General features: G+C 56.7%; 52 protein-coding genes and 1 tRNA gene (2 of these 53 running past the window's edge). 24 read left to right on the top strand and 29 right to left on the bottom strand.

Annotated elements, in window-relative coordinates; translation table 11 throughout:
* Window positions 1-61, bottom strand: the 5' portion of a protein-coding gene (locus AC2FGE_RS02805; protein WP_496817649.1) for an ABC-F family ATP-binding cassette domain-containing protein. It extends 1,793 nt beyond the left edge of the window; only the first 61 of its 1,854 coding nucleotides appear in the window; it begins with the start codon at window positions 59-61; the stop codon falls past the left edge of the window.
* A 107-nt stretch (window positions 62-168) separates the two neighbouring features.
* Between AC2FGE_RS02805 and AC2FGE_RS02810 the strand changes: the two genes are divergently transcribed.
* Both AC2FGE_RS02810 and ndk read left to right on the top strand, forming a co-directional pair.
* Entirely contained in the window at window positions 169-1,371 is a 1,203-nt protein-coding gene (locus AC2FGE_RS02810; protein ID WP_496817650.1) for a multidrug effflux MFS transporter, read from the top strand.
* A 103-nt stretch (window positions 1,372-1,474) separates the two neighbouring features.
* Window positions 1,475-1,897, top strand: a complete 423-nt coding sequence (gene ndk / locus AC2FGE_RS02815) for a nucleoside-diphosphate kinase (RefSeq protein WP_171207639.1) — start codon at window positions 1,475-1,477, stop codon at window positions 1,895-1,897.
* Between the two features lie 53 nt (window positions 1,898-1,950).
* Here the strand turns inward: ndk and AC2FGE_RS02820 are convergent, their stop codons facing one another.
* Window positions 1,951-2,298: a TfoX/Sxy family protein gene (locus AC2FGE_RS02820; RefSeq protein ID WP_496817651.1), complete on the bottom strand. Its 348-nt coding sequence runs from the start codon at window positions 2,296-2,298 to the stop codon at window positions 1,951-1,953.
* 118 nt (window positions 2,299-2,416) lie between these two features.
* Here AC2FGE_RS02820 and AC2FGE_RS02825 point away from each other — a divergent pair, with 118 nt between their 5' ends.
* From AC2FGE_RS02825 to AC2FGE_RS02840, 4 genes are read left to right on the top strand one after another with little or no spacing between them, the layout of a single operon-like run.
* Window positions 2,417-2,602, top strand: a complete 186-nt coding sequence (locus tag AC2FGE_RS02825; RefSeq protein ID WP_496817652.1) for a hypothetical protein — start codon at window positions 2,417-2,419, stop codon at window positions 2,600-2,602.
* A complete protein-coding gene (locus AC2FGE_RS02830; protein ID WP_496817653.1) occupies window positions 2,599-4,107 on the top strand; it encodes a CHAD domain-containing protein in 1,509 nt (502 codons plus the stop codon). Before AC2FGE_RS02825 ends, AC2FGE_RS02830 begins: the two co-directional genes overlap by 4 nt.
* Before the next feature lie 3 nt (window positions 4,108-4,110).
* Complete coding sequence (locus AC2FGE_RS02835) at window positions 4,111-4,866, top strand: ParA family protein (protein WP_496817654.1); 756 nt, start codon at window positions 4,111-4,113, stop codon at window positions 4,864-4,866.
* Window positions 4,863-5,330 (top strand): CYTH domain-containing protein, encoded by a 468-nt coding sequence (locus tag AC2FGE_RS02840; protein ID WP_496817655.1) that lies wholly within the window; start codon window positions 4,863-4,865, stop codon window positions 5,328-5,330. Before AC2FGE_RS02835 ends, AC2FGE_RS02840 begins: the two co-directional genes overlap by 4 nt.
* Here AC2FGE_RS02840 and AC2FGE_RS02845 read toward each other — a convergent pair.
* The 9 genes from AC2FGE_RS02845 to AC2FGE_RS02885 all read right to left on the bottom strand — a co-directional run bounded on the left by AC2FGE_RS02845 (window position 5,327) and on the right by AC2FGE_RS02885 (window position 16,943).
* On the bottom strand, window positions 5,327-6,697 hold the full coding sequence (locus AC2FGE_RS02845) for an ATP-binding protein (protein WP_496817656.1): 1,371 nt from the start codon (window positions 6,695-6,697) through the stop codon (window positions 5,327-5,329). The genes AC2FGE_RS02840 and AC2FGE_RS02845 overlap by 4 nt on opposite strands.
* Entirely contained in the window at window positions 6,690-7,370 is a 681-nt protein-coding gene (locus tag AC2FGE_RS02850) for a response regulator transcription factor (protein ID WP_170530173.1), read from the bottom strand. The genes AC2FGE_RS02845 and AC2FGE_RS02850 overlap by 8 nt, the downstream gene beginning before the upstream one ends.
* Before the next feature lie 193 nt (window positions 7,371-7,563).
* Complete coding sequence (locus AC2FGE_RS02855; RefSeq protein ID WP_496817657.1) at window positions 7,564-9,000, bottom strand: Do family serine endopeptidase; 1,437 nt, start codon at window positions 8,998-9,000, stop codon at window positions 7,564-7,566.
* A 741-nt stretch (window positions 9,001-9,741) separates the two neighbouring features.
* Window positions 9,742-10,359 (bottom strand): nucleotidyltransferase family protein, encoded by a 618-nt coding sequence (locus AC2FGE_RS02860; RefSeq protein WP_496817658.1) that lies wholly within the window; start codon window positions 10,357-10,359, stop codon window positions 9,742-9,744.
* Window positions 10,360-10,390: 31 nt separating this feature from the next.
* A complete protein-coding gene (locus AC2FGE_RS02865; RefSeq protein ID WP_496817659.1) occupies window positions 10,391-12,808 on the bottom strand; it encodes a GcvT family protein in 2,418 nt (805 codons plus the stop codon).
* 121 nt (window positions 12,809-12,929) lie between these two features.
* On the bottom strand, window positions 12,930-14,246 hold the full coding sequence (locus AC2FGE_RS02870) for an HlyC/CorC family transporter (protein WP_496817660.1): 1,317 nt from the start codon (window positions 14,244-14,246) through the stop codon (window positions 12,930-12,932).
* Between the two features lie 63 nt (window positions 14,247-14,309).
* Window positions 14,310-15,263, bottom strand: a complete 954-nt coding sequence (locus AC2FGE_RS02875) for a site-specific tyrosine recombinase XerD (RefSeq protein ID WP_496817661.1) — start codon at window positions 15,261-15,263, stop codon at window positions 14,310-14,312.
* A gap of 5 nt (window positions 15,264-15,268) precedes the next feature.
* Window positions 15,269-16,786, bottom strand: a complete 1,518-nt coding sequence (locus AC2FGE_RS02880) for a hypothetical protein (protein WP_496817662.1) — start codon at window positions 16,784-16,786, stop codon at window positions 15,269-15,271.
* Window positions 16,776-16,943 carry a hypothetical protein gene (locus AC2FGE_RS02885; RefSeq protein WP_496817739.1) on the bottom strand — a complete coding sequence of 56 codons (168 nt, stop codon included), beginning with the start codon at window positions 16,941-16,943 and terminating at the stop codon, window positions 16,776-16,778. Before AC2FGE_RS02885 ends, AC2FGE_RS02880 begins: the two co-directional genes overlap by 11 nt.
* Window positions 16,944-17,004: 61 nt before the next feature.
* Here AC2FGE_RS02885 and AC2FGE_RS02890 point away from each other — a divergent pair, with 61 nt between their 5' ends.
* Entirely contained in the window at window positions 17,005-17,592 is a 588-nt protein-coding gene (locus AC2FGE_RS02890; protein WP_496817663.1) for a shikimate kinase, read from the top strand.
* Complete coding sequence (gene aroB / locus AC2FGE_RS02895) at window positions 17,593-18,705, top strand: 3-dehydroquinate synthase (RefSeq protein WP_496817664.1); 1,113 nt, start codon at window positions 17,593-17,595, stop codon at window positions 18,703-18,705.
* Between the two features lie 8 nt (window positions 18,706-18,713).
* On the opposite strand, the gene AC2FGE_RS02900 is transcribed toward aroB, so the two are convergent.
* Entirely contained in the window at window positions 18,714-19,784 is a 1,071-nt protein-coding gene (locus AC2FGE_RS02900; RefSeq protein ID WP_496817665.1) for a site-2 protease family protein, read from the bottom strand.
* An 18-nt stretch (window positions 19,785-19,802) separates the two neighbouring features.
* Window positions 19,803-20,288 (bottom strand): single-stranded DNA-binding protein, encoded by a 486-nt coding sequence (gene ssb, locus AC2FGE_RS02905; RefSeq protein WP_496817666.1) that lies wholly within the window; start codon window positions 20,286-20,288, stop codon window positions 19,803-19,805.
* Window positions 20,289-20,492: 204 nt separating this feature from the next.
* Between ssb and AC2FGE_RS02910 the strand changes: the two genes are divergently transcribed.
* The 3 genes from AC2FGE_RS02910 (at window position 20,493) to AC2FGE_RS02920 (ending at window position 23,248) form a co-directional block, all read left to right on the top strand.
* Window positions 20,493-21,071 carry a lytic transglycosylase domain-containing protein gene (locus AC2FGE_RS02910; protein ID WP_496817667.1) on the top strand — a complete coding sequence of 193 codons (579 nt, stop codon included), beginning with the start codon at window positions 20,493-20,495 and terminating at the stop codon, window positions 21,069-21,071.
* A 97-nt stretch (window positions 21,072-21,168) separates the two neighbouring features.
* On the top strand, window positions 21,169-22,131 hold the full coding sequence (locus tag AC2FGE_RS02915) for a LuxR C-terminal-related transcriptional regulator (protein WP_496817668.1): 963 nt from the start codon (window positions 21,169-21,171) through the stop codon (window positions 22,129-22,131).
* Between the two features lie 130 nt (window positions 22,132-22,261).
* Window positions 22,262-23,248 carry an MBL fold metallo-hydrolase gene (locus AC2FGE_RS02920; RefSeq protein ID WP_496817669.1) on the top strand — a complete coding sequence of 329 codons (987 nt, stop codon included), beginning with the start codon at window positions 22,262-22,264 and terminating at the stop codon, window positions 23,246-23,248.
* A gap of 123 nt (window positions 23,249-23,371) precedes the next feature.
* On the opposite strand, the gene AC2FGE_RS02925 is transcribed toward AC2FGE_RS02920, so the two are convergent.
* The 5 genes from AC2FGE_RS02925 to miaA all read right to left on the bottom strand — a co-directional run bounded on the left by AC2FGE_RS02925 (window position 23,372) and on the right by miaA (window position 31,136).
* Window positions 23,372-25,459 (bottom strand): dipeptide ABC transporter ATP-binding protein, encoded by a 2,088-nt coding sequence (locus tag AC2FGE_RS02925; protein WP_496817670.1) that lies wholly within the window; start codon window positions 25,457-25,459, stop codon window positions 23,372-23,374.
* A 95-nt stretch (window positions 25,460-25,554) separates the two neighbouring features.
* Window positions 25,555-27,018: an ABC transporter permease gene (locus AC2FGE_RS02930; RefSeq protein WP_480826936.1), complete on the bottom strand. Its 1,464-nt coding sequence runs from the start codon at window positions 27,016-27,018 to the stop codon at window positions 25,555-25,557.
* Window positions 27,019-27,031: 13 nt separating this feature from the next.
* Window positions 27,032-28,078 carry an ABC transporter permease gene (locus tag AC2FGE_RS02935; protein WP_480826937.1) on the bottom strand — a complete coding sequence of 349 codons (1,047 nt, stop codon included), beginning with the start codon at window positions 28,076-28,078 and terminating at the stop codon, window positions 27,032-27,034.
* Between the two features lie 124 nt (window positions 28,079-28,202).
* Entirely contained in the window at window positions 28,203-29,873 is a 1,671-nt protein-coding gene (locus AC2FGE_RS02940; RefSeq protein WP_496817671.1) for an ABC transporter substrate-binding protein, read from the bottom strand.
* A 369-nt stretch (window positions 29,874-30,242) separates the two neighbouring features.
* Entirely contained in the window at window positions 30,243-31,136 is an 894-nt protein-coding gene (gene miaA / locus AC2FGE_RS02945) for a tRNA (adenosine(37)-N6)-dimethylallyltransferase MiaA (protein ID WP_496817672.1), read from the bottom strand.
* A 97-nt stretch (window positions 31,137-31,233) separates the two neighbouring features.
* Here miaA and pyrH point away from each other — a divergent pair, with 97 nt between their 5' ends.
* The 12 genes from pyrH (at window position 31,234) to AC2FGE_RS03005 (ending at window position 43,875) form a co-directional block, all read left to right on the top strand.
* Entirely contained in the window at window positions 31,234-31,977 is a 744-nt protein-coding gene (pyrH, locus tag AC2FGE_RS02950; RefSeq protein ID WP_496817673.1) for a UMP kinase, read from the top strand.
* A 42-nt stretch (window positions 31,978-32,019) separates the two neighbouring features.
* Window positions 32,020-33,246, top strand: coding sequence for an aminotransferase class V-fold PLP-dependent enzyme (locus AC2FGE_RS02955; protein ID WP_496817674.1), 1,227 nt, complete (start codon window positions 32,020-32,022; stop codon window positions 33,244-33,246).
* Between the two features lie 48 nt (window positions 33,247-33,294).
* Complete coding sequence (locus AC2FGE_RS02960) at window positions 33,295-34,719, top strand: cryptochrome/photolyase family protein (RefSeq protein ID WP_496817676.1); 1,425 nt, start codon at window positions 33,295-33,297, stop codon at window positions 34,717-34,719.
* A 69-nt stretch (window positions 34,720-34,788) separates the two neighbouring features.
* Entirely contained in the window at window positions 34,789-35,997 is a 1,209-nt protein-coding gene (locus AC2FGE_RS02965) for a class I SAM-dependent methyltransferase (protein WP_496817677.1), read from the top strand.
* A 15-nt stretch (window positions 35,998-36,012) separates the two neighbouring features.
* Complete coding sequence (locus tag AC2FGE_RS02970; RefSeq protein WP_496817678.1) at window positions 36,013-36,453, top strand: TrgA family protein; 441 nt, start codon at window positions 36,013-36,015, stop codon at window positions 36,451-36,453.
* Between the two features lie 28 nt (window positions 36,454-36,481).
* A complete protein-coding gene (locus AC2FGE_RS02975) occupies window positions 36,482-37,597 on the top strand; it encodes an NUDIX domain-containing protein (RefSeq protein WP_496817679.1) in 1,116 nt (371 codons plus the stop codon).
* Between the two features lie 68 nt (window positions 37,598-37,665).
* Window positions 37,666-38,700, top strand: a complete 1,035-nt coding sequence (locus tag AC2FGE_RS02980; protein ID WP_496817680.1) for a cysteine synthase A — start codon at window positions 37,666-37,668, stop codon at window positions 38,698-38,700.
* On the top strand, window positions 38,700-41,120 hold the full coding sequence (locus tag AC2FGE_RS02985) for a DUF3772 domain-containing protein (RefSeq protein ID WP_496817681.1): 2,421 nt from the start codon (window positions 38,700-38,702) through the stop codon (window positions 41,118-41,120). Before AC2FGE_RS02980 ends, AC2FGE_RS02985 begins: the two co-directional genes overlap by 1 nt.
* 90 nt (window positions 41,121-41,210) lie before the next feature.
* Window positions 41,211-41,300, top strand: a tRNA-Ser gene (locus AC2FGE_RS02990).
* Window positions 41,301-41,447: 147 nt separating this feature from the next.
* Window positions 41,448-42,311 carry an urea carboxylase-associated family protein gene (locus AC2FGE_RS02995; protein ID WP_496817682.1) on the top strand — a complete coding sequence of 288 codons (864 nt, stop codon included), beginning with the start codon at window positions 41,448-41,450 and terminating at the stop codon, window positions 42,309-42,311.
* 140 nt (window positions 42,312-42,451) lie between these two features.
* Complete coding sequence (locus tag AC2FGE_RS03000; protein ID WP_480542917.1) at window positions 42,452-42,820, top strand: group I truncated hemoglobin; 369 nt, start codon at window positions 42,452-42,454, stop codon at window positions 42,818-42,820.
* On the top strand, window positions 42,817-43,875 hold the full coding sequence (locus tag AC2FGE_RS03005) for an adenylate/guanylate cyclase domain-containing protein (RefSeq protein WP_496817683.1): 1,059 nt from the start codon (window positions 42,817-42,819) through the stop codon (window positions 43,873-43,875). Before AC2FGE_RS03000 ends, AC2FGE_RS03005 begins: the two co-directional genes overlap by 4 nt.
* 5 nt (window positions 43,876-43,880) lie before the next feature.
* Here AC2FGE_RS03005 and AC2FGE_RS03010 read toward each other — a convergent pair whose 3' ends face one another.
* From AC2FGE_RS03010 to guaA, 11 genes are all read right to left on the bottom strand, one after another.
* Window positions 43,881-44,495, bottom strand: a complete 615-nt coding sequence (locus tag AC2FGE_RS03010; RefSeq protein ID WP_496817684.1) for a TetR/AcrR family transcriptional regulator — start codon at window positions 44,493-44,495, stop codon at window positions 43,881-43,883.
* A gap of 113 nt (window positions 44,496-44,608) precedes the next feature.
* A complete protein-coding gene (locus AC2FGE_RS03015; protein ID WP_496817685.1) occupies window positions 44,609-45,625 on the bottom strand; it encodes a sterol desaturase family protein in 1,017 nt (338 codons plus the stop codon).
* A gap of 115 nt (window positions 45,626-45,740) precedes the next feature.
* On the bottom strand, window positions 45,741-46,610 hold the full coding sequence (gene ppk2, locus AC2FGE_RS03020; RefSeq protein ID WP_496817686.1) for a polyphosphate kinase 2: 870 nt from the start codon (window positions 46,608-46,610) through the stop codon (window positions 45,741-45,743).
* Between the two features lie 49 nt (window positions 46,611-46,659).
* On the bottom strand, window positions 46,660-47,613 hold the full coding sequence (locus AC2FGE_RS03025) for an alpha/beta fold hydrolase (RefSeq protein ID WP_496817687.1): 954 nt from the start codon (window positions 47,611-47,613) through the stop codon (window positions 46,660-46,662).
* Window positions 47,603-48,520, bottom strand: a complete 918-nt coding sequence (metA, locus tag AC2FGE_RS03030; protein WP_496817688.1) for a homoserine O-acetyltransferase MetA — start codon at window positions 48,518-48,520, stop codon at window positions 47,603-47,605. The genes AC2FGE_RS03025 and metA overlap by 11 nt, the downstream gene beginning before the upstream one ends.
* 36 nt (window positions 48,521-48,556) lie before the next feature.
* Complete coding sequence (locus AC2FGE_RS03035) at window positions 48,557-49,429, bottom strand: ATPase (RefSeq protein ID WP_496817737.1); 873 nt, start codon at window positions 49,427-49,429, stop codon at window positions 48,557-48,559.
* A 50-nt stretch (window positions 49,430-49,479) separates the two neighbouring features.
* Window positions 49,480-50,376, bottom strand: a complete 897-nt coding sequence (locus tag AC2FGE_RS03040) for a DMT family transporter (RefSeq protein WP_496817689.1) — start codon at window positions 50,374-50,376, stop codon at window positions 49,480-49,482.
* Window positions 50,377-50,480: 104 nt separating this feature from the next.
* Window positions 50,481-51,620 carry an OmpP1/FadL family transporter gene (locus AC2FGE_RS03045; RefSeq protein ID WP_496817690.1) on the bottom strand — a complete coding sequence of 380 codons (1,140 nt, stop codon included), beginning with the start codon at window positions 51,618-51,620 and terminating at the stop codon, window positions 50,481-50,483.
* A 125-nt stretch (window positions 51,621-51,745) separates the two neighbouring features.
* Window positions 51,746-52,651, bottom strand: a complete 906-nt coding sequence (locus AC2FGE_RS03050; protein WP_496817691.1) for a DMT family transporter — start codon at window positions 52,649-52,651, stop codon at window positions 51,746-51,748.
* 98 nt (window positions 52,652-52,749) lie between these two features.
* Window positions 52,750-53,766, bottom strand: coding sequence for an SGNH/GDSL hydrolase family protein (locus AC2FGE_RS03055; protein ID WP_496817692.1), 1,017 nt, complete (start codon window positions 53,764-53,766; stop codon window positions 52,750-52,752).
* A gap of 235 nt (window positions 53,767-54,001) precedes the next feature.
* Entirely contained in the window at window positions 54,002-55,561 is a 1,560-nt protein-coding gene (gene guaA, locus AC2FGE_RS03060) for a glutamine-hydrolyzing GMP synthase (RefSeq protein WP_496817693.1), read from the bottom strand.
* 242 nt (window positions 55,562-55,803) lie between these two features.
* Between guaA and AC2FGE_RS03065 the strand changes: the two genes are divergently transcribed.
* Window positions 55,804-57,076, top strand: partial view of a trimethylamine methyltransferase family protein gene (locus AC2FGE_RS03065; RefSeq protein ID WP_496817694.1) — the 5' portion only. Its footprint extends 272 nt past the window's final position; only the first 1,273 of its 1,545 coding nucleotides appear in the window; its start codon is at window positions 55,804-55,806; its stop codon lies off the right edge, out of view.

Here is a 57,076-nt window from a genome sequence, read left to right on the forward strand (position 1 = left end):
TGGCTCCTTCGAACAAGGGTCGGCCTTCAACGGCATAGGTGATGTCTTCGATCCGTAACATGACGCGCTCTTAGCAGAGCCGTGATGCCGCCGCCAGCGGCTTGGCATGTTCAAACCAAGAGCGATGTGCTAGCGCTGGTCCGGTTGGATTTTAGTTGGTTTCGACCCATGCGCGCGACCCGGACGCCCCCATCTTTGGCGACACTGATATTTGCAACAGCGCTGTCGGTGCTGTCGCTGAACATGTTCCTGCCGTCATTGGCCCGGATGGCCGAGGATTTTCAGGTTGACTATGCGTTGGTGAACCTTTCGGTGGCCGGTTATCTGGCGATTTCAGCCTGTCTGCAACTGATCCTTGGCCCTTTGTCGGACCGGTTTGGTCGTCGGCCCATTTTGCTGATCGGAACGGGTGTATTTGCAGTCGCTTCACTTGGCTGTGTGCTGGCTGAGACGATCTGGGTCTTTCTTGGTTTCCGGATGCTACAGGCCGCTGTGGTGGCAGGGCCGGTTCTGTCCAGCGCATCGATCCGCGACAGATATGCTCCGAATGAAGCCGCCAGCAAGCTTGGGTATGTGGCAATGGCCATGGCCTTGGCCCCCATGCTGGGGCCGATGCTGGGCGGAGCCTTGGACATGCTGTTCGGCTGGCGCGCGGGCTTTGTCCTATACGCGGTGTTCGGGGCAGGGGTGTTCGCCTTGCTGTGGCTGGATATGGGAGAGACGAATACCAACCGGTCTGCCACCTTCGCAGCGCAATTGCGCGAATACCCCCATCTGTTTCGTGCCCGCCGGTTCTGGGGCTATTCCCTATGCGCGGCCTTTTCGATCGGTGGCTTCTATAGCTTCATAACCGGAGCCCCCCTGGTGGCAGCCGCTTGGTTTGATCTAAGCCCCGCGATGCTGGGCCTTGGGATCGGGATCATTACAGGCGGCTTCATGGTCGGTAACTTCATCACTGGCCGTATCGCCAGGCATACCCAGCTGACGACCATGATCCTGGCAGGTCGGATCGTGGCCTCAACCGGGCCCTTCGTCGGTTTGATGCTGTTTCTGGCAGGCTGGGGATCGGTTTGGGTGTTTTTCGGCTCTGCCATTTGCGTTGGATTCGGCAACGGGCTGACCAATGCAAATGCCTCGGCCGGGGTTATGTCGGTCAGGCCAAAGCTGGCGGGCAGCGCGGCGGGGCTTTCCGGTGCAATGATCGTCGCATTGGGTTCGATCCTGACGATGATGACCGGGGGGCTTGTTAGTCCGGAAAACGGCCCCTTTCTGGTACTTGGCATGATGAGCGTCAGTAGCTTTGCGGGTCTTCTGGCCGTACTCTACGTACGCAGGCTGGACCGGATCGACCCTTTGCCCGATACGAACTGAGCTCAGGGTCATCATAACACTTTTCATGAGCCACATACCGTGTTAGGCGGCGCGCGATGGATTTCGGCGCGGGCCCCGCGCCACATTGTAAGGAGAGGCCGATATGGCACTGGAACGCACATTTTCGATCATCAAACCCGATGCAACCCGCCGCAACCTGACTGGCAAGATCAACGCCAAGTTCGAAGAAGCCGGCCTGCGCATCGTGGCGCAAAAACGCATTCACATGACCAAGGCACAAGCGGGCAAGTTCTACGAAGTGCATGCCGAACGCCCGTTCTATGACGAACTGTGCGAATTTATGTGCTCGGCGCCGGTTGTTGTTCAGGTTCTGGAAGGCGAAGGCGCCATTGCCAAGAACCGTGAAGTCATGGGCGCAACCAACCCTGCAGACGCAGCCCCCGGCACCATCCGCGCCGAGTTCGCTGAATCGGTTGGCGAAAATTCGGTCCATGGTTCGGACGCGCCGGAAACCGCTGCGGTTGAGATCGCATATTTCTTCTCGGGTATCGAACTGGTCGGCTAAGCCACTGTTTCGTGCTGATTTCGGGCCGCTCCGTTTGGGGCGGCCTTTTTCGTTCAAACCTGTTTCAGATCACTTGCGGACACGCGCACCCCGATCGCGTTTAGGTCTGAGATCAACTGGCTTTCCGCTGCGGGTTTGGCACAGGCTTTGATCGCGTCAAACCTTTGGCGCAGCTTCTTTTTCTCATCGCCTTTGCAATCGTTCCAAGGGCGGCCCTGAAGGCCCATGACCAACACATAGTACCCGATGAAATGTGCCTTGGTTCCTGCCTGCAACAACCGGGTATAGGCCTCATCCGCGCCGAGTTCACGTAGCTCCTGCGCAGAGTGTATCCCCGCACGGGCGCAAGCTTCTTCGAAGGCGGGGCCAAGATTTCTGATCGAGGACACAGGATCGGGCATGAGTTTGGTTTAAACCTCCTATCTTGAGCTGTCACCCCAACAATACTGCGTTCCGGTTTTTGCTTGCGTTTCGGTTGAGTTCAAGGTTTCATGACGTCATGCTGTCATGGAGGGTGAGATGGCCAAAACCAAAGGCTCAGGCCAAAAGGCGGAGAAAGGGAAAAAGAACACCTCGCTCCGGTTGGACGAAAAAACCCTGAAGGCGCTGAAGATACGCGCGATTGAAGAAGACACAAGCGTGCAGAAAATCGTGGAGACATTGGTTAATGACTACCTTGGCACCCCTCGAAAGGGCGGCGCATGAGTGTTGAATCTGAGGTGCTGTTTGTCCTGCGCGGTGGATTTGATCCATCTGAGTTTGTCGGGCTGAACCTGCGATATGATCCGGAATGGGCCTCCAGACCATTTGTTCTTCTGGATTGTCATGACCAGTCGATCCGCGCGTCGGGTCGGATGTTGCTGGAGTTCGGCGGGTCATTGCACCTGCTGGATAGCCAAGGCACGCGTTTGAGCCAAAGATGCAAGGGCCAAGGGCGTTTTGTACAAGACCTGCCAGACGGCCCGCTGCGCGACGCTTTGAAAGGATTTCCGAAACTGCGCGCGCTGATGGCAATTGCCTCGGGCGAGGTCGAGGAGGGCAGCCTTGCCGTTCTGGATGATCTCGAGAAAACACAGGTGCGTGGTCGTGTCACACGATTGTCGACGGCAAACGGGCAGGCGACGATTATTCGCCTCAGTCCTTTGCGCGGGTATGACAAGGCCTACCAAAGGGCTTGCGACGCGATGTTAGCGGCCGGGTCAGACAAAGCGGATCTGTCTGCGATTGTTCAAGCCTTGGAACCGGGTGAGGCCCCATATCGGGCAAAGCCTGAAATTATCTTGGGAAGATCGGAACCTTCCATTCAAGTTGCTGCCGATATTATTCATACTTTTCTGCAGGTTGCGCAACAAAATGAAAGCGGTACCATTGCCGATATCGACACCGAATTCCTGCATGATTACCGTGTCTCAATGCGCCGGATACGATCCGTGATCAGCCTGTTCAAAGGGACCTTTTCCGAGGATCAGACAGCCGTGCTGAAAAGGACATTCTCGGACCTGATGGACCCGACGGGCCGGGTACGGGATCTGGATGTCTATCTTCTGGAAAAAGATATATATTATAATCTGGTACCCGATACACTTCATCCCGGATTGGATGCCATGTTCGGGCAATTTCAGAAGGAGCGCATGCAGGAGCTGTCCCGGCTTGCCCGCAGGCTGCGCAGTAAGGCGTATCAAAGCCAGATGGCAGAACTGGTCGCGTTGTTCAGCAGCACCGAGGGCCTGCAACCGGGGTCAAACGCGCAGCGCGGCGCCTATGACTATGCTTGCGCCCTGATCTGGAAGCGCTATCGCAAGGTCTGCAAGATTGCGCGCAGCATCACGCCTGAAACGCCGGATGAGGTGGTGCATGATCTGCGGATCGACTGCAAGAAATTGCGTTACTTGATGGAGTTCTTTTCGCCCTTGTTTGATGCGAAAGACTTCAAATCCATCCTCAAGCCCTTGAAAAAGCTTCAGGATAATCTGGGTCTGTTCAATGATTATTCGGTCCAGCAAGAGGCGTTGCAACAGTTCGCTGCGCACCAATCCAACGCCCAGGGGCGCGTTGATGCTCAGATCGGTCTGGCGGTTGGAGGGCTGATCGCTGTTCTGGACCAACGGCAACGGGCCGAGCGTGACCGTGTCATCGCTAATTTCCAACAATTCGATGCCCCTGAAACGCGCCACCTGTTTCGCCACCTGTTTCATCAGTCCAAGGAGTGAGGAATGAAGATCATTGCCTGTTACAGCAACAAAGGCGGTGTTGGAAAAACCGCCACTTCGGTCAATCTGGCCCACGCCTATGCAGCGGCGGGCAAGCTGGTCTTGCTGTGTGATCTCGATCCGCAGGGGGCCTCGGGGTTCTATTTCCGTGTGAAACCTTCGAAAAAGCTGACGGATGCGCGGTTTTTTGAGGATGTAAAACGGTTTACCGGTGCAATCCGGGCCAGCGACTTCGAAGGGCTGGATATTCTGCCCGCGAACCTGACCTATCGTGATTTTGATGTGTTTCTGTCACGGATGCGGAACAGCCGGTCGCGCTTGAAGAAGGCGCTGATGGCTGCGGGCAGTGACTATGATGTCATCATTCTGGACTGTCCGCCCAACTTTTCGACCTTGTCCGAGAACATCTTTAAGGCCGCAGACCAGATCGTTGTGCCGGTGATCCCGACAACGTTGTCCGAGCGGACCTTTGAGCAGTTGGTCGGGTTCTTCGACGAACACAAACTGCCGAAAAAGAAGCTGAAAGCGTTCTTTTCGATGGTGCAGCAGCGCAAAACGTTACATCAGCACACGATGGAGACGATGCGCAAAGCCTATCGCAAGCGCTTTATGAGCAGCAGCATTCCCTTCGCGGCAGATATCGAGAAGATGGGCCAACATCGTGCGCCGGTGGTTACCTACTCCCCGCGCGGTGCTGCAGGGTCAGCCTATCAGGCGCTTTATAACGAATTGGAAAACGGGGTGGTTTCGACCAAATGAGCAAGGAAATCGAACGTAAGTTTCTGGTCAACAGTCTGCCTGAACTAGACGGCGCGCAAAAGGCTGTGGTGCGTCAGGGTTATCTGACCGCGCCCGAGGATTCGACTGAACTGCGCCTGCGGCAGAAGAATGACCAGTATTTCCTGACGCTCAAAGGTGCAGGTGGGTTGGTTCGGGTGGAACGTGAGGCTGAGATGTCCGCCGAACAGTTCGAAACCTTCTGGCCCGAGACCGACGGGCGGCGGGTTGAAAAGGAACGCTACACCGGCAGTCTGCCGGATGGGAGGGTGTTCGAGCTGGATATCTTTCAAGGCGCTTTGGCACCATTGCGGCTGGTCGAAGTGGAGTTTTCCAGCGAATCCGAGGCACTTGGTTTCACCCCGCCCGCGTGGTTTGGTGCCGATGTGACCGAAGATAAACGCTATAAAAACAAGAACCTGGCCATTGATGGGGCGCCTGATTAGGCTTGGCGCGACAGGTTCAGCGTGACCTCAAGGCCCGGATCGCAGTTGCGGGCCGCGAACTGCCCCCCATGCATATGCGTGATCGCAGCAACCAGCGCCAGGCCAAGCCCGGCATTGCGCTCGGTCCGGGCGGGATCGAGCGTGACAAAAGGCAACTGCAGGCGGGGCAGGTCTTCGGGCGGAACGCCTGGCCCCTGGTCACGCACACTCAGATGAGCAAACTGATCGTCCTCACCAATTGTGATGGTAATGGTTGTGTCCTCGGGCGCGTATCGCATTGCGTTTTCCAACAGGTTCGACAGCGCTTGTGACAGCAAGGGTCGGTGGCCCTGAACCGGTGCAGCCCCTCCTTGGACCTTGAGCTGGATTTTCTGATCGGCGGCAACCGGATCATAAAGTTCAATCACATCACCAACGAGGTGCTGCAAATCCACCTGCTCAAACTGTTCGCGGCCCAGCCCGGCCTCTGCGCGTGAAATTTCGGTCAACTGCCCGAGCATGCGCAAAACGTGGTCGATTTCCAAAGTGGCGCGGGCGATATCAGCCTCGCGCTCCTGCTCGCTTTTGCCCGGGTCAGACAGCGCCTCGACCCGTTGTTTTAGACGCGACAGGGGGGATCGCAGATCATGGGCAATCGAGTTCGACGTTGTGCGCAGGTTGCTGATCAGTTCTTCGATCCGATCAAGCATATTGTTTAGCGTACCGGCTACCTGATCGAACTCATCCCCGGTGCCGCGCAAGGGCATACGCCGGGACAGATCGCCCGAAACGATGTTTTCTGCCGTGCTGGCGATGTCTGACAGGCGGGAAAAAACCAACCGGGTGAACAGCCATCCGGTGAGCACGCTCAGAACCATCGCGATGACAAGGGCCAGCGCCACGGATCGCAGCAGAACCCGATCAAATTGCTGACGCGCAACAGCATCTCGCCCGACGATCAGACGCTCTTGGCCGGGCAGGCGGATCGAGGCGGCTGAGACGGGAACAAGTTGGTCGTTGTCAGCGCGGCGCAGTTCCAGTTCCACCCAGCCACTGCCAGCCGTAATATGCTCGGGCCATTGCTTGAGGTTTCCAACCAGCTTGTTGCCAAACCGATCCGTCAGAAGGTACAGCGCGTCGCGTTCTGAGGCACTGGGAAGGCGGCGTTCGATGGCTGTGATCAAACCGATCAACCCGCGGCGTTCATATTCATCGGCCAGCCCTGTCAGTTCCGCCGAAACAACCGAACGGGTTTCGGATTCAATGCTGCGATTGGCTGTAAAATAGACCAGTGCCAGTACGGTTGCCGTCAAAAATATGCTGAGCACCATACTGGCCAGAACGAGCCGTGTTCGGGAATTATTCAGGGAAAGCCGAAGGTTATCCATCAGACATCATGTAGCCTGAACCTCTGACGGTTTCAATCAACGGTGCCTCTCCGCCCTCATCCAACTGGCGGCGCAGTTTCGAGATATGGACGTCAACAACATTGGTGTTCGGGTCGAAGTGATAGTCCCAAACGCCTTCCAGCAGCATGGTGCGTGACACCACGCGGTTCTTGCGGCGTAGGAAGAACTCCAGAATCTGGAACTCGCGCGGGGTCAGAGTGATCTCATGCCCGTCGCGCGTGACTTTGCGAGTCAGCAAATCCATTTCAAGGTCTTTGCAGGTCAGGGTTGGCGTTTCTTCTGATTCCTGCGGACGGCGCAAAAGCGCCTCGATCCGCGCATGCAGTTCCTGAAACGAGAAGGGTTTGACCAGATAGTCATCCGCGCCCGAATTGAGCCCCTTCACACGTTCATCCACCGCACTCATCGCGGTCAGCATCAGCACCGGTGTCTTCAAACCGGCTGCGCGCATGGATTTGATCAGGGATAGCCCGTCCAACCCAGGCAGCATCCGGTCCAGCACGACGGCGTCGAATCCACCATCAGTGGCGTGATACAGACCCTCGCGGCCATCAGCGGCAACCTCGACCACATATCCTTCTTCGCCAAAGCCCTTGGCGATGAAGTCCCGTGTGTCTTCGTCATCTTCGACAATCAGAAGGCGTCGGCTCATGATCGGGTTCCTTTCTATCGAAATTTAAACACAATTTCCGTACAAAGCACATGGTTTTGACGGGGCTGCATCAACAACTCTGTGCCGGGTGCAGCCTCGCGCACCCGGCACGCCCGGCGGATCGCGGACAAATCAATCCGGCCGGGAGGCGCACGCCAAATATCCCCATCATGTGGCGTGCGCGGGTTTGGGATCAGGCGATCTCGACCGCAACGAAAATCTGGTTGCCGCCGCGATTGATCAGCACCAGTGCCGGGTCGGTTTTCTCGCTGTCCAAAGCTGCCTTGAGCGCGTCGGGTGTCAGCGTGTCTTGGCTGCCCAGTTTTACGATAACATCGCCGCGTTGCAGGCCAGCCTTGGCCGCAGGGCTGTCGGGCAGCAGATCGGTCACCACCACGCCATCAACGCCTTGGGCAACGCCCATTTCGGCCCGTGCGGTATCGGTCAGCGGCGCGACGGTCACGCCCAGTTGGGTGCCCGAGACCTCGGGATCGACCGGAATATCCGCCTCGGCCGATGCCGACTGATGCTGGCCGATGGTCAACTGAAGTTCTTGCGTATCCCCATTACGTAGCACGGTCAGCGTGCTTTCAGTGCCCACCTTGGTGGTGCCGACCAAAAGCGGCAGATCGCTACTGGTATCAACGGCTTCATCGTTGAACCTCAGGATAACGTCACCTTGCTGCAGGACGCCTTCTGCCGGGCTGCCGGCCACAACATCTGAAACCAGCGCGCCGGTCGATTGGTCGATGCCCAGGGCAGCTGCGAGTTCCGGGCTGACATTCTGGATCGAAACACCCAGCCAACCACGGCTGACCTGACCATCGTCGCGCAGGTCGGCTGCGATATGTTCAACGATGTTCGACGTCACGGCGAAACCAAGTCCGACAGACCCGCCACTTGGCGAATAGATGGCCGAGTTTACGCCCACCACTTCGCCTTCCATGTTGAACAGGGGGCCACCGGAATTGCCTTTGTTGATTGCGGCATCCGTCTGAATGAACTCAGCATATGGCCCTTGCGATATGTTGCGGCCCTTGGCGGACACAATCCCGGTTGTCACGGTCGAGCTGAGCCCGAACGGGTTGCCGATGGCTACGACATCTTCACCCACACGGATGATATCGCTGTTGCCCAGTTCGACGGCTTGCAGCGCTTCGCCCGCATCAATCTTCAAAACGGCAATATCGGTCAGCGGGTCGGTGCCGATCACTTCGGCCTCAAAACTCCGGTCATCGTTCAGGCGCACGGTTACGGTTGTGGCATTGTCGACAACATGGTGATTTGTGATGATGTACCCGGCCTCATCCAGCACAAAACCTGATCCCAAACCCTGTGCTGGGCCGCGCTGTGGTGCTTGGAAGCCTTCGGGCCCACCGAAGCGTTTGAAAAACTCGCCGAATGGATGGGCATCGAGGTCAAAATCCTGGCGCGACGTGGCATTTCCAGTTGGGTCCTGCTCGGCAATGATCGTCACGACCGATGGGGATACGGTTTCGACAAGATCAGCCAGTGCTTCGTCCGCCAAAGCGGGCAGGGCTGTTGATGCAAGCAATGCCGCGCCCAATGCGCTTGCGCCGATCCAGCCGGTTTTCTGCGGCAGTAGAAGCGAGGATTTACGAATGCTCATTTAAGTCTCCTGTGTCTGTTACGCGATTTCAGCCGCGCGTTAAGGCCGGAGATATGCCGATAATCTGTGTGCTACCTGATGGTTCCATTAAGAAAACTTAATTTTGCCACAAAAGACGAGTTGAGTGCTGAGCATTCCGGCCCGGAGATTCGTTGGATCTCCGATGTCTGCCTCAAGAATCAGAGAATTGTTGCCGAAATCGGCGTCAAACAATCAAATTCATTGCTTTGCCTTTCTTTCAGGAACAATGGGGGTCACTTGAAGTCCTGAATGCTGAAGATCGTCTTGGGGTTGAGTCCCGAAATTCCCGATACGAAGACTGTCCTGTTAACCGGCTCATTTTCTTGCCGTTGGGTCAGTTATGCGTGCTCTTAATCAGTTGTTCTTCCGGATGCTGCAGGGTTGGGTACAACTATAGGTAAAGTTGCTGAAAGCAGGATGTTGCTCAAAAACCAAGGGGGTGGTCCTGAACTGGTCTGTTCTGCCCAATTTTATGTTGTTTCGAGCGATTGGATAAGGGTATATGAAGATACCCAAGTGAGGGGGAGCCGAAAGCACTAGGGGGTGCCGACGGTGATCTCAATCTCAGGTAGTGTATGTTGCATGTTAACGAGGGGGTCTTGTTTAGGTTTCGCAGCATAGTCGACCAGCCCGTTAGGCTTTAGGTCGCGCATTTGAGATTGAAGAAAGTGGTAGTCCTTTATTGGGTACGCGACCCGGTTGGCAACAATCGGGTCGCAGCTATTTGTGGGGCAGGGTATTGCTGTCCTGAAGTTTTCGCCAGTTCACCCAGTCTTCAGGTGTATCCAGGTCATACAGCGCGTTTCGACCGGGAAGGGGCACCAAACACAGGCGCGCGCTATTCGAACGTATGACGGATTGCGCACCAGTATCTCCGGTCAACTGCGATAAGGTGGCAAAAAGGCTTTGGTCGAACAGAACTGGATGACCGGGTTTGCCGCTTTGGGCGGCACCTCGCCAGATCAGGTGGTTTGGGTTCTGATGACGAGCGCGCAGCACTGCCTTCAGATCGTCAGGCGTCAGGTCCGGCAGGTCTGCGAGCATAATCATGGTCGCAGGCGCATCGGGGCTGACATGGGCCAAAGCGCCCCGCAGGCTGGCATTCATACCTTCGGCGGCGTCGGGGATTGACGCAATAAGTACATCAAGCCCCGATAATGCCTTGTGTCGCGGATGAGGCCGTGGTGGTAGCGCGACGATGACCGGGCCAGCCTTCAGTGCCGTCAGAGCGGAGCGTCGTAGCAACGGAATGCCGTCAATCTCTTGCATCAGCTTGTCGGCACCGCGCATACGGCTGGATTGCCCGGCGGCCAGAAGCAGGATCGGTATCTGTGTCATGTGATCAACATGCCGCCCCAAGGGCGGTAAGTCATCCCCTCATGCGCGCGCCATCCGCATCAAACAGCGGGGTAGAGATCACACGGGCCTTGCGCATATCCCCCAGGATTTCGATTTCAACCTCCAGCCCATCCTGCGCACGGTCGGTTGGCAGGAATCCCAAGGAAATGGACTTTTGCGCATGGTGAGAGTAGCCGCCCGAGGTGCAGAACCCAACAACAGTTCCGTCCAGCCAGATTGGCTCATAGGCGTTGACGTCCGCATCTGCCGCATCGACTTCGAAGGCCACAAGTTTGCGTGTCACACCGGTCGCGCGATCAGCCTCGGCAGCAGCGCGACCTATGAAGTCTGCGTTTTTCGAAAATGAGATAAAACGATCCAACCCGGTTTCAGCCGCAGTGTAATCGGGCGAGAACTCCCGCATCCACGAGCCAAAGAATTTATCCAGCCTCAGGGACATCATGGCCCGCATGCCAAAGGGCGTTATGCCAAACGGCTGCCCAGCCTGCCAAAGACTCGACCACAGCTGCCTTTGCGCCATTGGGTCGCAGTAGATCTCATAGCCCAAATCGCCAGTATAGCTGACCCGTTGCACGATGCAGTCGGTCATGCCGATCGTCATCCGGCGCACATCCATGAACCTGAGGTCCGAGATATCCTCGCGCGTGCAGGCCGACAGGACCTGCGCGGCCTTCGGGCCAGCGATCTGGAAGCCGTTGAGCTGGTCGCTGATGTTTTCAATTACAACGCCTTCGCTGGCGTTTTGCTGGAACCAACGCATGTGAAAGGCCTGACTGCCGTATGAGGCGGTCAGGCGGAACTCGGTCTCATTCAGGCAGGAAACCGTGAAATCGCCGATCAGTTTGCCCTTGTGCGACAACATCGGCGTCAGTGACAAGCGCCCTGGTTGCGGAATCCGCCCGGCCATAATCCGATCCAGCCAATCGCGTGCCTGCAGCCCCGCGATCCGGTATTTACCGAAATTGTGGACCTCGTTGATACCCACACCGTTGCGGACAGCGCGGACCTCGCGCCCAGTGGCGTCAAACGCGTCCGAGCGGCGGAAAGAGGGCGTCTCGAAACCCGGTTCATCGCCTTGCGCGAAGTAGTTCGGCACCTCCAGCCCATATTGCTGACCCCAGACCGCGCCCAGTTCGCTGAAAATGTCATACATCGGCGTAGTCCGGTTGGGGCGCGCGGCAGGGAGTTCTTCGTTCGGGTAGGCGACGCTGAACCGTTTTTGATAGTTCTCAATCACCTTGGGACGGGTATAGCCGGAGCTGATCCAATCGCCGAACCGGGCCACGTCCATGGCGAAGACATCGCGTTCCGGTTCGCCTTCGATCATCCACTGAGCCAGCGTCAGGCCAACGCCGCCACCCTGGCTGAACCCGGCCATAACCCCGCAGGCCGACCAATAGTTGCGCATGCCCGGCACCGGCCCGACCAAAGGGTTCCCGTCGGGTGCAAAGGTGAACGGTCCATGGATGACTGATTTCACCCCGGCCTCGGCCAGAACAGGGAAGCGGTTATAGGCGAACTCGATACTGTCGGTGATCTTGTCATAGTCGTCGGGCAGCAGTTCATGGCCGAACTCCCACGGAGTTCCGTCCACGGCCCAAGGCTTGCAGGGTTGTTCGTAGAACCCGATGCACAGGCCACGCCCTTCCTGCCGCAGGTAGCTCTCGCCAGCAGGGTCCATGACGTGCGGATGCTCGCCACCGGCGTCAACGATCGCCTCGATCTGGGGAATGGAGTCCGTGACCAGATATTGATGTTCCATCGGGTGCAGCGGGAAATAAACGCCCGCCATCGCGCCGACCTCACGCGCCCAGAGGCCACCAGCGTTGACGATATGCTCGGCGTGAATCGTGCCCTTGTCGGTGACCACGTCCCAGGTGCCGTCGGGGCGCTGGTTGGTCTCGCGCACCATGCAATGGGTCTCGATCGTGGCGCCGCCCATTCGGGCGGCCTTGGCATAGGCATGGGTGGTCCCCGATGGGTCAAGATGTCCATCCAGCGGGTCGTAAAGCGCGCCTAGGATACCATCAGTGTTGGTGATCGGAGCGATCTTCCTGATCTCGTCCGGGCCGACGATTTCGGTTTCTAGCCCCATGAACCGATGCTTGGCGCGTTCAGCCAGCAGCATGTCGAACCGATCCTGATTGTCGGCCAGCGTCACCCCGCCCACATGGTGCAACCCGCAGGACATGCCGGTGATCTCTTCCAGTTCTTTGTACAGGCGGATCGTATAGCCCTGCAGCGCAGCCATGTTGGTGTCGCCGTTCAGTGTGTGAAACCCACCCGCCGCGTGCCATGTTGAACCGCTTGTCAGCTCGGACCGTTCCAGCAGCATCACGTCTGACCAGCCCAGCTTGGTCAGGTGGTACAATACCGAACAGCCAACAACGCCACCGCCAATCACGGCCACACGGGTTTGAAGTTTCATGAATACCTCCGTCAGAATTGCGCTCAGTCTGATCCGAGAGCGTTCCTGTGCATGTGGAATTGCGACAAATTTTGTCGCTCAGGGCGCACAGTTTTTCAACAATGCGCCCGGTGTCGATACGTCAAAGCGCTGGAAGAGGTCTGACTTTCAGTCCAGTGATCCGGTTTCCTTCACGCGATGTCACCTCGAACCGGAAGCCGTGGAATGAGAAGACCTGACCCACAACGGGGATCATCTGTGCCTCATGTATAACCAGCCCGGCCAGGGTGTTGGCCTCGTCGTCGGGCAGGGACCAATCCAGCGCGCGGTTCGCGTCGCGGATCGTCATCGCCCCTTCGACAAGGTATTGCCCATCCTCGGACCGGGTCACAGGCACGTCTTCTTCGATGTCGAATTCATCGGCGATCTCGCCCACGATTTCTTCGAGGATGTCTTCAAGCGTGATCAACCCGCGCAGTGATCCGTATTCATCGACGACCAGTGCGAAGTGGCTGTGCATCCGCAGAAACTCACGCATCTGGTCATCCAGCGTGGTGGTTTCCGGAACGAAATAGGGGGCATTGGCGACCTTGGCGATATCAAAGGATTTCAAACGATCCGCATCGCCATCGGTACCGCCAACCTGTGCATACATGGCGCGGAACAGGTCTTTGGCATGGACGACTCCCACGATGTTTTCAGGCTCGTCGCGAAAGACGGGCAGGCGGGTATGCTGGCTTTCCAGACATTGCTTCAGGATCGCTTCGGGTGCGGCATCTGCATCGATCATCTCGATGTTCGAACGGTGGAGCATGATCTCTTCCACCGTTCGGTCGCCCAGGTCGAGCGCGCCCAGAATGCGGTCCCGATCTTCCTTTTCAACCACGCCTTCAGAATGGCCCAGCTGCAGCGCACCTGCGATCTCTTCCCGAACGGCGAGGATGTTGCTGTCGGGGTCAATCCGCACACCGAACAGGCGCAGAACCCCTCGCACCAACAGCCGTACAGCGGCGACGATGGGCGAGAAGACGGTCACAACAACGCCAATGATCGGTGCGACCGCCGAGGCCGCTTTTTCCGAGTTGGTGATAGCATAGGTCTTGGGCAGAACCTCGGCAAAGATCAGAACCAGCAGGGTCATGACCAGCGTTGCCAGCGCCACGCCGCTTTCGCCGAACAGCCGTGTGAAAAGGGCCGTGGCGAGCGAGGCCGCCAGAATGTTCACCAGATTGTTGCCCAGCAGAACCGATCCGATCAGACGTTCATTATCTTCGGTGATTTCCAGCGCTTTTTTCGCTCCGCGAGAGCCTTTGTCAGCCTGTGCGCGCAGCTTTCCGCGGGATGAGGCCGTGAGCGCGGTTTCCGAGCCGGAAAAGAAGCCTGACAGGAAAAGCAAAAGCAAGATGGCGCCTGTGGTAAACCAGAATGCGCCGTCGATCAGAGAGGATGTGGGTTCCATCGGTCCTTGGTTGTTCGTGTATCTGCACTCGTTATGGGGGTGCTGCCCCTATGGATCAAGGGTTTAGCCCTGATCTTGCGGGTCTTTGGCCAGCGGGTGATGCTCTAACACCAGTTCGGCCAGTCTTTCGTCCAGAACATGGGTGTAAATCTCGGTCGTGGCGACATCGGCATGGCCTAGCAGCGTCTGGATCGAACGCAGGTCAGCCCCATTTGCCAGAAGATGCGTGGCAAAGGCATGGCGCAACGTGTGCGGCGTGACCTTTGCAGGGGAAACGCCGCCAGCAACCGCCAGGTCCTTGACCAGAAGAAAGAAGCGGTGCCGCGTCAGGTGCCCCGATTTTCCGCGCGAGGGGAACAGGAACCGTGATTTCTGCCCGCCTTTCTCAAGTGCTTTCTCTTCGGCCTCATCGCGCTGAATCAGCCAGGCAGCCAGCGCATCGCGGGCGGGCGGGGACAGGGGCACCATGCGCTCTTTACCGCCTTTGCCCAGAACCAGTAGCATGCGTGGGTCGCCCCGCGCCGAGGAAACGGGCAGCGAAACCAGTTCGGTCACGCGCATGCCGGTGGCGTACAGCAACTCCATCAGGCAGGTGTTCCGGATCCGGTCAGATGCGCTGCGCCCGGTTGTCCGTGCGGCCTCAAGCAGGCGATCCACTTCGGGGACGTCGAGCGTTTTTGGCAGCCTCTTGGATCGGCCTGGGCCTTTGATCTGAATCGCGGGGTTGGCGTCTTTCCATCCTTCTTCAAAGGCAAATCGAAAGAGTTGTTTGATCGCTGACAGACGGCGCGCGCGCGTGGATTTCGATAAGCCTTGGGCGTCACAATCGATCAGATAGGCTTCGATCTGGTCGCGGTCTGCGTCACCTAGTGCAATCTTCCGATACTCCAGCCATGCGGCAAAATCCTTCAGGTCGCGCCCATAGGCCAACAACGTGTTGGTCGCTGCCCCGAGTTCGGCTGCTTGCGCCTGTAGAAAGGTAGAAATCCACAAGTCATGCGAGGCTGGCGCGCTCATCTGGGTCACCGTTGCAGGATCAGCAGGGTCAGAGCGGCGCGTCTTGCCGTGTCCTCCAGACCCACACGCCGAAAGGCCGCAATGGCGGCTGACAGGTCCACAAGGTTCCCGCGTGCGCCATGTGCGAACATCTGCATGGCTTCCAGCAGCGCCTCACCCAATTGGCCCTGATCCAGCAAAGCGTCAATATCCGGCGGCACCGGAGCGGCCCATTGAAACCCCTGCGCCACCGCATCCGCCAGGGGTGATGGAGAAATTGCACGCCCCGGATCGCCTTGTGCAAGGGCGGTCAGGAACTGCGTCTCGGTAGACGTGTCCGGCGGGGACATTGCGGCCTGTTCATAAAGCTCGGACAGCATCAGAATGCGCCACCGCAGCGCGTCTGTCGCGGGCACCGGCAAGGTCACCCTTGCCAATTGATCAGCGAACAGATCTGCAAACGGGACCTCCAGCCCGACGCTGCGCATCTGGTCCCAGACGCGGGGCAGGGTCTTGCCGATTGCCTCGGCATTGCCGGTTTTCAGAGCGCTTTCGAAACGCTGGATCGCAGCAACCCGATCCCAGACGGCACCCGAAGCGGCGGGCTCACGCTCGGTATATAGCCCAAGCAATTGGTTCGGTGTCAGCGCGCCGATCCGGGTCAGGCGTTCGGCAGCTTCGATTTGAGCTTTCCAGCCCGCCACATCGCGCAGGTCCGCATTGGCAAAGGCGCGGGGCAGCGGGGCCGAAGGCAACCGCTCTCCAATCGCTTCGAACAGGCGAAAGGTCAGTGGGTTCGGGTCGTCCGGTTGGGGAAGATAAGCCGCGTCTTCATAGAGTTCGGGACTGAGAAACCGGTCTAGAAGGTCCAATTCCTCTGGCGGCAGCAGGCTCAGCGCATGTGCGGCCTCAAGCGTCAGAGCAGCCGACGCCCAATCCCCCCGGCGGGCCTTGCAGAAGATCTGCGCCGCATAGTCAGAGGACAGATGTGGCTGCGCGATCAGAGCAGTGCAGCTGCGATCCTCATCCCCGGTCAACAGCGTGGCATCGAACCAACGCTGAAATCGCGCCATCGTGTCAGTAGGGCCGGCCAGTTGAACAAGCGACTGCGCGGGATCAGCGGCGCCAAGCTGTATCAAACGATCCAGCCGGGCCAGCAAAAGGGCTTCCTCAGCACCTGGCCCAGCTGGCGCACGGGATTCCGACAGCAGAAGCGTAAACAGCAGGCGCTGCATGGCCGGGTTGGTCTTGACCGGAACACGCGTGATCAGTTCTGCCAGACGCGCGGGATCGCTGCCCTGCCACAGGTCGACCGGCAGGCCGGTGACCGAGGATGACACAAGGCCCAGCGGCTGAGACAATGCCTCAAGCGGCGTCACCTCGACCTCGGGCTGAATGCCGTTCTGGGTCACCGGCGGTTCCAGCAGGACTGTGCCTGGCAGGTTTTCTGGGGGCTCGGTCAGCCATTCGATGGCCGACAGCGGTTCCTGCGCGTGCGCGGCCCCGGCCAGCAGCACTGCCACCGCAATGTGCTTAGTCGACATCCAGCGTGACCGGTTCACGGATTTCACTTTGCGGGGCCGAGAAATCGGCCCCAAAGAACGGGCCGATATAGGCATAGCCCACCAACCCGATGAAACACAGGCAAATTAGATATATCAGGAACTTGATCAGACGGCCCATGGCGTCACGCTGCCTCAATTTTTGATTTTGACCAAGTTATAACTGGCATTTTTTCCAAGATCACGTCATTCACGATGAAATGAGCGAAATTAAGCATAACACGCGACTTGCGGATGACGGATCATCTTATGATCTGCACAAAACGGTTGTGCTTGTTGGCATGATGGGGGCCGGAAAGACGGCTGTGGGCCGGGCCTTGGCCCTGCGGCTGGGTGTTCCGTTCCTAGATAGCGATGCCGAGATCGAATCGGCGGCCAATATGACCATCCCCGAGATATTCGAACGCGATGGAGAGCCGTTCTTTCGCCAGAAGGAAACTCAGGTCATTGGTCGTTTGCTGGATGAGGAGCGGGGGATACTCTCCACCGGCGGTGGCGCATTTATGTCTGCCGAGAATCGCAGCATGATCCGTGAACGTGGCGCGGCGGTGTGGCTGCGCGCGGATCTGACTGTGCTATGGAACCGGGTGCGTCACAAGGATACGCGCCCCTTGCTGCGCACTGCCGATCCATACACCACGCTCAAGGCCCTGTACGAGGATCGCGTGCCGGTTTATGCCAAGGCCGATCTGATCGCGGACTCGGATGGCGAAACCTCGATCGACAATATGGTGGACCGCGTGGTCGAGGCCTTGTTGGCCCGCCCGGATGTTTTGGAACGAAAATAAATGCATCAAACCGTACATGTAGCGCTGGGCGAACGCGCATATGATGTCGAGATTGGCCCTGATCTGCTGGCGCAGTCGGGCGCACGGATCGCGCCTTTGCTGCATCGCCGCAAAGTGGCGGTTCTGACCGACGAAAACGTGGCAGACTTGCATCTGGACGCTCTGCGCGATGGGTTGGCGACCGCTGGGATTGAGATGTCATCTCTGGCTTTACCGGCCGGAGAGGGAACCAAAAGCTGGCCGCATTTTGAACGCGCAGTTGAATGGTTGCTGGCCGAAAAAGTAGAACGCCGTGATGTGGTTGTCGCCTTAGGCGGCGGCGTCATCGGAGACCTGGCGGGCTTTGCCGCAGCCGTGTTGCGCCGTGGGGTGCGGTTTTTGCAAATCCCAACCTCTCTGCTGGCGCAGGTCGACAGTTCGGTGGGCGGCAAAACCGGGATCAACGCGCCGCAAGGCAAGAATCTGATCGGGGCCTTCCATCAGCCATCGCTTGTTTTGGCCGACACCTCGGTTCTGGGAACCATGACACAGCGGGATTTCCTGTCCGGATATGGTGAGGTCGTCAAGTACGGCCTGCTGGGCGATGCGGTGTTTTTTAACTGGCTTGAGGCTAACGGCGCCGATGTTTCGACCGGTGACATGGTCGCGCGGGTCCATGCGGTGACACGCTCGGTACAGATGAAGGCAGACATCGTCGCGCGGGACGAGACAGAGCAGGGCGACCGGGCGTTGCTGAACCTCGGCCATACCTTCTGCCATGCGCTGGAGGCCGCGACAGGCTATTCCGACCGTTTGCTGCACGGCGAAGGCGTTGCCATCGGTTGCGCACTGGCCTTTGAATTGTCATCCCGTCTCGGTCTGTGTTCGCAGGAAGATCCAAGCCGTGTTCGGGCACATCTCAAGGCCATGGGGATGAAAACCGACCTGTCCGATATCGCCGGAGAGCTTCCGGATGCCGAGGCTCTGGTCGACCTGATGGCGCAGGATAAAAAAGTGATTGATGGTCAACTGCGTTTTATCCTGGCGCATGGGATTGGCCAGGCTTTTGTCACCTCGGACGTACCGCGCGATGCGGTGTTGTCGGTGTTGCAGGATGCGTTGGCAGCGCGTTGAAACGCTACTCAGCGTCCACCTATGATCATCAACTCGGCAATGTTCTCGCGCGTGATATAGCCGATCATATTGCCTGTTTGGCTCATCACAGCGACGGCGGGTGCGCCTTTATGCAACTCGCCCAACACCGTTTCCAGCCCTGTGGTCAGTGCGACCTGGGGGATATCTGTCTCCATGATCGAAGTTGCCGGGTCGGATCTCGGATGATTCCCGGCCAGGGCTGCAAACAGCCGATCCCGTGTGACAAAACCCAGCAGGGCACCGTTGGGCCCGAGAACCGGGAACTCGTGCTGGGTCGTGTGGATTACGGCCTCGGCGGTCGTGCTTAGCGTATCCTGAGGCGACAGAGAGCGAAACGCGGTGATCATCGCGTCGCGCGCCAGAACCCGACGTGCCACTGATCTGAGCGCGACGTCCTGATTTTCGGAGTTGGCTGCTATGAACACAAAGACTGCGATCAGAACCAGAACGGGATTGCCTGAACTCAGCCCCCAGAATCCGAATCCGACCGCGACAATCTGACCGCTGACCGCAGCGATGCGCGTCGCGCTACTGCGATCCATCCGCAGACAGAGCAGGGCGCGAAAGACACGCCCCCCGTCCATTGGAAAGGCTGGGATCATGTTGAACGCGGCCAACAGCAAATTGACATAGGCAAGCCGCTGCAACAGCCCGAAACTGGCCGAATCCAGATCGGTTACCGACCCTAGCGACATCCCCGCGCCAAGCAGAACCAGTACAAGCCAGATGGCGATGTTCACGGCGGGGCCCGCAAGGGCCACTAAGACCTCTTGCATCGGTTTCTCTGGCATGCGCTCCAGCCGGGCCAGGCCCCCGATGGGCAACAGGGTGATGTCAGGGGTTTTGATGCCAAAGCGCCGGGCCATCAGGGCGTGGCCGAACTCATGCGCCACGACGCAGGCAAACAGGGTCAGCACAAACAGCAGATTGTCGACGGCCGCTGGCCAGCCGCCGCTTGAATAGGCCGCAAACCCAACCCAGGCGAGCAGAAGGAAGAAGGTGACATGGACCCTGAGTTCGGACCCGAGTAACCGGCCGAGGGAGAAGGACCATGTCATATGTTGTCTCCGTTTCGCTTAGAACGGAATCTCGTCGTCGTCGATTCCGCCGGATGCCGGGGCATTGGATTGGCCGCCATAGGGATCGCCATAGCCGCCTCCGGCTTGACCGCCGCCATAGCCGCCCGACTGGCCTCCACCGCCGCCTTCGCCGCGCGCATCAAGCATGACGAGTGTAGAGCCGAAGCCTTGAAGAACGACCTCGGTCGAATAACGATCTTGGCCCGATTGATCCTGCCACTTGCGGGTTTGCAACTGACCCTCAAGATAGACTTTTGAGCCCTTGCGCAGGTATTGCTCGGCCACGCGCACCAGACCTTCGTTGAAAATAGCAACCGAGTGCCATTCAGTCCGTTCACGGCGTTCACCCGTATTTCGGTCTTTCCACGTCTCCGAGGTTGCAATGCGCAAATTGCAGACCTTTCCGCCATTTTGGAATGTCCGAACCTCGGGATCGCGGCCAAGATTGCCGACCAAAATGACCTTGTTGACTGAACCCGCCATGTATTTCCCCGTGCTGTATTGATCTGAGTGCGCCGAATCTGGCGCCGGATATCCTTGCGATCCTATATCGCCTGCGTCATGGTTAAAACATGATTGATCACAACATCGTTCGGCAAGAATTCCCGCCCTGGCCTTAACCAAGCTTTCATTTTTGACTGGAATACATATAATCCGACTGATTTTTGAGCGACGGGATAGGCTTTGATGCGTTCTGTGTGTGTTGGGTTAACGGTTCTGGGCGTTTTGTTGCTGTCAGGGGCTGCGCAGGCGGATACCTTGTCGACCAAAAGCCGGATGGATATTTTCCTCAAGCAATCCAAAGTGTTGGATGGCCGCGCTGCGACGCAATATCGCGGATCCGAGCGTTTGAAACCGAAAGCTTCGCAAAGCAGCTTCGCCAAACGCTATACCGGTAGCTATCGGGGTCAATATCTGACCATGGCGCGGCAAGCGGCCCGTTTGCATAGCATCCCGGAAGAGCTGTTCTTGCGGCTGGTGCAACAGGAAAGCGGCTGGAATCCGCACGCCAAATCGCACAAAGGGGCGTTGGGTCTGGCGCAGCTGATGCCACAAACGGCAGAGCTTTTGGGCGTGAATCCGCATGACCCCAAACAGAACCTGGAAGGCGGCGCGCGGTATTTGTCCTGGCAGTATCGCAAGTTCAAATCCTGGCCTCTGGCTCTTGCTGCCTACAATGCGGGACCCAAAGCGGTTGAAAAGCACGGGGGTATCCCTCCGTACAAGGAAACCCAGAACTATGTGAAAGTGATCTGGGGCGGTTAGGCCCCGATGCTGCGGCGCAGAGCGGCCTATTCTTGATCTTTCATCGTTGGTCCAACTAGCCTGAAAGGGTATCGTCCAGCAATTGGTTAGAGCCCTCATGCCTGTTGATCACCCACAGATTCCCAAGGAAACACTGGCCAACTGGCAACAGCTTGTGGACCTGGTTGCAGAGCTGGCGGATGTACCGGCAAGTCTGATCATGAAAACTGATGCGCCAGATCATGCAGTTCTGATCACATCGGATCATCCAGAGAACCCGTATCCGGTGGGTATGAGTTTTCAGCTCAATCCGAAGCTCTATTGTCACGGCGTTCTTCAACGCGACGGAGAACTGGTGGTCAAGGATGCCGCCTGTGATCCGGTCTGGGCAGACAATGACGACCTTGAACACGGTATGACATTTTACGTCGGTTTGCCGTTGAAATGGCCGGATGGATCGGTGTTCGGCACAATCTGTGTTTTGGACCGCAAGCACAACAGGCGCGCCTTATTGTTCCGCGAAGGTCTGACGCAGTTTGCGCGTATGGTCGAGTCGGATTTGGCCTTGTTGCAAGAGGTTTACCTGCGTCGCGCCTTGGAAGAAAAACTGAACGAGACACTGGCGCAGCTCGAATCCCGTGTCTCGGACCGCACCCGCGAGTTGCAAGAAACGAACACTGCCTTGCGGGTTTTGTTGTCCAGTTTGGATGATGATCGAAAAAGCCGTGATCACGAAATTGTCGATCAGGTGCGCAGCCGCGTATTGCCATATCTGGACAAGGTTCGTGCTCAGCTACCAGGGGACGACGCACAGTATGTTTATCTTGAGTTGGCTGAGAAAAACCTGAACGAGATTACGTCGTCACTCTCTGACAAACTCACGGATGCCTTCGCGGTAATGACTCCGACCGAGATTGAAATTGCACAGATGGTGATGTTCGGAAAAACAACCAAAGACATCGCCAAAGCGCTGTCGCGGGAAACGTCGACCATCGATTTTCACCGCAACAACATCCGTCGCAAACTGGGCCTTGAAGGGCGCGACAAGAACCTGCGCAGCCATCTGCTCTCGATTTCGTGATATTCCAATATGGGGATCGCCCCCATATTTCACCCCTAATTTTCCGGTCTGAGCCCATATGCTTTGACTTGTTACCCTTTGCCGAGAGGTGCGGACGAACTGCACACGATCAACAGAGAGGTACATCAAAATGGATCGCAAAGATCTGAAACCAACACTCCTGAAAGGAGACAGGGATCATCTGGCACCGGGGTTGTCGCGCCGGTCTTTCTTTATGGCAGCGGGCGCTGCGGGCGTCGGCGCAACGGCTTCAGTTCTTGGCGCAAAACCAGCAGAGGCGCAATCACAGGCCTGGCTGCAACCGGGTAACAACAATCATGTGATTGATCTTCAAGGGTCAACCGGCCAGGCCAGCACCGGGGCCGTAGGCATCGATTACTACGGTCATTGTGCAATCAAAATCACTTCACCTAATGGGGCAACTGTTTTGTTTGATCCATGGCGCGATGATCCGTCTGGTGCTTGGGGACTTTGGTTCCGTAATGAATTCCCGCAAATCCCTGTGGATATCACGCTGTCGACCCATGCGCATTTTGACCATGATGCGATTGAGCGCCCAAGCTCGATCATGGTGTTGGACCGGATGGTGGGCAATTTCGAGTTTGCCGACGTCAAGATCACGGGATTTGCCGATAAGCACGCCTGTGTTGCGCCTGGTTGGTACGACTGGACGAACGCGCTCGCCGAATTTGGGGTGGAAGCTTGCCCGCCGAACAATGTCGGCCATATGGATATGGTGGTCTATCTGGTCGAAACCGGCGGCATCCGTACGTTAATCTGGGGCGACAACCGCCATAACCCGCCGCAGGAGTTCTGGGATGCCATAGGACAGGTCGATGTTCTGACGCTGCCAGTGGATGGTTCAGAACACATTCTCAGCTTTGATCAGGGCAATGACATCGTGTCCAAGCTCAAGCCCAAGGTCATCATACCGACCCACTACCTGAACGAGGTCACGTCTTACACGCTGACCACCCTGCAATCCGCCGATGAATGGGTCAAAGGACAGCCGAGTTACAAGATGCTCGACAGCGCCAGCCTCCGGCTTGAAGCTGGTGAAATTGCCGGAATGAGTCAGGAGTTCATGCATTTCGGGAACAACGTCATGACCGGCTGAGGTTACGTCGGAAGGCTTCTGTCATTCACGCATACCAATGCGCGCCGCCTGTCTCCCCATAAACCGCGGCGCCAACAGAAAGGGCCGGTTAATGACCGGCCCTTTCTAAATCTGATCAGTGGTTTACTCTGCGGCGATTTTGATCACCGGCTCCATGCGCGCCAGAATATCCTCTGCCAAGTGGCATTTCACCTGGTGGCCCTCGGCCAGTGTTCTGACTGGTGGAACATCCGATTCACAGCGGCCGTCCGGCACTTCGGATTTCCAGCGGCAGCGCGTCTGGAACGGACAGCCCGGCGGCGGGTTCATCGCTGACGGAATATCCCCTTCAAGAACGATATGCGTTTTCTCGACGGATGTATCCGCAATCGGAACCGCGCTCAGCAAGGCCTCGGTATAGGGGTGATACGGGGGCGAGAAGACCTGATCGGTCGTCCCCAACTCAACCACATGACCCAGATACATCACCATCACCCGGTCGCTGAGATAGCGCACAATCGACAGGTCATGGCTGATGAACAGCAATGTGGTTTTGTGCTCGCGCTGAATCTCCATCAGCAGGTCGGTCACGGCAGCCTGCACCGACACGTCCAGCGCCGAGACCGGCTCGTCCGCCACCACAATCCGCGCATCGCCGGCAAAGGCCCGGGCGATACCGACACGCTGTTTTTGCCCCCCTGACAATTGCCGGGGCATCCGGTCCGCAAAGGCGCGGGGCAGTTTCACCAGATCCAACAACTCCAGCATACGCTTCTTGCGCTCGGCCTCTGAATTGCCGACCCCGAAGATCTCCAGAGCCCGAATGATCTGACGGCCCACGGTCATCGAGGGGTTCAGCGTGTCAAACGGGTTCTGGAATACCATTTGCACTTCGCCGACGGTTTTGGCGTCGCGCTCTTCGATGGGCACGTCTTCGATGTTGCGATTGTCCAGCAGGATTTGCCCGTCTGTCGCCGTCTCCAGCCCCATCAGAACCTTGGCGAAGGTCGACTTGCCACAACCGGATTCACCAACAATGGCGAGCGTCTCGGATTCATGTGCCTCGAAACTCAGCGTCTCGTTGGCTTTCACAACCTTTGTTTCACCGCCTCCGAACAAGGCATTTGCGGCCACCTCATAGTATTTCTTGAGGTTGTCCATCTTGAGAACGACTCGGCCGATTTCACCTTTTTCCTTCTGATCCGCCAAGGTAAGCGGCGCGTTCCAATCGATCTCTTTGAACTTCAGGCAGCGCGTGTGGTGACGATCATTGCCAGGCACCGCTTCCATCGGGATGTTCTGCGCGTCACAGCGGCCTTCTTCGAAATAGTCGCAGCGCGGGCCAAAGTTACAGCCTGGCGGGCGTTCATGCGGCAGCGGGAAGTTCCCCGGAATGGCCACCAGCGGGCGCGCATTCTTGTCCGCACCGGGCAGCGGGATCGACCGAAACAACGCCTGAGTATAAGGATGCTGCATCTCGTCGAACACATCCTTGATCGAGCCGCGCTCGACCGCCTCGCCCGAATACATCACACACAGTCGGTCGCAAGTCTCAAGCACCAGACCAAGGTTGTGCGAAATAAACAGCATCGAAGTGCCATATTTTTTACCCAGATCCTTGACCAGTTCCACCACAGCGGCCTCGACCGTCACGTCCAGCGCAGTGGTCGGCTCATCGAGGATCAAAAGCGCCGGTTTCGACATCAGCGCCATGGCGATCACGATCCGTTGCTGCTGACCGCCGGACAACTGATGCGGGAAAGAATTCAGCATCCGCTCGGGGTCGGGCAGGCGCACATCCGTCACAACTTCCAGCGCGCGGGAATAAGCCTCCTCCTGGCTTACCCCCTCATGGATCATCGGCACTTCCATCAACTGCCGGCCGATCTTCATTGCCGGGTTCAGGCTGGCCATCGGCTCCTGGTAGATCATCGCGATCTCATTGCCGCGAATATCGCGCAGCTCTTCTGTTGACATCTCTGCCAAATCGCGACCTTTGAACTTGATCGCGCCGCCAACAATCCGCCCGTTCTTGCCAAGATCCTGCATAACGCCAAGCGCGACCGTCGATTTCCCACAACCGGATTCACCCACCAGCCCCACAGCCTCGCCGGGCTGTACGCTGACCGAGAAATCCATAACGGCAGGTATTTCGCGCAGACGGGTGAAGAACGAAATCGAAAGCTTGTCGATTTCTAGGATAGGCCCATCATAGTCCGCCAATTTATTCATCTGTGTTTCTCCTCGCGAGAGTCCGGGGGATCCCCTTCATCTGGCTATAAATATCCCGGGGGGTCCGGGGGGCTGGCCCCCCGGCCACAGTCACATCAGTCCTTCAGACTTTCTTCGCGCAGGCCGTCCGCCAACAGGTTCAGACCCAGAACCAGCGACAACAGCGCCAGCGCAGGCGGAAGGGCAGGGTGCAGATAGATCGACAAAAGCTTGCGCCCCTCATTGATCGTCGAGCCCCAATCCGGGCTTTCCGGTGGCAGACCCAGCCCGAAGAAACCCAAGGTTCCCAGAAGGATGGTGGTGTACCCGATCCGCAGACAGAAATCGACGATCAGCGGACCACGCGCGTTGGGCAGGATTTCCCACAGCATGATGTACCAAGGACCCTCGCCACGGGTTTGCGCCGCCGCCACATAGTCGCGGGTCTTGATATCCAGCGCCAGGCCCCGAACGATCCGGAATACGGTCGGAGAGTTCACAAAGACCACTGACACGAACACCACGAGAATGCCGCCCGGAATATCGAACAGGTCCAGATAGGTGGGCAGACCCCAGATGCGATAGCTATCCGTATTGATGATATGACCGCCGGTCGAAATCAGCGACAGATACAACCACAAGGCCACACCCAAAACACCGATCAGAAGAGGTGTGCGGAAATTCGGACGCGTGTAGTAGCGCGAATTCAACAGAACACCCAGGAAGATGATCGGGAAGATGAACAAGACGGCTGCCATATAGTTCGGAACACCTGTTGCCACGATCTCGGGCGTGACCAGCAGGTAGAACAGCAGGATCACCGGGAAGGCTAGGATCAAGTTCGCCAAGAACGACAGCAGAGTATCCAGCCGACCGCCGTAATACCCCGCAGGCAGGCCCAGGGTGATACCAACCATGAAGGCAAACATCGTTGCCAGCGGTGCAATCTGCACCACGATCCAGGCACCTTTGACCATCCGGCTAAAGACGTCGCGCGCCAGATTGTCGCCGCCCAGCAGGTACCAGGCGTATTGGCCATCCTCGATGCTGGAGAGCGGAGTACCCGGCACCTTGTTTTTCATACCCGATAACTGTGCCAGCGGATCATGGGTGACGATCATGTCGACGGCCCCGAATATCCCGGTAAAGACCCAGAACATGACCAAGCCAAAGCCAATCATGCCAATGGGGCTGTCGAACAGCTTGCCATAAAGACCCAGCTTGCGTTTGAAGGCGATCGACATAGCGTAAAGCAGGATCAGCGAAAGCCAGACAGGTAGAAATTGCTGAGACATGGCGCCGATGATGCCTGCGCCCGTGCCCATCACAATGCCGAGCACGATATAGGCAACTGCGATCCCGACACTGGCGAGGAAGCTATAGCGCAACGACGCGCCGATCAGGTTTCTCAAGCCCGAACTTGAGGTCAGCGTACCATCGGGGTTCACGGTCATCTGATCCTCTGGCAGCACGATGCTGGCCAGCATCCAGACCACGATTGACAAGATCATCAGCCCCAAAGCCAGGGCCAATAGCGGGTTCAGGAAGGCGATAGAGCCGGTCCAGGTTAGTGGTTCCATATCCTATCCCTCCTTATGAAATGCGGATGCGTGGGTTGAGGTAGACATAGCCGATATCCGAGATCAGCTGCGTTATCAGCACCACAAAGACCGACACGACCGAGATTGCCAGCAACAGCTGGATGTCATTGTTGCCTGCCGCTTGCACCAGCGCCCAGCCAAAGCCTTTGTAGTTGAACAAGGTCTCGACGATCACGACACCATTCAGCAGCCATGGGAACTGCAGCATGATAACGGTGAAGGGTGCGATCAGCGCGTTGCGCAGCGCGTGTTTCATGACGATGTTCGGGAACGAAACACCCTTCAGGCGCGCGGTGCGGATGTATTGCGCCGTCATCACCTCGGTCATCGAGGCGCGGGTCATGCGGGCGATATAGCCCATACCGTAAAGCGCAATGGTCAGCACCGGCAGGAAGAAGTTCTCAAAGGTCGGGTTTTCCATCGCTTGCGTGGCCGTGCCCTTGAACCATTTCAATCCAACAGCGGATGAGGTGAAGATGGCGATGAAGATCACGCCCGACACATATTCCGGTGTCGCTGTGGTGGTGATGGCAAAGGTCGAAAGTGTCCGGTCCGTGGCCGATCCTTCCTTCATCCCCGCCAGGATACCCAGGATCAGCGCGGACGGGACCATCAGCAGCATCACCCAGAACATCAACCGACCCGTCAAAGCCAGGCGGCTACCAACAACGGCTGAAACCTCATCTTTGAAGACCGTCGAATATCCCCAATATCCTTGCAGGATACCGCAGAAATTAGGCGACTCTTCGGCGGTTTTCCCGGGCAGAATGCATCGGCCCTGAACAGTGCCGTCCTCATTCGTATGCCGGTACGAAGGCAAAACCCCCAACCATTCACCGTATTTGATCGGCGTGGATTGCAGATAGCCGCCTTTTTCCAAAAAGCTCTCAACCTGCTCATCCGACATGCGGAAATTGCCCTGCGTTTTCGCGAGCTTTTCGAGATTTGGATAGAGGTTCGTCAGAAAGAAGACCAAGAACGTCAGGCACAATGCAGTCAAAAGCATGATGCCCACGCGTCTTAGGATAAATAGTCCCATGTTAGCCCCTGTTGGTAGGCTGGCGTGATTGCCGTTTGGCTTCACGCGTAGCTGTTTTTATGGTCGCCGCAGTCAGGACGAAAAGGCCGCGCCAATGTGGCGCGGCCTTGTGTTTAGCGTTGGCTCAGGACAAGAGGCCGAACTTGTAGATCTGAGGCAGGTCCGCGATGTGCTTTTCAACGCCCACCATATTGTCGCGGTGGTGGCGCATCGCCGTCCGCCAGTAAGGTTGTATGGTCACACCTTCGTCGATCATGATCGCCTGCAGTTTGGCCATCACCTCACGACGTCTGTCGACATCCGCGATCGAGTTTGCCTCGGCCAGCAGCGTATCGAACTCCTCATTCGCAAAGCCCGATTCATTCCAGGCAACACCTGATTTGTAGGCCAGCGCCAGAACCTGTGTACCCAACGGGCGGTGGTTCCAGTTGGTCGACGAGAACGCATATTTGGTCCAGTCGTTCCAGAAGGTCGATCCCGGCAAAACGGTATGCTTGGCCTTGATGCCCGCATCGTTCAGCTGAGCGACAACAGCAGCGGTAGTGTTCCGGCGCCAGTCGTCGTCGATGGATTGAACCTCGTGCTCGAAATCACCCATGCCCGCTTCGTCCATCAGCGCCTTGGCACCTGCCGGATCGTAAGGAATACGGGTCACGGCCGAGTCATGCTCGGGGTGCATCGGGCCCACATGGCAGTTGTCGGCTGGGATACCGTATCCGGACATACCCAGTTCCAGGCAAACCTCGTTGTCCACGGCCATCGCAAGCGCCTGACGGACCCGCTTGTCACCGTAGATCTTGTTGCCATTGCCATCTTCGGCCAACTGGTTGGGGCGGATAACGATAGTAAAGCCCGACGGAATTTCCGAACGAACCAGGCCGATACCGTCGAAGATATCAACGAATTCCCCAACCGATTCCCAGTTCATGTCGATCTCTTCGGCCTCATACGCGGCCAGGAAGGCGGCCGGGTCGGTGCCGTAGTCGATGAACTCGATCCGGTCGATGTAGCCGCCTTTGCCGGCTTCATAACCCCACCAGTCATGGCCTTCGTTGCGAACCAGAACGCCTTTCACGCCCACTTCGTGGCTTTCCGGCAGCATAAATCCGGTTCCGACAGGGTTGCTCAGCATGTCATTGGCGTCAAAGCTGCTGTGCACGATGGCGGCTGGATAGTCGGCCATGCCCGGAATGATGGTGATGTCCGGGGCGTTACATTTCAGCTTAACTGTGTGGCTGTCGACAACGGTGATTGCGCCATCGGCTGCCTTTTGCGTTTCCGCATTTGCCAGCGAGGCCATCCGTGCGGCCATCGAGTTGCCTTCGACCGTTGCATCACACCAGGCGGTGATGTTGCGCGCCACGTCTTCGGCGGTGAAGTCATCCCCGTTGTTCCACTTGACGCCTTTGCGAACATTCAGAGTGTATTCGGTTGCGTCGTCATTGGCTTCCCAGCTTTCCAGCAGCATGGGTTTGAAGGAGCCATCATTGTTGTATTCGACCAGATATTCCAGCCAGCCTGCTGTGAAGGTGGCGATCTGAGTCCAGTCGTATGTACGCGGATCCTTCAGGGCGCGTACTTCCATCTGATAACGGATAGTGCCGCCGCGTTGTGGCTCCTGTGCCGCCGCAGGTGTTTGCAGGCCGATCATGCCATAGGCTGTGGGTACGGCAACACCCAGCGCGGTGGCACGCGCCATGAACTCGCGGCGGCTGAGTTTACCGTCGCGGCATTCCTGAGCGTGCATCTCGGCCGCCCAGTGAACATTTGCTCCGGTAGTTGATTGATTTGCCATTAACTCTTCTCCCTGAGTTACAGTTTTTTTGGATGTGATGAATCAGATTACGCGGCGCATTTTGCGCCGTTGGGTAAATCTATGGGTCTCTTTATTCGGATTCTGTGTCTCCCCATGGGTGTATTCGGCACCAGAATGAAAGTAGCGTCAATGTTCGAATTCGTCATCCAAGGTAAAAAAACGACATCCTTTGCCCTTCGTAAAGGGCTGTTTTCGGTAACAGGCAGAAGTGGTTGTCTTGTTAATAATCGGATTCGAGCGTGTTCTGGCTGCTGCCAAAGCCGATATTTGCTGACGCTCGGGCCAGAGCGCTTCGAAGATTGGCACCGATTCTGATCAAATGAACAGCCACCCTAGGATTGGTTGATATCACTTTGAGATATATAGGCGATTCCAGTTCTTCATCCGGGCCCGAAACCAGGTGCGCTGTCGTTTTGCGAATTGCCTGGTCGAGATGGTGGCGCGCTCGCGCGCCTGATCCAGGGTCATCTGGTGGTCCAAAAACGACATCAGCTCGGGCACGCCGATGGCCTTGAAAGCAGGCAGCGCGGGATCATAGCGCTCGCGCATGGCTGCCACTTCGTCCAAAGCACCGTGTTCCAGCATCTGATCAAACCGGCGGACGATCCGGTTCAGCAGCCACGCTTTGTCGACGTCAAAGACCAGAGGGGTACAATCCTCGATCTGCAAGACCGGCGGCGGGGTGTCTGCCTGCCAGGCGTTCAAGCTGCGCCCGGTGGCACGCTGAACCTCCCACGCGCGTTGGACGCGTGCGCGGTTGTTGATGTCGAGCCCGGCCAAAGTGACGGTATCTACGCCAGTGATCAGGTCTGACAGGGGTAGTTGATCCGCCTCTTGTCGAACCTCGGGCGGAGTGGCCGGGATTTCGGCCATGCCTTCGGTCAGGGCTGTAAAGTAAAGCCCGGTTCCGCCAACAATGATCGGGCGCTCAGTGCCCGTCAGCAGCGGTACGACCTCACGCAGCCAATGACCGGTGGAATAACTCTGATCATAGGCGATGTGACCATACAGCTTGTGCGGCGCGCGCGCTTCGTCCTGTGCCGATGGTCTGGCCGAGATGACCTGCCAGCAGTCATAGACCTGGCTGGCATCCGCATTGACGATAACCCCCCCGAAGGTCTCTGCGATCCGCAAGGCGAGCTCGGATTTACCCGATGCAGTCGGACCTGCGATCAGGACGGGTTTGCCGTCTTCGATCGGGGGTAAATCACCCCAAACCTGTGCCGGGTTGTGCTGAGCCATATCGGTGTGTCTTATTCCTGACCAACCGCATTGAACCTGCGGAGGTTTTGCTTCATTTTGCGCCGGAAAATAAACCCGTGCCAGCCCGGAGCGCAATATGAGCCTGACCTCATCCACCGACATCGCGAAACCCAAGTATAACCGCGTTATGCTGAAGATCTCTGGCGAGGCGCTGATGGGGGATCAGGGATTCGGTCTGCACCCGCCAACCGTTCAGCGCATCGCGCAAGAGGTAAAGTCAGTCCATGATCTGGGCGTTGAGATTTGCATGGTGATCGGCGGAGGCAACATTTTTCGCGGCCTCAGCGGCTCGGCCCAAGGGATGGAGCGGACCACAGCCGACTACATGGGTATGCTGGCCACCGTGATGAACGCGCTGGGGATGCAATCGGCTTTGGAGGAGATCGGGGTGTTCACCCGTGTGATCTCGGCCATTCGCATGGATGAGGTCTGTGAACCTTATATTCGTCGTCGCGCCGTGCGACATCTGGAAAAGAAACGGGTTTGCATCTTTGCTGCCGGGACGGGCAACCCATATTTCACCACCGATACCGCCGCGACACTTCGGGCCAATGAGATGGCCTGTCAGGCGATATTCATGGGTAAGAACGGGGTGGATGGTGTTTATGACAAAGACCCCAAGGAACACGCGGATGCCGTGCGCTATGACACGGTCAGCTATGATGATGTACTGGCCAAACGCCTGCGGGTCATGGATGCCTCGGCCATCGCGCTGGCGCGGGACAATAACCTGCCGTTGATCGTGTTTGGCCTGGATGAGCCCGGTGGGTTCCGGGGCATTCTGGCCGGTGAGGGGACCTATACCAAGGTTCAGGGCTGACGCCGCGCAACCAATCGAAAGCACATAGGGGAGGGACCGATCATGGCACCGTTAGATATTGATTTCGTGCGGGCGCAATTCCCGGCCTTCTCTGAGCCCAGTTTGCAGGGCAAGGCTTTCTTTGAAAACGCGGGCGGCTCCTACACCTGTAAGCCGGTCATCGACCGGCTGACGCGGTTCTACACCCAGCGCAAGGTGCAGCCCTATGCACCATTTGCAGCCAGCCAGCTTGCGGGCGCTGAGATGGACGAGGCACGCGCCCGGCTCGCCGCCATTCTGGGGGTTGAGACAGATGAGTTGAGCTTTGGACCGTCAACCACGCAAAACACCTATGTTCTGGCGCAAGCCTTCCGGCAATGGCTGAAACCGGGTGAGGCGATTGTCGTCACCAATCAGGACCACGAAGCAAATTCCGGCCCCTGGCGGCGGCTTGCAGACGCAGGCGTCGAGGTGCGGGAATGGCAAATTGATCCTGACACCGGCGCGCTGGATCCGCAGGACCTTGAAAACCTGCTGGATGAGAAGGTGCGCCTTGTCTGTTTTCCGCATTGTTCCAACGTGGTGGGTGAGATCAATCCGGTGACGGAAATCACCGCAATCGCCCATGCCGCAGGCGCTTTTGTCTGCGTGGATGGTGTGTCTTATGCACCGCATGGTCTGCCGAATGTCGGCGATCTGGGGCCGGATATTTACTTGTTTTCCGCCTATAAAACCTATGGCCCGCATCAGGGATGTATGGTCATCCGGCGCGGGCTGGGTGAGTTGTTGCCCAATCAGGCACACTATTTCAACGGCGATGTCTTGTACAAACGGTTCACGCCGGCCGGGCCAGACCACGCGCAGATTGCAGCGAGCGCCGGGATGGCCGATTACATCGAACAGCTTTGTCTGCATCACGATGGCCCAAAGCAAGGCGCGGCAGGGCAGGGCGCCTTTGTCCACGACCTGATGCGCGGCCATGAAGAGGCTTTGCTGCAACCGGTTTTGGATGCCGTGAAAACCCGCAACACCGTGCGTCTGATCGGCCCCTCGGATGCAACGCGCCGCGCACCAACGGTTGCACTGGCGTTAGGACGCCAAGCTGAACCTGTTGCCGCAGAACTGGCAAAACATGGCGTGATGGCGGGTGGAAGCGACTTTTACGCGGTGCGCGCGTTACAGGCGATGGGTATTGATCCCGTCGCGGGTGTTCTAAGGGTCAGCTTCACGCACTACACCTCGCAACAGGAAATTGATCAATTGCTGGAGGCGCTTGACCGCGTTTTGTGATCCACTTCCAGCCCTGTTTCGTAATGCGAAGAAAACAACAGGCTGGCTATGTCGTCACAGCACTCTCCGATCATCATCTGGTTTCGCAGGGATTTGCGCCTGTCCGATCATCCGGCGCTGTCCGCTGTTGCTCAAACAGGTCGCCCAGTGGTGCCGGTATATATCCTTGATCCTACGGCCGAGGCCCTGGGGGCTGCCTCCAAATGGCGTTTGGATCTGGGGCTGGATGCCTTTTCCCAAAGCTTAGAACAGATTGGCAGCCGTCTGATCCTTCGGCGCGGCGATGCGTTGGCGCAGTTGCGCGCGTTGATTGCTGAGACAGGGGCGACCGAGATTTACTGGACGCGCGCCTACGATCCCGAGTCGATCGCACGTGATACCAATATAAAGGCCAAGCTCACCGAGGATGGCGTATATGCGAAATCCTTCTCAGGTCATCTCTTGTTCGAACCCTGGACCGTCGCCACCAAAACCGGCCAGCCGTTTCGCGTGTTCACTCCGATGTGGCGTGCGGTGCAAGGGAGAGACGTGCCAGAGCCTGATGCGGCCGTCACACGCCTGATCGCCCCGTCGCACTGGCCCCAGAGCGACACTTTGAATGACTGGAAACTGGCGGGGTCCATGAACCGAGGTGCGCAGATCGTGCGCCCCTATGTCCAGCCAGGCGAAACCGCCGCATTTGATCATCTGGACGGGTTTCTTGATCGTGTCGCGCGCTATTCTGTCGACCGGGATCGGCTAGATATCGACGGGACCTCAAACCTGTCAGAGTATCTGTCGCTGGGTGAGATCGGGCCACGAAGCGCATGGCACAGGGTTCAGCGCGCGGCTATGTTGGGGGTTTGGGGTACTGGTAGCTTTTTGAGACAACTGGTGTGGCGCGAGTTCGCCTATCACCTGATGTATCACACGCCGCATCTGCTCAGCGGAAACTGGCGGCCTGAATGGGATGCATTTCCGTGGAACACGGACGCGGATCGTCCTGAAGTGACAGCGTGGAAGCAGGCAAAAACCGGTATTCCAGTAGTCGATGCGGGCCTGCGAGAGATGTATGTGACAGGCCGAATGCACAACCGCGCCCGGATGATTGTCGCAAGCTATCTGACCAAGCATTTGATGACTCATTGGAAGATTGGCATGCGCTGGTTTCAGGATTGCCTGATCGATTGGGACCCGGCCTGCAATGCGATGGGGTGGCAATGGGTGGCCGGATCGGGTCCCGATGCCGCGCCGTTCTTCCGTATCTTCAATCCGCTGACCCAGCAGGAAAAGTTTGATCCACAAGGCAAATATCTGGATCGCTGGATCGCCGAAGACCGTTCGAACCCAACGCCCACGGCCCTGTCATATTTCGAAGCGATCCCCCGAAGCTGGGGGCGGAACGCCGGGCAATCCTATCCGCCGCCTGTTGTTGAAATGGCCGAAGGCCGCGCCCGCGCACTGTCTGCGTATGACAGCCGAAAAAACCAGTAAGGAACTGAAAACTTGCAAGAAACAAAAACCCGTCCTAGCCTGCATCAAACACCGCAGAGGGGAGAGCGGATGACCCTGACATCGACCGAGGGGCAGAAAAACCTGCCCAGATATTTTGCCCAAGTCTTCAAAATGCTCGGCAAGATGGAGTCTGGGCGATTGGACATCACACTGCCTGATGGGCGTGTGTTTCGAACCGAAGGCGCAAAACCGGGCCCTATTGCCGCTGTCGAGATTCATGACCTGGATGTGTTTGCTCGTTTGATCCGCGAAGGTGAGCTTGGATTTTCGGACGCCTATCTGGAAGGGCATTGGAGCACGCCGGACCTGCGATCTTTCATGGATCTGGTGCATCTGGGCTCGGAAACGGTCTATGATGGGTTTACCGGGAAGTTCCTTGTTCAGGCTTATGAACGTCTGCGGTTCTGGTTGCACCGGAACAACCGGGCTCAGGCCAAGAAGAACATCTCGTATCACTACGATCTGGGGAATGAATTCTATGGGCTGTGGCTTGATGATACGATGACCTATTCCAGCGCCTTGTTCGAAACCGGGCAAGAGAGTTTGGAAAAGGCGCAGACCGCCAAATACGCCAGCCTGATTGACGAAATGGGCGTGAAGCCCGGTGATCATGTGCTTGAGATCGGCTGCGGGTGGGGCGGCTTTGCCGAATACGCCGCGAAAGAGCGTGGCCTTAGGGTCACGGGCCTGACCATTAGCCAAGAACAGTTGAAGTTTGCGCAGCAACGCATGGAAAACGCTGGGCTTTCCGATATGGTTGATCTGAAGTTGCAGGATTACCGAGACGAAACCGGGCAATATGACGGCATCGCCTCGATCGAGATGTTCGAGGCCGTTGGGCAGAAATACTGGCCCGTCTATTTCGATACGGTGCGCGAGCGGTTGAAACCGGGGGCGCAGGCGACGCTGCAGATCATAACCGTTGGCGATCATCGCTGGGATTACTATAAGAATGGCGTTGATTTCATTCAGAAATATATCTTTCCGGGCGGTATGTTGCCGTCACCGACAGTTTTGCGTCAGCAAATCGATCTGGCGGGGCTGAACCTGGTACGTTCAAAAGAGTTCGGCAAGAGTTATGACCTGACTTTGCGCCGCTGGTACGAGACCTTCAACGCCAAATGGGATCAGATCTCGGACATGGGGTTTGATGAGCGTTTCCGCCGCATGTGGAATTATTATTTGACCGCATGCGGTGCCGCCTTTGACACGGGCAATTGCGATGTGACACAGATCACCATAGCAAAGCCAAGTTAAGGAACGGAATACGCAATGCCCACAGCCGCACGTCTTGTTGCCGCCCTTTGCCTGGTGGTGGTGGCCTTTCTGGTGTCGACCATGATCATCGAGAATGGGGACGAGGGCAAAGACTATGGCTATTTCACCCTTGTGAACATCGCGCTGGCCGTTGCCTGTGGCTGGAAGATCATGGGTAAACGCGCCGGGCGTGGATGGACAGCGGGGATCAACAATGGTCTGACCGGAGTGGCCTCGCTGGTGTTTTGGGCGCTGTTCGTGCAGGGCTGTTACGAGATGTTCCGCCTGGCCATGCGCAACCGCTATGATGGCCCGTTCGAGGCTGTGAAGGCGATCTTTGTGATCGGAGTGGATTATGGAAAGCTTCTATTGGTCCCTGAAATTCTGATCACATTGGTTGTTGGATCCGTCGTGGCAGGGCTTGCAACCGAATTCGCCAGTCGTCGCTGGCGTTGACCCTTCACTCCAAGTAGAAAGCTTCTCCGTGTCAGATTTGTTCTTTTACGGCACTCTTCGCTATGTCCCGCTGCTGGAGCGTGTCCTGGGCCAATCCGCAGAGGATTTGAGCATCACACCGGCGACCCTTGCAGATCACGCGGTTCACGCGGTTCAGGGGCAGGACTTCCCGATGATCCAACCCGTGCCCGGCGCACAGGCCAATGGTTTGCTGTTGCGCGGCCTAAGCGAGGTCGATCTGGCGCGGCTTGCGTTCTACGAAGGCGGTTTCGACTATGATCTGCAAACGCTGAGCATTGATTTGTCAGATGGCGCTCAGACTGAGGCTCAGGTGTATTTTCCAGCCCCCGGTGCTTGGGTTCCCGCAGGTCTGTGGTCATTGGATGCATGGGCCGAAAAACTGGGGCCCGTCACAGCCCTCGCCGCCGAAGAGGAGATGGCGTATTTCGGCAGGGTCGACGCAAGGCAGATGACCCGCAGCATGCCCGCCATCCAGACCCGTGCCTGGGCCAAGCTGTTCGCCCGACAGCGGCGCACTGGTGATCCGCGTGACATCACACAGGACGTGATCGTCCACAGCCACCGCCGCGCCTATGTCGACTATTTCGGGATGGAGGAAATCCAGCTTCAACATCGCCAGCATGACGGTTCGATGGGGCCGGTTCTGAACCACAACAGCCTGTTGCAGGGCAGTGCTGTGGTCGTTTTGCCGTATGACCCTGTGCGCGATGTCGTTCTGCTGGTCGAACAGTTTCGGACACCGATTTTCCTGATCGAAGACCCAGAACCCTGGATGTGGGAACCTGTCGCGGGCATGATCGATCCGGGTGAAACCCCGGAACAAGCCGCGCATCGCGAAGCATCGGAGGAGGCCGGGGTCACCTTTGATACGCTTGAATTTGCCGGCGGGGCCTATTCATCCAGCGGATCCTCGACCGAGTACCTGTATCTCTATGTTGGACTAGGGGAGCTGACCCAAACCACGGATACAGGCGGTTTGGCCAGCGAAGGTGAAGATATCCGCACCCGGATCGTGCCTTATTCCGAATTCATCGACCTTGTAGACAGCCACGCCTTCAAGGATTTGCCGCTTCTTTCCTTAGCCCATTGGCTGGCCCGCCACCGGGACCGGCTGCGCGAGTGACTATCGCGCTTGTGGTTGCGGCAGCGCGGCTGTAAATCTTGCCTGATACCAAATGACATGAGGGCGCCATGCGCATTGCACGAGACCTTGCCGACGCAGTCGGGAAAACACCGCTGATCCGGCTGAAACGCATCAGTGAAGAGACCGGATGCGAGATCCTCGGCAAGGCCGAATTTATGAACCCAGGTCAGTCCGTCAAAGACCGCGCAGCGCTCTATATCATTCGCGATGCGGTTGCCCGAGGTGAGCTAAAGCCCGGTGGCACGATTGTTGAAGGTACCGCGGGCAATACCGGGATTGGTCTTGCGCTGGTTGGTGCGTCCATGGGGTTCAAAACCGTGATCGTGATCCCGGAAACCCAATCGGAAGAAAAGAAGGACATGCTACGCCTTGCTGGTGCGCAACTGGTACAAGTGCCCGCCGCGCCGTATCGCAATCCCAACAACTTTGTCCACTACTCGCGCCGTCTGGCCGAGGAGCTGGCCAAGACCGAACCCAATGGCGCGATCTGGGCCAATCAGTTCGACAACGTCGCCAACCGTCAGTCGCATGTGGAAACCACCGGGCCTGAGATTTGGGAACAGACCGACGGCAAGGTGGACGGTTTTGTCTGCGCGGTCGGATCGGGCGGCACTCTGGCGGGTGTGGCCGAGGCGCTGCAACCCAAAGGCGTGAAAATTGGTCTGGTCGATCCAATGGGCGCGGGGCTGTACTCCTACTACACCACCGGTGAGATCGCGACCGAAGGCAGTTCAATTGCCGAAGGGATCGGTCAGGTGCGCATTACCAAGAACCTCGAAGGGTTCACGCCCGATTTCTCATATCAAATGTCCGATAACGAAGCGCTGCCCTATATCTTCAATCTGCTGCGCGAAGAAGGTCTGGTTATGGGCGGGTCAACCGCGATCAACATGGCGGGAGCCGTGCGTCTGGCCAAGGATCTGGGCCCCGGCCATACCATCGTAACCATCCTTTGTGACTACGGCACGCGTTATCAATCGAAACTGTTCAACCCGGAGTTCCTGAGGGAGAAAGAGCTGCCGGTGCCTGATTGGATGACGGAAGTGCCCCGCAAAATCCCCGGTGTGTTCGAGGATATCTGATGCTGCAACAGGTCCGCCTGTTTCTGGTTCTGATGATGTTCGGCCTGTTCGGGTTGGTTGGCGCAGCCAGCGCGCAACTGACCGACAGGCAGAGTGAGTATTATCAGGGCTGGATCAAGACAGCGGACCGGGCCGAGGCGGTGATTGATGCAAACCGTGCATCGAACGCCGCAATGGAAAATCTGCGTTCCGAGATCAATGGGTATCGTGAGGATTTTAACACGGCACGTGGCGCCAACACAGAGCGGATACAGACCCTTGAAAGCCAGCTAAAGGCCCTTGGGCCCAAGCCCGAAGGCGATACCTCGGAACCCGAAGACATCGCCGCGTTGCGCGAACATCTTGAAAATCAGCTCAATAGCTTAAGGGTTCCGCGGATCATATCCGAAGAAGCATTCAGCCGTGCCAACGGGTTGATCAGCGAAATCGATCAGATCCTTCGAGAGCGTCAGAAAAAGCAACTGCTTGAAAAAGGGCCGTCACCGATCAATCCCGTCTATTGGGGGCCGGCTTGGGCGGACGTGAAAGACGCTTTCCGCAGCCTCATCAATGAAACGGTCGAGAATATGCGGACAGATGTTGTTCGCGAACAGGTTACCAATCGTGGTTTAGGCATTTTCATATTGCTGATACTGTCGGCTGTTTTGCTGATTTTTGGCAAATACTGGTCAGAAAAAGGTGGTGACTATCTGCGCAATCTCGGCGGTCGCGGTGCGGGTGCGTGGACCTTTGTGATTTCTCTGCTGCGGATCGTTTTGCCCTGGATCGGGGTTGTTGCCGCCGTGACAGCAATCGACATGACAGATGTTCTCGGTCTGCGTGGCACTTTGCTGTTGGATGAGATTCCCTACTGGGCTGCGATCATTCTGTTTTATGACTGGATTGGCCGCCAGATCTACGTGATGAGCGCGGCGAATGAGTTCAAACGCATTTCCCCCGCCAGAATCACCGAACTGCGCATATATATCGATCTTCTTGCGATCATGCTGATCCTGCACGAGCTGGCGTTGCTATTCGAGCAGATTGAAAACATCTCTGATGCAACCCGTGCTGTCGTCAGTTTTCCGATCATCGTAGTCACTGCGCTTTTGCTGCTGCGTCTTCGGCAAATTCGAACCAATGACATACGGTCTGAAGGTTCCGATCAAGCGACCACGGTACGCAGCGCCGGTTTCACCCAAGTGATCGAGTTTTTGCGCCGCGCAGTTTTCTTGCTGGGTATCACAACGCCTTTCCTGGCGATTTTTGGCTATATCAACGCGGCCGAGGCCATTGTCTTCCCCGCTGTTAAGACACTTATTCTGATCGCTGCGCTGGTCATCATCCAACGTTTTATCAGCCAGGTTTATGGCTGGATTACAGGGCAGGGTGATGCTGCACGGGATTCTTTGTTCGCAGTTTTGGTCGGGTTTGCCCTGTCGATACTGGCGTTGCCGATTTTGGCGATTTACTGGGGCGCGCGTGAGACAGATTTGTTGGAAGCCTGGTCGCGGCTCTTGGAAGGATTTAACATTGGCGGGATAACAATTTCGCCCAGTAACTTCCTGACCTTTGTCGCGGTGTTTCTGATTGGGTACGGGCTGACGCGTCTGTTGCAAAGCGGGCTGCGAAACTCTTTGCTACCCAAAACCAGTATCGACCCGGGTGGGCAAAATGCAATTGTGGCCGGGTCCGGCTATGTGGGAATTTTCCTGGCGGCTTTGGCGGCGATCATGGTTGCTGGCTTTGATCTGTCTTCTCTTGCGATTGTAGCCGGTGCCTTGTCTGTGGGCATTGGTTTCGGCTTGCAGACGATCGTATCGAACTTCGTTTCGGGCATCATCCTGTTGGTTGAGCGACCGATATCCAAAGGCGACTGGATCGATGTAAACGGAATGATGGGCTATGTACGCGATATCTCGGTGCGGTCGACGCGGATTGAGACTTTTGACCGCACAGATGTGATCGTCCCCAACTCGGATTTGATTTCCGGCGTGGTCACCAACTATACCCGTGGCAATACCATCGGGCGCGTGATCGTGCCCGTGGGCGTCGCCTATGGCACCGATACACAGCAGGTTGAAACGATCCTGGGTGAGATTGCCAATGCACATCCCATGGTTCTGGCGAACCCAGCGCCCAGCGTGGTGTTCCAGGGGTTCGGCGCGGATTCGCTGGATTTTGAAATCCGGGCGATCCTTCGGGATGTGAACTGGGTGCTGTCGGTAAAGTCCGACATGAATCACGAAATCAACCGACGCTTCAACGAAGCGGGTATCGAGATTCCGTTCGCTCAGCGTGACCTCTGGCTGAGAAATCCCGAGGCGCTGCAGGCGCAATCGCCTGCCGCCAAGCCCGAAGTGGAACCAAGACAGGCACCTTCGAAACCTGCCGATTTGACCCAGGCGGACCTGTCTGACGGTGACGGGGATGAGCTGTAGCCCGATTTCCAAGTCGACCGCGAAAGGTTGAGTTTTCGCGCTATTCGCCCCTTGCAAATCCCCCGGCGATGGTTCAATTATCCCGCTCACGGAGAGGTGGCCGAGTGGTCGAAGGCGCACGCCTGGAAAGTGTGTAGGCGGGAAACCGTCTCCAGGGTTCGAATCCCTGTCTCTCCGCCATCACCCCTTACTGACAGGACACTTCGCTTAGCCGATATGTGGGTTTGGACTTGTGTTTCTTGCAGCAGCTCATTGCTGGCATGGTTGTTGATAAGAAACTAAGCTAACTATCTAAGGAACAATCGGTACTTGGTCCGGAGGTAGCCTATGAAATCTGACAACCCCAAACACGCAGCACCTATTGATGCCGCGGCGCGTCAGGCCATTCAGCCCGTCATTTGCTACCCTCCTGACAGCCTGGCGCAACCCAATCTGAGTGGGTTGGAAACGTTGCGAAAAACAGCACGTAAATCGGCAGAAGTGACGGCTGCGCCGCGCGATGCTGCCTGTATCGACGTGCCCGCCGGTGCCTTCTTTCGCATCGCCTCGGTCGAAGGGTCGCAGGTCGGGGATTTGAACCTGTGGAACACGCATGACCTGTCGGAGCGGTTCTATTCCGGCAAAACCCGCGCGTTGCATGGCACGCATTTGTCGACGGGTGACCGGATGTGGTCCAGCTTTCCTTTCCTGCGCCCGATGGCCACTATAGTTGACGATACGCTGGATTGGTACGGGTTTGATGCCTTCGGTGGCTCGGTCCATGACGTGATCGGCACGCGGTGCGATCCGTATACTGGTCGGCTGCTGTCTGGTCAGGACTACCATTATTGCTGCCATTCGAACCTGACACGCGCACTGGCCCAGCATCGTGATATACCCTTGCACGAGGCCGAGCCGCTTGTGCATGACGTGCTGAATGTTTTCATGTGCACCGGCTTCACACATGAGACCGGGCAGTATTTCATGAAGGCCAGTCCGGTGCGCCCTGGCGATTATCTAGAGTTTTATGCCGAAATAGACCTGACCGTTGGTTTGTCAGCCTGTCCGGGCGGGGATTGTTCGTCCGAGCATTCATCGGATACCGCAGCATGCTATCCCTTGTTGATCGAGGTCTACGATCCGGGCGATGAAGCGCGATCAGCACATGTGCAACCGGCTGTGTCCGCGTATGATCAAACACACGGAACCTAGTAAGCGATGACTCACAATTCGATGTCACGTTTTTTAGCAGATACACAGGTTGCAGGCGCTTTGACTCGTTAAACGTTAACAAAACCGTAAATTTGATGTAGTCTCATGGTGTTATTCAAAGGTAGCACCCGGGTATTCGTGTGGCACAGACGCTTTATGAGAAATACGGTGGTTTCAAAACAATCAGCCGGGTGGTGATGTCATTTTATGAAATGGCGTTAGAGTCCGACCAGATCGGTGACTATTTCGAAGATATCGATATGCCTCGATTGATTGATCATCAGACCAAGTTTGTATCCTCTTTGATCGGTGGCCCGGCTTCATTCAGCGATGACAGGATCAAGGCGGTTCACAGCCATCTCAATATTACGCATGCGGATTTTGACGAAATGGCTGCGCTGTTTGGTGAAGCTTTGGAAATGCATGGTGTATCAGCTCAGGATATCCAAACTGCCCTTGGAGCGATTGAAAACAAACGTTCGATCATAGTGGTTCGGCACGCTGCATGAGCATTCATGCCATCAATGAACAACTACTGCGCGCGATCGGGGTTGGCGTGGCGATCGTTCGGGCGTCGGACCTGAAGTTCGTCTTTCACAACGGTCCTTTCTCGGAATGGTTCGGCACTCCCGAAAAGAAACAGACGCTCTTGGACCTTATCCCCGACCTTGATCTGCGTGAACTGGATGACGTGAAACAGTCCGGACTACGCTACTCTGTTGAGTTACAGATCAAACCTAAGCGCCGGACGCTGGTCTTTGCGGTTACCGTTTCGTTGACCAATGAACTGTCAGACCAACTGCTGATTGTTGAATGCCAGAACATCACACGCATTCGTGAGCTTGAAAGCATGATCGATAGCTACTCGACCATGGTAGAGCGCAATACCCGTGAGCTGGAGCGGGAAAAAGAGAGGGTCGAGCGTCTGCTGCTGAACGTCATGCCGCGCGCGGTCTATGAAGAGTTCAAAACCTTTGGCGTTGTGACGCCTCAGTTGTACAAAGAGGTCTCAGTGGTGATGCTGGATTTTGTCGGCTTCACCGATTTCGCCGCCAAAACCGATCCAACAGTCACACTCAGCGAATTAAACGATATCTTCACGGCCTTTGATCGGATCGTCGAACAGTTCGGTTGCGAGCGGATCAAGACGATTGGCGATGCTTATCTGGCTGTTTCCGGTATGCCGGATGCTACGCCTGATCACGCAACCTATGTAGCTCATTGTGCAGTGCGCTTTCTGCGATATCTTGAGCGTCGAAACGAAAGCCACCCGCATAAATGGCAGGCCCGGATTGGTCTAGGCATGGGCGCGGCTGTCGGGTCGGTCGTGGGTATTCAGAAATATGTTTATGATGTGTTCGGGCCTGCGGTGAACACAGCTGCGCGTCTACAGGTCTTTGCAAACCCGATGCATATTGTTGCTCCGGAAGAGATGAAATACGCGTTGATTGACGAGTTCCAAGTGTCGGATATCGGGCGCGTTGCGATCAAGGGAATGGGTGACATGGACTTGATCAATGTCACGTCAGGGCTAAGTGTTCCTCAGGGCAGTGGTCGCATCTGAACCAATCAATCGTCCTGTGGGACCAGACCCAAACCTCGCAGATAGATGCCGATGCCGCTTTCCAGCAGATCCTCAGGTGGGAAGGGTGATGTCGCACCCGTGTTGCGGGCATAAAGCTCGACCACGCCGTGGCTCATGGCCCAGATATGTGCACTGAACATCGAGGCAGGAGGGCGTTTTTCCGGCGGAATATGCTGCGACAGGTCAGCGGCTGCCTTTTCCAACACGGATTTGGCGCGGTTCGCTGCCAGTGACAGCTCGGGCGTGCGGTTCACTGAGACACCGCTTTCGAACATCGCAATATAGTGGCCCGGATGTTTTCGGGCAAAAGCCAGATAGGCGCGGCCTGTGGCCTCGAACGCGGCCAAAGCCGAAGGCTGCCCCTGATCATAGGCATATTGCATAAGGTCCGCGAACATCTCGAATCCCTGTTTTGCCGCCTCGGCAATCAGGTCTTCGCGCCCGTGATAGTGGCGATAGACGGCAGCAGGGGTGACACCGGCGGTTTTGGCGGCCTCGGACAGGGTAAAGCCCGTTGGCCCCTTCTCCTCGATCAGGGACAACGCGGCCTCGATCAAGGCTTGCTTCAGGTTTCCGTGGTGGTACCCGCGTTTCGTCATCCCGGCCTCAGAGTTCTTTGTTCAATAGGTTATTGAAACTAAAGAGATAGAGTATCCGCAAGAGTTCGTCCAACGCTTGACGCGCGGGATATCACCTAAGTGGTCCGGCAACCTTAGTTGGTTTCGGCCGAGTTGTCTGGCGTAACCGCTTGTTTCGCCTTTGATTTGGCTGGTTTGCGTGTCAAAGCACCGCGCGGGTCTTTTTTGAACAGCTCATACGCGTTCTTGAAGGGGCGGAAATACAGCGTGATCGCATTGTTCCAGGTCCCGTCTTCACCATTTCCCAAACCGTATTCGACATTTTCATTGGTTTTAGGCGAATACAGCGTCCCGGCGCCCCAATCCCAAAAGGCAAAGATGAAGCCCATATTCTTGTCCCAGTGCTTGCGCGCTTTTGAGTGGTGGATCTGATGCTGGGCGGGGCTGACAAAGACATGTTGAATCCAGTTGGGATATTGAAGCCAGACATGGCTGTGCCGAAGGTTGAACGCGACCACGAAGAACAGAAAGATCACGATGTTCAGACCAAACAGCGTAAAGGCGCGCGCCCCGGTGCCGAAATACTGATCCAACAGCGCGACGACGACGCCAACGGCAAAACCACTCATGGAGGTAGAGATGATCTCTTCTAGCGGGTGCATGCGCGTCGCAGTTAGCGGTGTCATCACTTCGGCAGAGTGATGCACCTTGTGGAATTCCCACAAGAATGGAACCTTATGGAAGATATAGTGCCCAAACCAGAGCGCCCCATCCACGGCCAGCACAGCGACGAGCGTATAGACGGCGGATACGGTCCAGGATGGCTCGGACGGGCCTGGGCCAGCAGGTCCCATGATTTTTTCGACCAGGGCATACCAGACCGAGACCTGAATCAGGACCGAAGCATAGATGGCCGCGATGATGGATTTGTTCACAAAGAACATCACATAATCAGCCTTGGCGGATTTATGCGTCAGGATATCCCAAGGCAGCAACCATTTAATCAAGCCTTTCAGGCTTTTGCGGGATCGATAGAAAACGAAGATCGCAAAGGCCAGGGCAGTTGCCATATGCAGAAACGATAGGCGTTGCGTTGGGTCAAAGAACAATTCGAAAGGATGACGGAAGGCCGCGTAAATCTCATCAACCATGATCAGCTCCTGCCTGGATACTGGTTTTTTTGTGAATTATGAGCTGTGTCGGCGGCAATGACGTGGCCGAATTGAGGCCAGTTTCTGTCATTTTGGTTGGATATTGCTCAGATGCTTAGTTTTCCCATATCTCGGCCCCGCCGCATATCTTTTGGTCCACTTTGCCCAGGGCTTTGCGGTCTTTCTGATCGTAGTCCAGGGCGTGCAGAACTGTTTGGATCGCGGCGATGCGCGCGCGCTTCTTGTCGTCTGAGCGGACAACAGTCCAGGGGCTTTTTTCGGTATGCGAGCGGGTCAGGGTCTCGGAGATCGATTCAGAATACGCCTCCCACTTGTCCAGACCAGCCACGTCAATCGGGCTGAGTTTCCATTGCTTCAACTGATCGGTCTCGCGTGCCAGAAAACGATTAAGCTGTTCGGCCCGGCCGACATTCAGCCAGAACTTGAACAGTCGAATACCATCGTTAACCAGACCGGTTTCCAGGGGAATGACCTGACGGAAAAAGCGTTCCCGTTCTTCTTGCGTGCAGAAGCCAAAGACATTCTCAACCACCCCGCGATTGTACCAGCTGCGGTCAAAAAAAACGATCTCGCCTGCGGCAGGCAGATGAGGGATGTAGCGCTGAAAATACCATTGGCTGCGCTCAGCATCTGAAGGTTTGGACAATGCCACGTTACGTGCGCCCCGAGGGTTCAGATTTTCGCGAAACCGCTTGATTGTGCCGCCTTTGCCTGCCGCATCGCGACCTTCAAAAATGATCGCGACCCGTTCGCCGGTTTCCTTGACCCAGGACTGCATTTTGACCAGTTCGATCTGTAGCGCATCGATCTGAGCCTCATAGTCTTTTGACTTCATCTTTTGCGCATAAGGGTAGGTTGGGTTTAGGATATCGCCTTTTTCGGCGGTCTTGATCAGTGCGCGAACGTCCTTGGGGGCTTTCTTGTGATAATATGCCTCGATAGAGCCTTTTTCGGACCGGGCCATGCCTCACCTCATGATAAAATCCATAACTTACTATGGATTAGCTGATCACTTAACGCAAACCCGCACGTTTTGCGGCGCGATTGATGGACGCGGCGACCGCATCGGCGGCGACGACCTGAGGCATGTGGCCGATCCCCGGCAGTTCGATCAGTTCTGCATCCGGTATCTGGTCAATCAGACGGTGGGAATGCCACTCCAGGCCAACCGTGTCATCCGCCGTTCCATGCACGATCTCGGTCGGAACAGAAATCTCTGAATAGCGCGGCTGCAGCGCGGTCACTTCGTCCAGAAGGTTTGCCCGTTGCTTGGCATTGGCATGCATCGACGCGCGGCGCATCGTCAGTGCTGGCCCGAAATGCGCGGCATACCCCTCTGGCGCGGCCTGAGGGGCAAAAACCCGGTCCATAGCCTGTTCTACATACCAGTTTGGCACAAAGGCCGTGATCAACGGCAGGGCGACGGCATTTCCGGTTGGGGTTGAGGCAAGGCGATTAAAACCATCCAATGGCGTTTCCCAGGGGATCGCCGCAGGAGCGATCAGAACAAGGGCCGAGATGTCGTTGGGCCGTGTTACAGCCCAAGCCAGCGAAACCGATCCACCATAGCTTTGCCCGGCAACGATGGGTTTCTCTGCCCCAAGCTGCGCGGCGGCCTTTTGCAGGATGTCGGCCTGTTCGATGATAGTTTCCCCATCCGGGTTGAAGCTGGCCGTATAGCCCAGACCGGGGCGGTCAAACACGATCACACGATAGTTCTGGGCAAGGATCGGAGCCATTGCAAAAGTCATATCGCGGGTGTTGCCGCTGGAGCCATGGATCAACACCACATCCGGCCCTTCGCCCATGACAACCGCATGCACCGCAATCCCATCGACATCCAGTATCCGACCTTCGGGGGGGAAGGCGGCCTCGGCCCGTGCTTCGATCTGAGCGCTGCGCCAAGTGGTGAAAATGGCGAGGCCCAGCAGGAGTATGACAAATGATATCAGTATCTTAGCGGCCAATTTGGTCCATATCGAACGGTGTTGTCTGGTAGATTTCGTTGATCCAGTTGCCATAAAGCAGATGCGCATGGCTGCGCCACCTGTTCTGAGGCGTCTGTGCAGGATCGTCATCCGGGTAGTAGTTGATCGGCACATTGATTGGCGTGTTATTGGCCACGTCCCGATCATATTCCTGTTTCAGCGTATCGCTGTCATATTCGAAATGGTTAAAGATATAGAGCGCACGGTGCCCCGGATCTTCGACCAGACAAGGGCCAACAGCATCGCTGCCCAACAGGGTGTTCAGACCCGGTGCGGCATTGATCTCGGCCTGCTTCATTTCAGTCCAACGGCTGACAGGAATAACGCAATCATCTGAAAACCCACGCAGAAATGGCGAGGCAGGATTTAAATTCTGGTGCCGAAAACAGCCAAAGGCCTTGGCGTCCAGCATGTGTTTCTTGACACCGTGGAAATGGTTGATCATCGCCATTCCACCCCAGCAGACGCCGAAGGTGGAATGCACGTTGGTTTGCGTCCATTCGAACACTTCGCTGATTTCGTCCCAATAGGTGACGTCAGGGAACTCCAGATGCTCAATCGGGGCACCCGTAATGATCAGGCCGTCGAACTTCTGGTCCTTCACCTCCTGAAACGGCCGGTAGAATTCCGCCATATGCGCGGCAGCCGTGTTCTTGGTGCGGTGTTCCGTCATACGGATCAGCGACAGATCGATCTGTAGCGGTGTCGCCCCGATCAGACGTGCAAACTGATTTTCTGTTTGGATTTTCTTGGGCATCAGATTCAGCAGCCCGATGCGCAGGGGGCGGATGTCTTGTCGCATCGCTTGATCCTCGGCCATGACCATGACGCCTTCCTTTGTCAGGACATCATAGGCGGGCAGGTCTGAGGGTATTTTGATTGGCATCGGTTCAAGCTTTGGTAAGTAAATGGAAACTGCTAGTTAGGCCTTCTTGGCCTTTGCCTCAAGGGCACCTTCGATCAACTCATCGAAATCAGATGTATCGCGCACGCGTTCGATTTCGGCCGCGGTGACGGTGATGCCCCAGTTTTTGGCCATCGCCTCGTATCTGGGCTGACGGTGGGCCAGCGCCTGGGCATAGGTCCAGCGGATGAAGGCATCGGGATCGACCTCACCCTCGGAACAGCCTTGCTGATCCAGATAATCGGACCAGCTGCGCGCCAGAAACTCGGGCTGATAAGACATTGGCTTAGGGGCTTTGTCGAAGCGGCGTATCAGCTTGGCCGTGTGTTCTTCATCGCCCTTGAGCCAGATCATCAGCGTCTGCTTGGACAGCTCGCTCATTACCTGATCCGAAGGGTCATCCGGATCGACCCATTCGCAAATCGACCCGCCGGTGTCACAGATGAAGTGCGGGTAGCTATACAAACGCTGAGCGCGATCAATAAAGTATTCGGTATCCAGCAAGGCGTGGATCTCAGCCAGCCGGAATTGCTCCTGACGGCGACGGTATTCGGGCATCTCAAGCCCGCCCTTGGCCGGGTCACCGGGCTTGCCCAGATAGGCGGCCACGGGGGTCAAATTCTCGAACGAGATATTCGAGCCGATATAGATGGAATCCGATAGAAGCAGGTCGCGCAGAAAGGGCACTTTCATCGCTTCGGCTTTGGCGTTGTCGGTGATGTATTCGCCCATATAACGCGTACCGATCCGGTAATCGATCGAATAGTGAAACCAATCACCTGAATCGCGCAGGATGTTGGACACATAGGTTTTGCCCAAGCCCGACATGCCGAAAAACAGCACTTTCTTGCGCGCAGCTGTGCGCCAGTCTTTTGCCGAGCCGTAGATCATGATCCGCTGTCCCTTTGTTTCGCCTTTGCTAGAACGGGCGAGGGGGCGCGTCAATCACGCTTGCCGGGGCGGTTCAAGATCAGCAGGCCCAGTGCGAGGATCGCAAAGCCGATAAAGGCGTTTGCGCCAAGTGCTTCGTCCCGCAAAAGCGAGCCGAGAACGATGGCGACCGGAGGGATTACAAGGGTTACCAACATCAGATTTCCACTGCCTGCCATGGCAAGTACGCGGTAATAGAGCAAATAAGCCGCCGCCGTTGCGATGATCGCATAGTATCCGATGGCAGCCCATGTCACTGCCGGAAGGGCAAGTATGGGCAGCCCGTCATGAATGATACTGATTGGAAGGGTCAGCAAGGTTGCCCCTGTCAGCATTCCAGCAGCCGCGAGGATAGGAGACAGACCCGACAGGTGTTTACGGCCCCACGCGCTGGCGAATGCGTACGAGACCGTGCCCGCCAGTACGGCGAGTTGGGCAAGGCTTTGCAGATTGAAACCGGTGAAACTCTTTAATCCGATGGCAATTGAGACGCCAAGAAACCCCAATACCACGCCGATCAGCCGGTTGGGTGTAAGCCGTTCGTCTTTGAAGAACAGCGCGGCGACCAATACGCCGAAGACTGCGGTTGCGGCGTTCAATATCGCAGTCAGGCCGGTGTCGATGTAAAGCTGCCCCCAGGCCATCAGTGAAAACGGGATGGCGTTGTTCAAAAGGCCCATGATCAGGAACGCGAGCCAAACCTTTGGACTTTTGGGGATCTCAATGCCTTTGATCCAGACAATCAACCATAGCGCGGCCATGGCCCAGAAGGTCCGGTGCAGAACCGAAGTCATAACCGGGATAGTGTCCAGAGCGATGCGGATCGCCACAAAGGACGCGCCCCAGATCAGACCGAGCAACAGCAGTTCGGCCCAAGCTCGGGGTGAGAGATGTTTTTGAGGTTCCATGGCCTTAACTTGTCATTCAATGACAGTCGCCGCGACCCGGTTCTTGCGAAAAAGAAAGACCCCGCCGGGTGGGCGGGGTCCAATAAGGTTCGTTTGCTGCCTGATCAATTCAGCGCGTAAGTGATCTGGAAGCCTACGCTCCATGCGCTGTTACCGGTGAACGTTCCTCGCGCATTCGGGCCAGCGCCATCAGCTATTGCGTCGCCGATGTCGGTGTAACGAACACCACCGGAAATTTTTGCGTTCTCTAAGGAATAAGTTCCACCCAGACCAACGCTCCAGAATCCGTCGGTCGGGCCGAGGTTCGATACAGGAGTACCTTGGGATGACTCGTAGCCCAGCGTCACAGCACCGGAAAACTCGTTCGTGAATTGATAGCCCAGCCCAAGCGAGTATGTAAAAGTGGCCTCATCGTAGTCAACAAGGTTCGAAGTCGGTGGGTAGTTTGGTGGGTTGTACACAAGCTGTGGCCAGTCAACCCAGCGGATTGAGCCAAACAGAAGCGTCTTTGGTGCTACGCCCGTTTGAAAGTCCAGATTAATCGACTGCGGAGTTTCAACTTCACTCGAAGAGTTTACGGGCAATCCTCCAGTCAATGCACTGGATTCTGTCTGAGAAAGATCGTGTGAAATCTTTGAGTTATAGGTAAGCGAAACTCGTGCAGCGATCTCGGGCTTTTCCCAAGCCACACCAACAACGTATCCGAACGCGATGTCTGCATCGGTTTCCACGTTGTAGCCGGCGGCAAGCGGCACGGTAATCGATGCTGTCACCCGCTGTGCCCGAACACCACCAATTGCGCTGAAGCCTCCGTCGAATTTGTAACGCAGCAAAGCAGTAATCGCATCCGTGTCAGCAGTTGCCTGCAAGACGCGGGGATCTGTCGGGTTAGCCGGGTTGATCGAAAGCGGGTAAGCAGCTGCGTACTGGATATCAGCACCAAATGGCTGATCATACATGATCGCGAAATCCAGTTTTTCCGTAAGGGAGGTCTTGTATCCCAGATGCGGTGTAAAAAAGTCGTTCGCGACTTCACCGGAATCGACGGGTTGACCTATGTTCGGCCCGGCGATAGCCGGCATAGTTCCTGTGACACTGGGGTTCGTATACCCTAGACGGAACTGAACCGCCGAGCCTTCTTCAAAGATAAGATTGATGCCTTGGCCGCTGCGGTCCAGACCGCCTGCATATCCTGCCGATGCCCCTACGCACAGCGCGCATGTGGCGAGTAGTGCCTTTTTCATTGCTGTCCTCCCTTGTTTTCGATGCGAGCCTGATTAAGTGAAACTGAGTGTGTTTGACTCTGACCCGTTGAATAATGCCCGATAGTTTCTTTTCGGTTAGTCTAAGGTCAACGGGTGACGGAGCGTTACTTATTGCAACTAGGTTTATGGACTGTTGCTAAACTGTTACGATTTTCAGACCAAACGTTCAGAAATATGCCCGAAAATATCACCGCGGCGCCCAGCATGGTCCAGTGATCAATTGGCTCATGGTACAACAGCATGCCCACCACCGCAATTGTGGGCAGGCGGGCAAAGTCAAACGGTACGACCACAGTTGCGGGTGCGATGGATAAGGCATTGGTAATGCAGAAATGTGCCAGCAATCCGGCCAATCCGACCAAAACCAGAAATGGTAGGGTTTGCGCGTTTGGCAGGGCGATCTGACCATCCAGACCGGCCGCTGCCGCGCCGAGTGCGGCTTGCATCACCGCCAGCCAGAACATGATGCAACCGATACTGGAAAAGCGCGTCAACTTCTTCGTGGTAATCGTTGTAAATGCGAAGAAAATTGCAGATGTCGCGGCGGTTATCAGCCCTGGGCTCAACGGTGCCGCGCCGGGGCGCGCGACGATCAGGATACCGGCGAAGCCGATGAGGGCGGCCAGCATCTTGAGTGGAGTCAGACGTTCTTTCAACAACAGAGGCGACAGAAGGATTACCCAGATCGGTTGGGTGAATTCCAGCGCAAAGACCTGCGCCAGGGGAATCACTCCGACTGCGTAGAACCACAGATTTTGCCCGGTGAAATGCAGCACATTGCGCACCGCATGAAGGCCCAGTCGCTGGGTTGTGACCTGATGCCATTTGCCGGTTACACTCAGCACCAGGGCGACCACCACGATGCCCACAAAGCTGCGATACATCATGATTTCAAACGTGTCGTGATGCAGGCTCAGCTCTCGCCCCGCTACGGCCATTGACGAGAATGAAAGAATGGCCCCGGTCATCCACAGGGCTGCCTTGCCGATTTGAATTGAGCCCTTATCCACCCGGTGTCCTTCGCAATTTTTGGCTTTGCAACTGGACCTAACCGGATTTTTTCCGCTCTGGCACTCTGAATCTTTCCGTGCAGTAAGAAAGGGCTGGATTAGTTGAGGTCCTTTGCAAAACGCCGGGCGATTTCCAGGTTTCCCTGTGCGTTTACGTGGCAGCAATGATCGATATAGAAATCCTGCTGCAGGATGCCTGAATAATCCTGAAAACAGTCAAGCTCTTGCGCCTTCTCACGGATCAGCGGGTACACTTGTTGGATCTGCGTGGCGTAGGTTTCGTTGTGGCTGAACGGACGGTCGGGCAGGGTATACGGGTTTGGTTGCAAGACACAGGAAAAACGTGCCCCCCGTGAATTGACGATGGCTTCGGTTGCAGCCCAGCTGCTGACGAGGAAATCGGCGACACGCTCGGCATAGGCCGGATCATCACATTGGTTCAGATCGGCAAAGCGCTGGTTGTTATCGCCCGAGCCCAGCTTTTCACTGATCCGGCGGGCCAACCGGTAGGTCGAGGTCGATGATACCAGCCCCCAGATGCCGCTGGACTTCCCACTCAGCTTTTCCTTAATAAACCCTTCGCGCGGATGCCCGTCGGGCGAGTTCAGGCTGAGGCAGTTGTGATAGACGTCATTTACGCCATCAAAAAACACCACGCTGTCGCCGGGTTGGATGCTGTCCAGGGTGTTGAGAAGTCTGTTGAGGCTTTGGCGCGAATTATAGGCTTGTTCCCCGTAGTTGATCGCCGTTTTTCCCGTTAAATTGCTGAAATGAGATGGGATTGTATTCTTGTCGGAAACACTGTGCCCCCACATGGTGGAGCCGCCGAAGAAATGCACCTTGCGGTCTGTTGGCGGATTCGAATTGACGGTGATACGCCGCAGATTTTCATCGATATTCAGTGTCTCGCTTGAGATTTGGGGCGATTGCCATCCCACAAAAGCCTTATAGGGATAGCCCTGAAAGCTCTGAGCGTCGTTTTGGAACTGCCGGGTCTCTTCATCCTGATTGGGATTTTCAGAGGTTTTGGGGGTTTCATTTCCACTGACCATGCCACGGATCGAAAACGCGGCAAACAGGATCACTTCCAGCGCGATCAGAGTGACAATAGTCATGAAAAGAATGAAAAAACTATTTCGGATCAGTGCCATAAACAAACCCTTGGGCGGGACAAACTAACAAACCATCAACTGGCCGGGTCATACACACTTGACAGGCCGCGCATAAGGTGAGTGATCAGGAAATGGATTGCAAGCCAATCCTGAGCGCAAGAAACAGCGCTCAGGAGGGTAGATTGCCCGTACTTGCAAAGGGGTTTTCAGTGAGATTTCCCGTTCGTTGAGTCCGGGATCACTCCCACTCGATCGTTCCAGGCGGTTTCGATGTGATATCATAGGTGCAGCGATTAATACCCTTCACCTCGTTGATGATCCGCGTGGCGGTTTCGCCCAGGAACTCATGGCTGAACGGATAGTAATCCGCTGTCATGCCGTCGACTGAGGTGACCGCGCGCAGCGCGCAGGCGTAGTCATAGGTCCGGCCATCGCCCATGACGCCAACGGTGCGCACGGGAAGAATGGCAACAAAGGCCTGCCAGATATCATCGTAGAGCCCGTGTTTGCGGATCTGGTCGATGTAGATGGCGTCGGCCTCGCGCAGGATCTCCAGCTTTTCGCGAGTGATCTCACCCGGGCAGCGGATCGCCAGGCCGGGGCCGGGAAAGGGGTGGCGGCCAATAAAGCTGGCGGGCAGACCCAGTTCGCGACCCAAGGCGCGGACCTCATCCTTGAACAGCTCACGCAAGGGTTCAACCAGTTTCAGGCCCATCTTTTCAGGAAGACCGCCCACATTATGATGCGATTTGATCGTCACCGACGGGCCGCCTGAGAAGGAAACGGATTCGATCACATCCGGATACAGAGTTCCCTGCGCCAGGAATTCGGCCCCGTCGATGGTATCGGCATGTTTCTGGAACACGTCGATGAACAGCTTTCCGATGATCTTACGCTTGGTTTCCGGATCGGACTGACCGTCCAACTCGCCCAGAAACAGTTCGGATTCGTCGGCGTGGATCAACTGAATATTGTAATTGTCGCGGAACATGCCGACGACTTCTTCGGCCTCGTTCTTGCGCAGCAAACCGTGGTCGACGAACACACAGGTTAGCTGATCGCCGATGGCTTCGTGGATCAGAATCGCCGCGACTGAGCTGTCGACGCCGCCGGACAAGCCGCAGATGACCTTTTTCTCGCCAACCTGTTCACGGATCTTGCGGATCATTTCCTCGCGATAGGCCCCCATGGTCCAGTCGCCCTTGAAGCCGGCCAGTTTTACGAAATTTTCGTAGAGTTTTGCGCCCTTGGGGGTGTGATGCACTTCGGGGTGGAACTGGACCGCATAGAAATGGCGATTGGGATCGCCTGTGATCGCGAAAGGTGCGTTGGGCGATGTGCCATAGACCTCAAACCCCGGGGCGATTTCGCTGACATGGTCGCCGTGGCTCATCCAGACCTGTTCATCCCCGTCGGCAAACCAGCCGTCCAGGATGTCCAGTCGTCCATTGGGGGTGACAAAGGCGCGGCCGAATTCGGCTGTACCGTGGCCGCTTTCGACCTTGCCGCCCAGCTGATGCATCATCACCTGCTGGCCATAGCAGATGCCCAGAATTGGAACGCCATATTCGAAAATCTCTTGCGGGGCACGGGGTGATCCATCGCGCGTCACACTGTCGGGACCACCCGAGAAAATCACGGCGCGCGGGGCCATTTTGCGCACAACGTCCATCGTGACATTCTGATAAGGGTGGATTTCGCAATAGACATTCAGCTCGCGCAGGCGGCGTGCAATCAGCTGCGTCACCTGGCTGCCGAAGTCGATGATGAGAAGGCGGTCATGGGTGTTTTGGGTCATATCCGGCTATTAGGTCGCAAGCCTTGTATGTGCAAGCGCTATGACGCCATTTGATACAAAACCGGAATTTGAGCGGGCAGAGGCGCCCGATAGCGCCCGATCAGCGGCGGAGCGGAGCGTCATCCAGTTGGGACATGGCCTCAATGTCGCTTTTCCCCCCAGAGCGCCGTAATCCATATGCTTGCGGGTGCTCAATCCTGTAACACAACGGTCAATCTAAACACATCAGACGGGATTTTCTCATGGCAGAGGCAAACACCCGGCGCAGGGCGAGAGGTGGCGGTGGCGCTGCCCGCCGGGCCGAGCGTACCGCAGTTCGTATCGAAACCGCGAAGTATATCGAACGCAACATTCCGAATTTCGAGATCCTCAACGAAGAAGCGTTGGAGATCATCGAACACAACGCGGAAACCGTGCTGGAAGAGATTGGCGTTAACTTCGTGGACAATCCGGCCGCGCTGGAACGCTGGCGCGATGTAGGTGCGGATATCGATGGCGAACGTGTGCGCATCCCGCGCGGGTTGGCGCGGGAGCTGATCAAAACTGCCCCCAGCGAGTTCACCCAACACGCCCGCAACCCCGAGAAATCGGTGGCGATTGGTGGACGCAATCTGGTTCTGGCGCCGGTCTATGGCCCGCCATTTGTGCGCGATGCCCAAGGTGGCCGCCGCTATGCGACCATGGATGACTTCAACAAGTTCGTGAAGCTGGCCTATATGTCCAAGTGGCTGCACCATTCGGGGGGCACGGTGTGCGAGCCTACTGATATTCCGGTGAACAAGCGGCATCTGGATATGCTCAAGGCGCATATGACCTTGTCGGACAAGCCGTTCATGGGCTCGGTCACCGATCCCAGCCGGGCGCAGGATTCGGTTGAGATGTGCGAGATTCTGTTCGGCAAAGAGTTCGTTCAGAACAACACGGTCATGACCTCGCTGACCAACATCAACTCACCGATGACATTCGATGACGTGATGATGGGCGCGCTGGAGGTGTATGCCAAGAACAACCAGGCTTGCATCATTTCGCCGTTCATCGTGGGTGGCGCTATGGCGCCTGTTTCGGTTGCGGGTACGTTGACGCAGGTTCTGGCAGAAGTGCTGGCGGGCATCTCTTACAGCCAAATCATTCGACCCGGCGCACCAGCAATTTTCGGGGCCTTTGTGACCTCGATCGACATGAACTCGGGCGCGCCGACATTCGGCACCCCAGAAGCCGCGCATATCACCTACGGCGCAGGGCAGTTGGCTCGCCGTCTGAACCTGCCGTACCGCTCTGCCGGATCGTTCTGCGGTTCGAAACTACCGGATGCGCAGGCGGCCTATGAAACGGCGAACTCGCTGAATATGGGTTTGATGGCGGGTGTGAACTTTATGCTTCATGCGTGTGGATGGCTTGAAGGCGGTCTGGTGGCCGACTTTGAAAAGTTTGTCATGGATGCCGACCAGTTGGGTGTTTTGCATGGGCTGGCCAAAGGCGTGGCCTATGATGAAAATGCCCAAGCCATGGATGCGA

It is taken from the genome of Ruegeria sp. YTSA075, from assembly GCF_059610245.1.

What these genes read in the sequence shown, in the direction of transcription:
- AC2FGE_RS02810 (WP_496817650.1), top strand. Translation starts at nt 169, where the DNA reads ATGCGCGCGACCCGGACGCCCCCATCTTTGGCGACACTGATATTTGCA.
- ndk (WP_171207639.1), top strand. Translation starts at nt 1,475, where the DNA reads ATGGCACTGGAACGCACATTTTCGATCATCAAACCCGATGCAACCCGC.
- AC2FGE_RS02820 (WP_496817651.1), bottom strand. Translation starts at nt 2,298, where the DNA reads ATGCCCGATCCTGTGTCCTCGATCAGAAATCTTGGCCCCGCCTTCGAA.
- AC2FGE_RS02825 (WP_496817652.1), top strand. Translation starts at nt 2,417, where the DNA reads ATGGCCAAAACCAAAGGCTCAGGCCAAAAGGCGGAGAAAGGGAAAAAG.
- AC2FGE_RS02830 (WP_496817653.1), top strand. Translation starts at nt 2,599, where the DNA reads ATGAGTGTTGAATCTGAGGTGCTGTTTGTCCTGCGCGGTGGATTTGAT.
- AC2FGE_RS02835 (WP_496817654.1), top strand. Translation starts at nt 4,111, where the DNA reads ATGAAGATCATTGCCTGTTACAGCAACAAAGGCGGTGTTGGAAAAACC.
- AC2FGE_RS02840 (WP_496817655.1), top strand. Translation starts at nt 4,863, where the DNA reads ATGAGCAAGGAAATCGAACGTAAGTTTCTGGTCAACAGTCTGCCTGAA.
- AC2FGE_RS02845 (WP_496817656.1), bottom strand. Translation starts at nt 6,697, where the DNA reads ATGGATAACCTTCGGCTTTCCCTGAATAATTCCCGAACACGGCTCGTT.
- AC2FGE_RS02850 (WP_170530173.1), bottom strand. Translation starts at nt 7,370, where the DNA reads ATGAGCCGACGCCTTCTGATTGTCGAAGATGACGAAGACACACGGGAC.
- AC2FGE_RS02855 (WP_496817657.1), bottom strand. Translation starts at nt 9,000, where the DNA reads ATGAGCATTCGTAAATCCTCGCTTCTACTGCCGCAGAAAACCGGCTGG.
- AC2FGE_RS02860 (WP_496817658.1), bottom strand. Translation starts at nt 10,359, where the DNA reads ATGACACAGATACCGATCCTGCTTCTGGCCGCCGGGCAATCCAGCCGT.
- AC2FGE_RS02865 (WP_496817659.1), bottom strand. Translation starts at nt 12,808, where the DNA reads ATGAAACTTCAAACCCGTGTGGCCGTGATTGGCGGTGGCGTTGTTGGC.
- AC2FGE_RS02870 (WP_496817660.1), bottom strand. Translation starts at nt 14,246, where the DNA reads ATGGAACCCACATCCTCTCTGATCGACGGCGCATTCTGGTTTACCACA.
- AC2FGE_RS02875 (WP_496817661.1), bottom strand. Translation starts at nt 15,263, where the DNA reads ATGAGCGCGCCAGCCTCGCATGACTTGTGGATTTCTACCTTTCTACAG.
- AC2FGE_RS02880 (WP_496817662.1), bottom strand. Translation starts at nt 16,786, where the DNA reads ATGTCGACTAAGCACATTGCGGTGGCAGTGCTGCTGGCCGGGGCCGCG.
- AC2FGE_RS02890 (WP_496817663.1), top strand. Translation starts at nt 17,005, where the DNA reads ATGAGCGAAATTAAGCATAACACGCGACTTGCGGATGACGGATCATCT.
- aroB (WP_496817664.1), top strand. Translation starts at nt 17,593, where the DNA reads ATGCATCAAACCGTACATGTAGCGCTGGGCGAACGCGCATATGATGTC.
- AC2FGE_RS02900 (WP_496817665.1), bottom strand. Translation starts at nt 19,784, where the DNA reads ATGACATGGTCCTTCTCCCTCGGCCGGTTACTCGGGTCCGAACTCAGG.
- ssb (WP_496817666.1), bottom strand. Translation starts at nt 20,288, where the DNA reads ATGGCGGGTTCAGTCAACAAGGTCATTTTGGTCGGCAATCTTGGCCGC.
- AC2FGE_RS02910 (WP_496817667.1), top strand. Translation starts at nt 20,493, where the DNA reads ATGCGTTCTGTGTGTGTTGGGTTAACGGTTCTGGGCGTTTTGTTGCTG.
- AC2FGE_RS02915 (WP_496817668.1), top strand. Translation starts at nt 21,169, where the DNA reads ATGCCTGTTGATCACCCACAGATTCCCAAGGAAACACTGGCCAACTGG.
- AC2FGE_RS02920 (WP_496817669.1), top strand. Translation starts at nt 22,262, where the DNA reads ATGGATCGCAAAGATCTGAAACCAACACTCCTGAAAGGAGACAGGGAT.
- AC2FGE_RS02925 (WP_496817670.1), bottom strand. Translation starts at nt 25,459, where the DNA reads ATGAATAAATTGGCGGACTATGATGGGCCTATCCTAGAAATCGACAAG.
- AC2FGE_RS02930 (WP_480826936.1), bottom strand. Translation starts at nt 27,018, where the DNA reads ATGGAACCACTAACCTGGACCGGCTCTATCGCCTTCCTGAACCCGCTA.
- AC2FGE_RS02935 (WP_480826937.1), bottom strand. Translation starts at nt 28,078, where the DNA reads ATGGGACTATTTATCCTAAGACGCGTGGGCATCATGCTTTTGACTGCA.
- AC2FGE_RS02940 (WP_496817671.1), bottom strand. Translation starts at nt 29,873, where the DNA reads ATGGCAAATCAATCAACTACCGGAGCAAATGTTCACTGGGCGGCCGAG.
- miaA (WP_496817672.1), bottom strand. Translation starts at nt 31,136, where the DNA reads ATGGCTCAGCACAACCCGGCACAGGTTTGGGGTGATTTACCCCCGATC.
- pyrH (WP_496817673.1), top strand. Translation starts at nt 31,234, where the DNA reads ATGAGCCTGACCTCATCCACCGACATCGCGAAACCCAAGTATAACCGC.
- AC2FGE_RS02955 (WP_496817674.1), top strand. Translation starts at nt 32,020, where the DNA reads ATGGCACCGTTAGATATTGATTTCGTGCGGGCGCAATTCCCGGCCTTC.
- AC2FGE_RS02960 (WP_496817676.1), top strand. Translation starts at nt 33,295, where the DNA reads ATGTCGTCACAGCACTCTCCGATCATCATCTGGTTTCGCAGGGATTTG.
- AC2FGE_RS02965 (WP_496817677.1), top strand. Translation starts at nt 34,789, where the DNA reads ATGACCCTGACATCGACCGAGGGGCAGAAAAACCTGCCCAGATATTTT.
- AC2FGE_RS02970 (WP_496817678.1), top strand. Translation starts at nt 36,013, where the DNA reads ATGCCCACAGCCGCACGTCTTGTTGCCGCCCTTTGCCTGGTGGTGGTG.
- AC2FGE_RS02980 (WP_496817680.1), top strand. Translation starts at nt 37,666, where the DNA reads ATGCGCATTGCACGAGACCTTGCCGACGCAGTCGGGAAAACACCGCTG.
- AC2FGE_RS02985 (WP_496817681.1), top strand. Translation starts at nt 38,700, where the DNA reads ATGCTGCAACAGGTCCGCCTGTTTCTGGTTCTGATGATGTTCGGCCTG.
- AC2FGE_RS02995 (WP_496817682.1), top strand. Translation starts at nt 41,448, where the DNA reads ATGAAATCTGACAACCCCAAACACGCAGCACCTATTGATGCCGCGGCG.
- AC2FGE_RS03005 (WP_496817683.1), top strand. Translation starts at nt 42,817, where the DNA reads ATGAGCATTCATGCCATCAATGAACAACTACTGCGCGCGATCGGGGTT.
- AC2FGE_RS03010 (WP_496817684.1), bottom strand. Translation starts at nt 44,495, where the DNA reads ATGACGAAACGCGGGTACCACCACGGAAACCTGAAGCAAGCCTTGATC.
- AC2FGE_RS03015 (WP_496817685.1), bottom strand. Translation starts at nt 45,625, where the DNA reads ATGGTTGATGAGATTTACGCGGCCTTCCGTCATCCTTTCGAATTGTTC.
- ppk2 (WP_496817686.1), bottom strand. Translation starts at nt 46,610, where the DNA reads ATGGCCCGGTCCGAAAAAGGCTCTATCGAGGCATATTATCACAAGAAA.
- metA (WP_496817688.1), bottom strand. Translation starts at nt 48,520, where the DNA reads ATGCCAATCAAAATACCCTCAGACCTGCCCGCCTATGATGTCCTGACA.
- AC2FGE_RS03035 (WP_496817737.1), bottom strand. Translation starts at nt 49,429, where the DNA reads ATGATCTACGGCTCGGCAAAAGACTGGCGCACAGCTGCGCGCAAGAAA.
- AC2FGE_RS03040 (WP_496817689.1), bottom strand. Translation starts at nt 50,376, where the DNA reads ATGGAACCTCAAAAACATCTCTCACCCCGAGCTTGGGCCGAACTGCTG.
- AC2FGE_RS03045 (WP_496817690.1), bottom strand. Translation starts at nt 51,620, where the DNA reads ATGAAAAAGGCACTACTCGCCACATGCGCGCTGTGCGTAGGGGCATCG.
- AC2FGE_RS03055 (WP_496817692.1), bottom strand. Translation starts at nt 53,766, where the DNA reads ATGACTATTGTCACTCTGATCGCGCTGGAAGTGATCCTGTTTGCCGCG.
- guaA (WP_496817693.1), bottom strand. Translation starts at nt 55,561, where the DNA reads ATGACCCAAAACACCCATGACCGCCTTCTCATCATCGACTTCGGCAGC.